At 69.5% G+C, this 55935-nt stretch carries 52 protein-coding genes (2 of these 52 cut by a window edge); 29 read left to right on the forward strand and 23 right to left on the reverse strand.

What is annotated here, in order from left to right:
- Nucleotides 1–54: the 3' portion of a type IV pilus twitching motility protein PilT gene (locus WAT24_RS04915; RefSeq protein WP_336806706.1), read on the forward strand. The gene continues 984 nt to the left of window position 1, outside the view; the window shows 54 of its 1038 coding nt (coding positions 985–1038); its start codon lies off the left edge, out of view; the stop codon is at nt 52–54.
- 163 nt (nt 55–217) lie between these two features.
- A complete protein-coding gene (locus WAT24_RS04920) occupies nt 218–1384 on the forward strand; it encodes a PilT/PilU family type 4a pilus ATPase (protein WP_336806707.1) in 1167 nt (388 codons plus the stop codon).
- A 77-nt stretch (nt 1385–1461) separates the two neighbouring features.
- On the opposite strand, the gene WAT24_RS04925 is transcribed toward WAT24_RS04920, so the two are convergent.
- The 7 genes from WAT24_RS04925 to gshB form a co-directional block, all read right to left on the reverse strand.
- Nucleotides 1462–1839 (reverse strand): BON domain-containing protein, encoded by a 378-nt coding sequence (locus tag WAT24_RS04925; protein ID WP_336806708.1) that lies wholly within the window; start codon nt 1837–1839, stop codon nt 1462–1464.
- Nucleotides 1840–2110: 271 nt separating this feature from the next.
- Nucleotides 2111–3886 (reverse strand): hypothetical protein, encoded by a 1776-nt coding sequence (locus WAT24_RS04930; protein WP_336806709.1) that lies wholly within the window; start codon nt 3884–3886, stop codon nt 2111–2113.
- Between the two features lie 66 nt (nt 3887–3952).
- Nucleotides 3953–4879: an aspartate carbamoyltransferase catalytic subunit gene (locus tag WAT24_RS04935; RefSeq protein WP_336806874.1), complete on the reverse strand. Its 927-nt coding sequence runs from the start codon at nt 4877–4879 to the stop codon at nt 3953–3955.
- Between the two features lie 40 nt (nt 4880–4919).
- The gene (gene ruvX / locus WAT24_RS04940; RefSeq protein WP_336806710.1) at nt 4920–5366 is read right to left on the reverse strand and encodes a Holliday junction resolvase RuvX; all 447 of its coding nucleotides are present in this window, start codon (nt 5364–5366) and stop codon (nt 4920–4922) included.
- A gap of 40 nt (nt 5367–5406) precedes the next feature.
- The gene (locus WAT24_RS04945; protein WP_336806711.1) at nt 5407–5979 is read right to left on the reverse strand and encodes a YqgE/AlgH family protein; all 573 of its coding nucleotides are present in this window, start codon (nt 5977–5979) and stop codon (nt 5407–5409) included.
- A 105-nt stretch (nt 5980–6084) separates the two neighbouring features.
- Nucleotides 6085–6948, reverse strand: a complete 864-nt coding sequence (locus tag WAT24_RS04950) for an energy transducer TonB (protein ID WP_336806712.1) — start codon at nt 6946–6948, stop codon at nt 6085–6087.
- Complete coding sequence (gene gshB / locus WAT24_RS04955) at nt 6945–7907, reverse strand: glutathione synthase (RefSeq protein WP_336806713.1); 963 nt, start codon at nt 7905–7907, stop codon at nt 6945–6947. The genes WAT24_RS04950 and gshB overlap by 4 nt, the downstream gene beginning before the upstream one ends.
- 361 nt (nt 7908–8268) lie before the next feature.
- On the opposite strand from gshB, the gene pilG reads away from it, so the two are divergent.
- The 7 genes from pilG (at nt 8269) to WAT24_RS04990 (ending at nt 19889) form a co-directional block, all read left to right on the forward strand.
- Nucleotides 8269–8625, forward strand: coding sequence for a twitching motility response regulator PilG (gene pilG, locus WAT24_RS04960; protein WP_425605245.1), 357 nt, complete (start codon nt 8269–8271; stop codon nt 8623–8625).
- 34 nt (nt 8626–8659) lie between these two features.
- A complete protein-coding gene (locus tag WAT24_RS04965) occupies nt 8660–9031 on the forward strand; it encodes a response regulator (RefSeq protein ID WP_336806715.1) in 372 nt (123 codons plus the stop codon).
- Nucleotides 9028–9573 carry a chemotaxis protein CheW gene (locus tag WAT24_RS04970; RefSeq protein ID WP_336806716.1) on the forward strand — a complete coding sequence of 182 codons (546 nt, stop codon included), beginning with the start codon at nt 9028–9030 and terminating at the stop codon, nt 9571–9573. Before WAT24_RS04965 ends, WAT24_RS04970 begins: the two co-directional genes overlap by 4 nt.
- Before the next feature lie 118 nt (nt 9574–9691).
- Complete coding sequence (locus tag WAT24_RS04975; protein WP_336806717.1) at nt 9692–11722, forward strand: methyl-accepting chemotaxis protein; 2031 nt, start codon at nt 9692–9694, stop codon at nt 11720–11722.
- A gap of 76 nt (nt 11723–11798) precedes the next feature.
- Nucleotides 11799–17750 (forward strand): Hpt domain-containing protein, encoded by a 5952-nt coding sequence (locus WAT24_RS04980; protein WP_336806718.1) that lies wholly within the window; start codon nt 11799–11801, stop codon nt 17748–17750.
- A complete protein-coding gene (locus WAT24_RS04985) occupies nt 17743–19386 on the forward strand; it encodes a chemotaxis protein CheB (protein WP_336806719.1) in 1644 nt (547 codons plus the stop codon). Before WAT24_RS04980 ends, WAT24_RS04985 begins: the two co-directional genes overlap by 8 nt.
- A complete protein-coding gene (locus WAT24_RS04990) occupies nt 19383–19889 on the forward strand; it encodes a chemotaxis protein CheW (protein WP_336806720.1) in 507 nt (168 codons plus the stop codon). The genes WAT24_RS04985 and WAT24_RS04990 overlap by 4 nt, the downstream gene beginning before the upstream one ends.
- Nucleotides 19890–19903: 14 nt before the next feature.
- Here the strand turns inward: WAT24_RS04990 and WAT24_RS04995 are convergent, their stop codons facing one another.
- On the reverse strand, nt 19904–20641 hold the full coding sequence (locus WAT24_RS04995; protein ID WP_336806721.1) for a 16S rRNA (uracil(1498)-N(3))-methyltransferase: 738 nt from the start codon (nt 20639–20641) through the stop codon (nt 19904–19906).
- A gap of 114 nt (nt 20642–20755) precedes the next feature.
- On the opposite strand from WAT24_RS04995, the gene WAT24_RS05000 reads away from it, so the two are divergent.
- A complete protein-coding gene (locus WAT24_RS05000; protein ID WP_336806722.1) occupies nt 20756–21082 on the forward strand; it encodes a hypothetical protein in 327 nt (108 codons plus the stop codon).
- A gap of 14 nt (nt 21083–21096) precedes the next feature.
- Here WAT24_RS05000 and WAT24_RS05005 read toward each other — a convergent pair whose 3' ends face one another.
- The gene (locus WAT24_RS05005; RefSeq protein ID WP_336806723.1) at nt 21097–22467 is read right to left on the reverse strand and encodes an adenosylmethionine--8-amino-7-oxononanoate transaminase; all 1371 of its coding nucleotides are present in this window, start codon (nt 22465–22467) and stop codon (nt 21097–21099) included.
- A 50-nt stretch (nt 22468–22517) separates the two neighbouring features.
- On the opposite strand from WAT24_RS05005, the gene WAT24_RS05010 reads away from it, so the two are divergent.
- Genes WAT24_RS05010 through mazG form a run of 5 tightly spaced genes read left to right on the forward strand, consistent with a single transcriptional unit; the run spans nt 22518 to nt 26310 of the window.
- Nucleotides 22518–23300 (forward strand): type II secretion system protein N, encoded by a 783-nt coding sequence (locus WAT24_RS05010; protein ID WP_336806724.1) that lies wholly within the window; start codon nt 22518–22520, stop codon nt 23298–23300.
- Complete coding sequence (locus WAT24_RS05015; protein ID WP_336806725.1) at nt 23297–24082, forward strand: inositol monophosphatase family protein; 786 nt, start codon at nt 23297–23299, stop codon at nt 24080–24082. Before WAT24_RS05010 ends, WAT24_RS05015 begins: the two co-directional genes overlap by 4 nt.
- Before the next feature lie 9 nt (nt 24083–24091).
- On the forward strand, nt 24092–24646 hold the full coding sequence (gene nudE, locus WAT24_RS05020; protein ID WP_336806726.1) for an ADP compounds hydrolase NudE: 555 nt from the start codon (nt 24092–24094) through the stop codon (nt 24644–24646).
- A complete protein-coding gene (gene cysQ / locus WAT24_RS05025; RefSeq protein ID WP_336806727.1) occupies nt 24643–25464 on the forward strand; it encodes a 3'(2'),5'-bisphosphate nucleotidase CysQ in 822 nt (273 codons plus the stop codon). The genes nudE and cysQ overlap by 4 nt, the downstream gene beginning before the upstream one ends.
- A gap of 33 nt (nt 25465–25497) precedes the next feature.
- Nucleotides 25498–26310: a nucleoside triphosphate pyrophosphohydrolase gene (gene mazG / locus WAT24_RS05030; RefSeq protein WP_336806728.1), complete on the forward strand. Its 813-nt coding sequence runs from the start codon at nt 25498–25500 to the stop codon at nt 26308–26310.
- 309 nt (nt 26311–26619) lie between these two features.
- On the opposite strand, the gene WAT24_RS05035 is transcribed toward mazG, so the two are convergent.
- Nucleotides 26620–27087, reverse strand: a complete 468-nt coding sequence (locus WAT24_RS05035; protein ID WP_336806729.1) for a hypothetical protein — start codon at nt 27085–27087, stop codon at nt 26620–26622.
- A gap of 120 nt (nt 27088–27207) precedes the next feature.
- Here WAT24_RS05035 and WAT24_RS05040 point away from each other — a divergent pair, with 120 nt between their 5' ends.
- Nucleotides 27208–27981: a DUF4097 family beta strand repeat-containing protein gene (locus WAT24_RS05040; protein WP_336806730.1), complete on the forward strand. Its 774-nt coding sequence runs from the start codon at nt 27208–27210 to the stop codon at nt 27979–27981.
- Nucleotides 27982–27999: 18 nt separating this feature from the next.
- Here WAT24_RS05040 and WAT24_RS05045 read toward each other — a convergent pair whose 3' ends face one another.
- The 4 genes from WAT24_RS05045 to WAT24_RS05060 all read right to left on the reverse strand — a co-directional run bounded on the left by WAT24_RS05045 (nt 28000) and on the right by WAT24_RS05060 (nt 33070).
- A complete protein-coding gene (locus WAT24_RS05045; protein WP_336806731.1) occupies nt 28000–29118 on the reverse strand; it encodes an SLC13 family permease in 1119 nt (372 codons plus the stop codon).
- A gap of 28 nt (nt 29119–29146) precedes the next feature.
- Complete coding sequence (locus WAT24_RS05050) at nt 29147–29767, reverse strand: glutathione S-transferase family protein (protein ID WP_336806732.1); 621 nt, start codon at nt 29765–29767, stop codon at nt 29147–29149.
- Between the two features lie 41 nt (nt 29768–29808).
- The gene (locus tag WAT24_RS05055; protein ID WP_336806733.1) at nt 29809–32289 is read right to left on the reverse strand and encodes an ABC transporter permease; all 2481 of its coding nucleotides are present in this window, start codon (nt 32287–32289) and stop codon (nt 29809–29811) included.
- Nucleotides 32290–32374: 85 nt separating this feature from the next.
- The gene (locus WAT24_RS05060) at nt 32375–33070 is read right to left on the reverse strand and encodes an ABC transporter ATP-binding protein (RefSeq protein WP_336806734.1); all 696 of its coding nucleotides are present in this window, start codon (nt 33068–33070) and stop codon (nt 32375–32377) included.
- Here WAT24_RS05060 and WAT24_RS05065 point away from each other — a divergent pair.
- From WAT24_RS05065 to WAT24_RS05075, 3 genes are all read left to right on the forward strand, one after another.
- Complete coding sequence (locus tag WAT24_RS05065; RefSeq protein ID WP_336806735.1) at nt 33069–33686, forward strand: arylesterase; 618 nt, start codon at nt 33069–33071, stop codon at nt 33684–33686. The two genes, WAT24_RS05060 and WAT24_RS05065, sit on opposite strands and share 2 nt — an antisense overlap.
- A 127-nt stretch (nt 33687–33813) precedes the next feature.
- Nucleotides 33814–34539 (forward strand): response regulator transcription factor, encoded by a 726-nt coding sequence (locus WAT24_RS05070; protein ID WP_336806736.1) that lies wholly within the window; start codon nt 33814–33816, stop codon nt 34537–34539.
- A gap of 32 nt (nt 34540–34571) precedes the next feature.
- The gene (locus WAT24_RS05075) at nt 34572–35543 is read left to right on the forward strand and encodes a sensor histidine kinase (RefSeq protein ID WP_336806737.1); all 972 of its coding nucleotides are present in this window, start codon (nt 34572–34574) and stop codon (nt 35541–35543) included.
- A gap of 143 nt (nt 35544–35686) precedes the next feature.
- On the opposite strand, the gene WAT24_RS05080 is transcribed toward WAT24_RS05075, so the two are convergent.
- Nucleotides 35687–37039, reverse strand: coding sequence for a 3-oxoacid CoA-transferase (locus tag WAT24_RS05080; protein WP_336806738.1), 1353 nt, complete (start codon nt 37037–37039; stop codon nt 35687–35689).
- 249 nt (nt 37040–37288) lie between these two features.
- Between WAT24_RS05080 and WAT24_RS05085 the strand changes: the two genes are divergently transcribed.
- The 3 genes from WAT24_RS05085 to WAT24_RS05095 all read left to right on the forward strand — a co-directional run bounded on the left by WAT24_RS05085 (nt 37289) and on the right by WAT24_RS05095 (nt 40106).
- Nucleotides 37289–37657 (forward strand): BlaI/MecI/CopY family transcriptional regulator, encoded by a 369-nt coding sequence (locus WAT24_RS05085; protein WP_336806739.1) that lies wholly within the window; start codon nt 37289–37291, stop codon nt 37655–37657.
- Nucleotides 37647–38945: a M56 family metallopeptidase gene (locus WAT24_RS05090; RefSeq protein ID WP_336806740.1), complete on the forward strand. Its 1299-nt coding sequence runs from the start codon at nt 37647–37649 to the stop codon at nt 38943–38945. Before WAT24_RS05085 ends, WAT24_RS05090 begins: the two co-directional genes overlap by 11 nt.
- Nucleotides 38946–39116: 171 nt before the next feature.
- A complete protein-coding gene (locus WAT24_RS05095; protein WP_336806875.1) occupies nt 39117–40106 on the forward strand; it encodes an isoaspartyl peptidase/L-asparaginase family protein in 990 nt (329 codons plus the stop codon).
- Nucleotides 40107–40124: 18 nt separating this feature from the next.
- Here the strand turns inward: WAT24_RS05095 and WAT24_RS05100 are convergent, their stop codons facing one another.
- Nucleotides 40125–41123: a hypothetical protein gene (locus WAT24_RS05100; protein ID WP_336806741.1), complete on the reverse strand. Its 999-nt coding sequence runs from the start codon at nt 41121–41123 to the stop codon at nt 40125–40127.
- A 100-nt stretch (nt 41124–41223) separates the two neighbouring features.
- Between WAT24_RS05100 and WAT24_RS05105 the strand changes: the two genes are divergently transcribed.
- Together WAT24_RS05105 and WAT24_RS05110 are read left to right on the forward strand one after the other, a co-directional pair.
- A complete protein-coding gene (locus tag WAT24_RS05105) occupies nt 41224–41712 on the forward strand; it encodes a dihydrofolate reductase (RefSeq protein ID WP_336806742.1) in 489 nt (162 codons plus the stop codon).
- Nucleotides 41713–41716: 4 nt separating this feature from the next.
- The gene (locus WAT24_RS05110; RefSeq protein WP_336806743.1) at nt 41717–42118 is read left to right on the forward strand and encodes an NUDIX domain-containing protein; all 402 of its coding nucleotides are present in this window, start codon (nt 41717–41719) and stop codon (nt 42116–42118) included.
- A 48-nt stretch (nt 42119–42166) separates the two neighbouring features.
- On the opposite strand, the gene coaE is transcribed toward WAT24_RS05110, so the two are convergent.
- The 4 genes from coaE to pilB all read right to left on the reverse strand — a co-directional run bounded on the left by coaE (nt 42167) and on the right by pilB (nt 46977).
- On the reverse strand, nt 42167–42784 hold the full coding sequence (coaE, locus tag WAT24_RS05115; protein WP_336806744.1) for a dephospho-CoA kinase: 618 nt from the start codon (nt 42782–42784) through the stop codon (nt 42167–42169).
- Nucleotides 42781–43638 (reverse strand): prepilin peptidase, encoded by an 858-nt coding sequence (locus WAT24_RS05120; protein ID WP_336806745.1) that lies wholly within the window; start codon nt 43636–43638, stop codon nt 42781–42783. The genes coaE and WAT24_RS05120 overlap by 4 nt, the downstream gene beginning before the upstream one ends.
- A gap of 216 nt (nt 43639–43854) precedes the next feature.
- Entirely contained in the window at nt 43855–45123 is a 1269-nt protein-coding gene (locus WAT24_RS05125; RefSeq protein WP_336806746.1) for a type II secretion system F family protein, read from the reverse strand.
- Nucleotides 45124–45249: 126 nt separating this feature from the next.
- Nucleotides 45250–46977, reverse strand: a complete 1728-nt coding sequence (gene pilB / locus WAT24_RS05130) for a type IV-A pilus assembly ATPase PilB (protein WP_336806747.1) — start codon at nt 46975–46977, stop codon at nt 45250–45252.
- Nucleotides 46978–47239: 262 nt separating this feature from the next.
- On the opposite strand from pilB, the gene WAT24_RS05135 reads away from it, so the two are divergent.
- The 5 genes from WAT24_RS05135 (at nt 47240) to WAT24_RS05155 (ending at nt 52186) form a co-directional block, all read left to right on the forward strand.
- Nucleotides 47240–48094, forward strand: coding sequence for a glycosyltransferase family 2 protein (locus WAT24_RS05135; protein ID WP_336806748.1), 855 nt, complete (start codon nt 47240–47242; stop codon nt 48092–48094).
- Nucleotides 48087–49220, forward strand: coding sequence for a glycosyltransferase family 4 protein (locus WAT24_RS05140; protein ID WP_336806749.1), 1134 nt, complete (start codon nt 48087–48089; stop codon nt 49218–49220). Before WAT24_RS05135 ends, WAT24_RS05140 begins: the two co-directional genes overlap by 8 nt.
- The gene (locus tag WAT24_RS05145) at nt 49220–50242 is read left to right on the forward strand and encodes a glycosyltransferase family 4 protein (protein ID WP_336806750.1); all 1023 of its coding nucleotides are present in this window, start codon (nt 49220–49222) and stop codon (nt 50240–50242) included. The genes WAT24_RS05140 and WAT24_RS05145 overlap by 1 nt, the downstream gene beginning before the upstream one ends.
- Nucleotides 50243–50363: 121 nt before the next feature.
- Nucleotides 50364–51275, forward strand: a complete 912-nt coding sequence (locus WAT24_RS05150) for a class I SAM-dependent methyltransferase (RefSeq protein WP_336806876.1) — start codon at nt 50364–50366, stop codon at nt 51273–51275.
- The gene (locus tag WAT24_RS05155; RefSeq protein ID WP_336806751.1) at nt 51275–52186 is read left to right on the forward strand and encodes a glycosyltransferase family 2 protein; all 912 of its coding nucleotides are present in this window, start codon (nt 51275–51277) and stop codon (nt 52184–52186) included. Before WAT24_RS05150 ends, WAT24_RS05155 begins: the two co-directional genes overlap by 1 nt.
- On the opposite strand, the gene WAT24_RS05160 is transcribed toward WAT24_RS05155, so the two are convergent.
- The 3 genes in view from WAT24_RS05160 to WAT24_RS05170 are tightly spaced (at most 18 nt apart) and all read right to left on the reverse strand, a layout consistent with a single transcriptional unit that may run on beyond the window.
- Entirely contained in the window at nt 52137–53393 is a 1257-nt protein-coding gene (locus WAT24_RS05160) for a lipopolysaccharide biosynthesis protein (protein ID WP_336806752.1), read from the reverse strand. The two genes, WAT24_RS05155 and WAT24_RS05160, sit on opposite strands and share 50 nt — an antisense overlap.
- Nucleotides 53394–53411: 18 nt before the next feature.
- Complete coding sequence (locus tag WAT24_RS05165) at nt 53412–55370, reverse strand: tetratricopeptide repeat protein (protein WP_336806753.1); 1959 nt, start codon at nt 55368–55370, stop codon at nt 53412–53414.
- Nucleotides 55367–55935 carry the end of a tetratricopeptide repeat protein gene (locus WAT24_RS05170; protein ID WP_336806754.1) on the reverse strand. 1474 nt of this gene lie beyond the right edge of the window, so only the last 569 of its 2043 coding nucleotides appear in the window; its start codon lies off the right edge, out of view — the gene reads right to left on this strand; its stop codon occupies nt 55367–55369. The genes WAT24_RS05165 and WAT24_RS05170 overlap by 4 nt, the downstream gene beginning before the upstream one ends.

Consider the following 55935-nt stretch of genomic DNA (forward strand, 5'->3'; position numbering starts at 1 on the left):
GTGTCGCGGCAGGAAGCGATCGGCTATGCCAAGAACAAGGAAATCTTCAAGTGAGGCACGGACCGGGCAGCGTGGGACGGGGAACGGGCGGTGCACGGTGCCCGGGAGCCTTGCGCTCCACCCATGCGCTTGATGGAAGCCGCTGTCTCCGGCGTTCCCTGTCGCTCACGTCCCCTGTTCCCCGTTTCCCGTTCCCCGCTCCCGGAGGAGCGCACCCATGAGCGAATTCGATTTCACCTCGTTCCTGAAGCTGATGGTCCACAAGAAGGCGTCGGACCTGTTCATCACGGCCGGCGTGGCGCCGTCGATGAAGCTGCAGGGGCGGATCGTGCCGATCACGCAGACACCGCTCTCGGTGCAGCAGGCGCGCGACATGGTGCTCAACATCATGACGCCTTCGCAGCGCGAGGAGTTCGAGAAGACCCACGAGTGCCAGTTCGCGATCTCCGCGCAGGGCGTGGGCCGGTTCCGCGTGTCGTGCTTCTACCAGCGCAACTGCGTGGGCATGGTGCTGCGCCGGATCGAGTCGAAGATCCCGACCTTCGAGGAGCTCACCTTGCCGCCGGTGCTCAAGCAGCTGGCGATGACCAAGCGCGGCATCATCATCTTCGTGGGCGCCACCGGTTCGGGCAAGTCCACCTCGCTGGCCGCGATGGTGGGCTACCGCAACCAGAACTCGACCGGCCACATCATCACGATCGAGGACCCGATCGAGTACGTGCACAAGCACGAAGGATGCATCATCACCCAGCGCGAGATCGGCATCGACACCGACAACTGGGAAAACGCGCTCAAGAACACCTTGCGCCAGGCGCCGGACGTGATCCTGATCGGCGAGGTGCGTACCCGAGAGACGATGGAGTACGCGATCAACTTCGCCGAGACCGGCCACCTGTGCCTGTGCACGCTGCATGCGAACAACGCCAACCAGGCGATCGACCGCATCCTGCACTTCTTCCCGGAAGACCGGCGCCAGCAGCTGTTCATGGACCTGTCGCTGAACCTCAAGGGCATCGTTGCGCAGCAGCTGATCCCCACGCCGGACGGCAAGGCGCGCCGCGTGGCGGTGGAAGTCCTGCTGGGCACGCCGCTGGTGCAGGACTACATCCGCCAGGGCGAGATCCACAAGATCAAGGAAGTGATGAAGGAGTCGGTGAACCTGGGCATGCGCACCTTCGACCAGAGCCTGGTCGAGCTCTACCACGCCGGCGAGATCAGCTACGAGGATGCGTTGCGCCACGCCGACAGTTCCAACGAGGTGCGCCTGCGCATCAAGCTCGCGCAGGGCGGCGACGCGCACACGCTGTCGCAGGGCCTGGAGGGCGTGGAGCTGGAGGATACCCGCGACAACAACCAGTTCGGCGGCGGCATGCTGCGTCGCTGACGGCGTCCCGTCGGGCGTCGCCCGGACGGCAGAAAGGGGCCCGCGGGCCCCTTTCTGCGCTCCGGGTCCGCCGCTTGTTACGGCGACTCGCCCGACGCCGTCACGGTCAGGCCGGTGGCGTCCACGCTCTTGACGCCCTTGACGCGGTGGGCCACCTCGATGGCGCGGTTCTTCTGCATGTCGTTGGCGACGGTGCCGGTCAGCCGCACCCGGCCGTCGCTGGTGTCGACCGAGATGTTGGTGGCCGGGATCTCCTTGGTGGTGGCGAACTCGGACTTCACCTTGGTGGTGATCCAGGCGTCATCCACCTTGCCGGGCACGGTCTGGTTCGCCTGCGAGCTGTCCGATCCGGCATAGGCATCCTGCGCGCCGGCCTGGGCGAACGGCACCGCGGCGAGCGCGGCGACGAAGCCAGCGGCAAGAAGGGTTCGATGGAACGCGGTGTGGTTACGCATGACTCTCTCCTTGGGTTGCTGTCGGTGCGACAGTCGATGCAGCGCATCGGTGGATTCATGGCAACAGGAGCGGCGTGAACGGGCCGTGGGTCGGCGCCGCAGCGTTCAGTACCGATTCGCGTAGTGAACGAGGGGCTGAAGATGCCGTTGCGGAAGGGCGAAGCGCCTGTGAGCGATCCGTGTGTCCGGGCGGGGTGGGCCTGCCTGCCCCTGACCGCGCATAAAGGAAAAGGGCGCCCGGAGGCGCCCTCCAGGATCGGTTGCCCGGGCGCTACTTGAGCGTGGTGCGGCTGGTGATCACCAGCCCGCTGCTGTCCACGTGGGCTTCGGCATCCATCGCCTCCACCCGTGCCGCCTGCGCGCGCATCGCGTCGAACTGCGCCTTGCTGCGGGCGGCGCCGGCGGCCTTGTCGGCCTGGTCGGCCGGCGCGGGCTCGCCTTCCTTGCTGAGCGCGGCGGCGGCCGAGGCCAGGCTGTCGGCCTTCTGCTGCATCAGGTTGATCCAGTCCAGGTACATCGGGCCGCTAAGGTGCATGCGCAGCAGCTGGCCCGGCTCGCCGGCCGGGGCCTTGAGGGCTTCGGCCAGCCTGGCATCCTCGCCCTGGCCGATACCCAGGCCCAGGCTGCGCGCGGCCATCGCCATCCAGGCCGGTTGTCCGAACATGCCGGCCAGGGTGGGCGGCAGCGCCGCCGGTTTGCCGTCCGGGCCGAGCTTCAGCTGGGCCAGTGCCGGAGTCATCATCTGGCCCATGGCCAGCAGGCCGGCGGGGTTGCTGGTGCCCAGCACCAGCCGGCCGCTGAACTGCGGCATGGCGTTGCCCGCGCCCGGTGCGAAGCGATCCAGGGAAAGGCCTACCCCGAGCAGGTCACCGAACGGCGGGATGGCCGCCTTCTGCATGGCGGGGCCCAGCTTGGCGAAACTGTCGTTGATCTCGGCCAGCGCCGGACAGGTGAACGGCTTGGCGGCAACCGCATCGGCCTGCGCGGTCCAGAACGTGCGCATCTGCGCCACCGGGAGGCCAAGGAAGAACTCGAACGGCGAGGCCGGCTCGGTCGCGCCCAGGCCCGGCAGGTCGACCTTCATCCCGCTGAAGGCTTGCACGATGTCGCCGGCCAGCGCGACGTCCCAGCGCAGGTCCTGGTGCTTGGCGTCCAGCCGCGTGTAACCGAAGCTGATCTGCGGCACGCGCGCGGCGATGCGCGCCGCATCGGCCTGGCAGCCGGGCGGAATCTGCAACTGGTTCGCCACCGGTTCACCGGTCTGCGCCGACTCGGCCTGCGCGCGCGCCTTGAACATCGCGCCGAACAGCGGGTCCTTGCCGCTGGCCGCCAGCGGCAGCGCGCGGCTCAGGTCCAGCTCGCCCACCGCCCACTTGGCGTAGCCCTTGGCCTTGGCCAGGTCGGCCAGCCGGCCATCGTCCTGCAGGCTCCTGGCCGGCCGGTCCAGGCCCAGCGCCTGGCGCAGCAGCGGCTGCGCCGCATCCGCGGGCAGGATCGCGGCCACCGCCTGCCTGCCGACCACCGCCAGGATCAGCTGGGTGCCGCTGGCGACGGAGACGTGACGGCGATAGCTCTGCTTGTCGATGCTGGCCACCTCCAGCTTCTTGCCGTACGCGGTCTCCAGCCGACCGATGAAGGCCTGGAAGGCGTTGGGATCGGCCAGCTCGAAGCGCAGCACCGGCGCCAGGCCCAGGCCGTACAGGGCGGAGTGTCCCTTCAGGTCGAGGCCGGCGTTCTGGGCGAAGGTCTGGATGGTCTTGCCGTCGAGTTCCGTGGCGAAGGCACGCAGCAGGTTGGCGCTGTCCGCGTCCTTGGCCGCGAGCTCGTCGGCGGTGGCGCGCAGTTGCGCCACCTGCGCCGGCAGCTGGGTGTCGGCCTGGGCGAGCAGGGCGTTGCGCGTGTCCTCGTCCAGCACCTCGAGATTGGCCACCGCGTAGGGCGTATCGGCGGGAGCGAAGGCCAGCGGGGCGTCCTTGTCCTTGTGCCCGCAGGCGGCCAGCAGCACGCCGGCGAAGGCCAGCGCGAGGGTGCGCTTGGTGAATCGCATGGTGTTCGTTCCCCTGAAATGAGTGGCCCCGGCATTATGCCTCGGGGCGCGGCACGCGTCCGGTGTTCAGCGGCCCAGCAGCTCGCCGAGCACGGCCATGCGCACGAACACGCCGTTGCCGACCTGCTCGAGGATCTTCGACTGCGCGCCGTCGGCGACCTCCGGGGCGATCTCGATGCCGCGGTTGATCGGGCCCGGATGCATCACCAGGCAGCCCTTGGCGGCGCGGCCCAGTCGCCGCACGTCCAGGCCGTAGCGGGCGAAGTAGGCCGCCTCGTCCGGCAGCTCGGTGGCCGCCATGCGTTCCTTCTGCAGGCGCAGCATGATCGCCACGTCCGCGCCTTCGATCGCCTCGTCGAAGTCCTCGACGAAGCGGCAGCGCGGGAATTCCTCCTGCGTGGGCATCAGCGGCGCCGGGCCGCACAGGCGGATCTCGCGCACGCCCATCGCGGCGAGCGCGTGCACGTCCGAGCGCGCCACGCGCGAGTGCTTGATGTCGCCGCAGATCACCACGGCGAGGTTCTCGAAGTCGGGGCGGTGCTCGCGGATGGTCATCACGTCGAGCAGGCCCTGGGTCGGATGCGCGCGGTTGCCGTCGCCGGCGTTGATCACGGAGACGCCGCTCATGGCGTGGCGCACCAGTTCCTCCGGCGTGCCGGAGACCTTGTGGCGCACCACGATGGCGTCCAGGTGCATGGCCTCGAGCGTGTGCAGCGTGTCGAACAGCTCCTCGCCCTTGGCGGTGGAGGAGAATCCGATGTCGAAGTTGATCACGTCGGCGCCGAGCCGCCGCGCGGCCAGCTCGAACGAGGTGCGCGTGCGGGTCGACGGCTCGAAGAACAGATTGAGCACGGTGCGGCCGGCCAGCAGGTCGAGCTTGCGGGTGCCGTGCGCGCAGGCGTCACGCATGGACAGGGCGCGGTCGAGCAGGCGCTCGATGCAGGCGCGCGGCAGGTTCTCCAGCGTGGTCAGGTGGCGCAGGCGCGAGCTCATGGCGGGCGGTTCGAAGGAGCGGGATGGGATGAACATGCGGTCAGCCTGTCGGAGTCTGGTCGGGAGCGGGCGTGGCGGCAAGCCAGCGTTCGAGGATCACGGCGGCCGCCTCGGCGTCGATCCTGTCCGCGTCGCTACGCCGGCGCGCGCCGGCGGCGCGCGCCTCGGCGAAGCGGCGGGCCGCTTCCTGCGAGCTGTGTCGTTCGTCGACCAGCACGACCGGGGTGCGGTAGCGCTGGCGCAGGTGCTCGGCGAAACGCCGGGCCAGACGGCTGGCCGGCTGCTCGGCGCCGTCCAGCGTCAGCGGCAGCCCGACGACCAGCGTGTCGGGCTGCCATTCGCGCTGCAGTGCATCCAGACGGGGCCAGTCCGGTCCGCCCGACTGCACGGGCACCACGGCGAGGGCGCGGGCGCTGGCGGTGACCCGGTTGCCGACGGCGACGCCGATCAGCCGGCTGCCGACATCGAAACCGAGCACGCAGCTCATGCGGCCCGACCCACGTGCAACGGGAGACGCCGCGCCACGCTCACGCGTGGCCCGCATAGCCGGGAAGCTGCAACGGATCCACGCCGACCAGGCCGGCGGCGGCGCTCCAGCGCTCCTCCAGCGGGGTGTGGAACAACACCCGCTCGTTCGCCTCGGCGGTGAGCCAGGTGTTGTCCTTGAGTTCCTGCTCGAGCTGTCCCGCGCTCCAGCCGGCATAGCCGAGCGCCATCAGTGCCTCGCGCGGCCCCTCGCCCGCGGCCATCGCGACCAGGATGTCGCGCGAGGTGGTCACCGACCATTCCGCGTTGATGCGGTAGCTGGATTCCCAGTGCCCGTGCTCGCGGTGCAGCACGAAGCCGCGTTCCTGCTGCACGGGCCCGCCGATCAGCACCGGCCGGTCGGCCAGCTCCTGGTCGGTGCAGTCGAGCTTGAGCTGCGCCAGCACGTCGCCGAGACGGTATTCGGAAAGCTGGTTCACCAGCAGGCCGACCGCGCCGTCCTCGTCGTGCTGGCAGAGAAAGGCCACGCTACGCGAGAACGGCGGCTCGGCCAGGCTCGGCATGGCGATCAGGAAGTGCCCGGCGAGGGTCTGCGGTTTGGGGACGGCGCTCATGCAGACATTGTAATGCGGCGGACGGAGGCGCGTTGTAACGCGAGCGATGTGAAGCGGCCGCGTTGGGTGTCTACGCATCCTTTCCGGCCGGCGCGGGCGGGCGGCCTACTTGTTGCGCAGCACGTTGCCGGGCAGAAACTGCCAGGTGCGGGTGATGTAGAGCTCGTCGACGTGCTGATCGCTCGGGATCGGCGGGAACGGCGCGGCCAGCCGGACGATGCGCTCGGCCGCCTTGTCCAGCAGCGGCTGTCCGGAACTGCGGATCACGTCGATCGCCTTGACGCTGCCGTCGCGGCGCAGGGTGACGGTCAGTTCCAGCTCGCCGTGCAGGTTGCGCCGGCGCGCTTCCTCCGGATAGTTGAGATTGCCGATGCGTTCGATGCGGTCGACCCAGCCGCGCATGTACGCCGCATAGACGTATTCCCTGGTGTTGGCCGAGATGAACTTCTTCTTCGGCCGCTTGGCGTAGGCCTCCCGCCGGTCGCGCAGCTCGGCGGCCAGCTGCGCCATCTCCTGGCGACGGCGCAGTTCCGCCGCGGTGGGCGTGTCCTCGGTCTGGCGCTCGGGACGGGCGGTGTCGCTGTCGACACTGAAGTCGCTGCGGCCGGTGGTGGTGATGCGGCGGGACGGCGTGGCCGGCTGCGGCCGCGGCACGGTGGCTTCCACCGGCTGCGGGGCGGTGCCCGGGGTAGGCTTGGTCAGCGCGCCGGAGAACGGCTGCGAAGGCCGTTCGGCGTGGTCGCTCTGGCCGCCGCCGCGGTTGTTCGCCTGGGCCAGGAAGTCGGCCTTGTCTGGCGCCTCGCGGTTGGCCACGTCGACCAGGGTGACGTCCAGCGTCGGCAGACCCGGCTTGGGCTTGACGAAATGGAAGGTCAGCCCGAGCAGCAGCACGCCGTGCAGCAGCAGCGAGAACAGCAGGGTCGCCCCGATCGGATCAGGGGTGTCGGGGCGGCGGACGGTGGCACTCACGCGGGAACGTTCTCGATCGCATCGAACAGCTGTCCGGCGATATTAAGCCCGAACTGCGCGTCCAGTTCGCGGGCACAGGTCGGTGATGTGACGTTGATCTCGGTGAGGTAGTCGCCGATCACGTCCAGGCCGACGAAACGCAGGCCGCGCCGACGCAGTTCGGGAGCCACCTGGGCGGCGATCGAGCGGTCGCGGTCGGACAGCGGCACGCCCACGCCGCGGCCGCCCGCGGCCAGGTTGCCGCGGAACTCGTCGCCCTGAGGGATGCGCGCCAGCGCGTAGGGCACCGGCTCGCCGTCGATCAGCAGGATGCGCTTGTCGCCGGCACTGATCGCCGGAATGAACTTCTGCGCCATGGCGAAGTGCCGGCCCTCGCCGTGCATGCCGCCGGCCAGCAGCGTTTCCAGCATGGAATTGAGATTGCCGTCGCCGGCGCGGATGCGGAAGATGCCGCGCCCGCCCATGCCGTCCAGCGGCTTGAGTACCGCCTCGCCGTGCTCGGCGACGAAGCGGCGCAGCTCGCCGGGGTCGCGCGAGACCAGCGTCGGCGCGATGCACTGGGGAAACTGCAGCGCGAAAAGCTTCTCGTTGCAGTCGCGCAGCGCCTGCGGGTCATTGACGACCTGCACGCCGCCGCGCTGGGCCGCATCCAGCACCATCGTGTCGTAGAGGAACTGCGCGTCCACCGGCGGATCCTTGCGCATCAGCACCACATCCATCTCGCGCAGGTCGCGCCAGCGGCGTTCGCCCAGCGCGTACCAGCCCGCCGGATCGTCCCGCACCGTGAGCGGCGCCAGCCGGGCGAACGGGGCGCCGTCGCGCAGGGCCAGGTCGCCCTGCTCCATGTAGTGCAAGGCGTGGCCGCGGCGCTGCGCCTCCAGCAGCATGGCGAAGCTGGTGTCCTTGGCGATCTTGATGGCGCCGATGGGGTCCATCAGCACGGCAACCGAAAGCGGCATGGAATTCTCCGTGGCTTGCGAGGGGCCGGCAGGCAGGCGCTCGTCTGCCTGCCGGCAGGGGTCCGGACAGTCTACGTCGGGTAGGTGCGGTTGTATGGCCGGGCCCGCTCCGCCGGAGCGGGACGGAGCGCGCATCCAGCCCAGGATTTGCTTGACGCCGCTGCGGTCAGGCGGTAAACAGCAACGCATTGACTGCGTTGCCGGCAACCGGGGCGCAACTCCAGAACAAATTGCGGTTTTTTTACATGCACACCGGCCGGCATCCGCTCGGCCGTGTGCCTTACCTGAGCCTCGGGCGGGCAGCAGGGGGGGTTGAGTGAACTTGAACGCGAGCGACAACGGCTTGACCGGTCTGAAGGTCATGGTCATCGATGACTCCAAGACCATCCGCCGCACTGCCGAGACCCTGCTCAAGAAAGAAGGGTGCGAGGTCCTCACCGCCGTCGACGGGTTCGAGGCACTGGCCAAGATCTCCGACCAGAAGCCGGCGATCATCTTCGTCGACATCATGATGCCCAGGCTGGACGGCTACCAGACCTGCGCGCTGATCAAGAACAACCCGCAGTTCCGCAACACGCCGGTGATCATGTTGAGCTCGAAGGACGGCCTGTTCGACAAGGCCCGCGGGCGCATCGTCGGCGCCGAACAGTACCTGACCAAGCCGTTCACCCGCGACGAACTGCTTGGCGCCATCCATCGTCACGTCAGCACGGTCTGAGAGCCACTGACTGCCGCGTCTTAAGGGGAGACCTGTGGCAAAGATCCTCATCATCGACGACTCGCCGACCGACGTGCGCGTGTTCACCACGCTGCTCGAGCGGGCGGGCTACCAGGTCGCCGCCGTCAGCACCGCCGAGGAAGGCATCGAGCGCGTGCGCGCCGACCTGCCGGACCTGGTCATCATGGACGTCATCATGCCCGGCATGAACGGCTTCCAGGCCACGCGCACCCTCACGCGGGATCCGGCTACCTCGAACGTGCCGATCGTGATGATCACCACCAAGTCGATGGAGACCGACCGCGTGTGGGGCCTGCGCCAGGGCGCGCGCGCGTTCATCACCAAGCCGGTCAACGAGAAGGAACTGCTGACCTGCATCAACGACCTGTTGCCGAGCGCGGCATGAACGAGAGCGCCAACCTCAGCCCGTTCGAGATCCTGGCCCACTACGAGCGCCTGTCGCTGGCGCACGCGCTGGACGTGCAGGACAAGATGGAGGCGCCCGGCCTGTGGCGCGGCATCGGATACCGGGTGGGGTCGCGCCTGTTCGTCAGTGCCATCGACGAGATCAACGAACTGCTGGCGGTGCCGGCGCTGACGCCGGTGCCGCTGACCCGGCCCTGGCTGCTGGGCGTGGCCAACGTGCGCGGCAACCTGGTGCCGGTGATCGACTTCAACCGCTTCCTGTTCGGCGAGCGCACGCAGCCGACCGAGCGCACGCGCCTGCTGATCGTGCGCCAGGGCGGCGGCAGCGTCGCGCTGATGGTCGACGAGGTGTTCGGCCAGCGCACGGTCGACGAGGAGCAGCGGCGCGGGGCGATGCGCGAGGACGATCCGCGGCTGACCCGTTTCGTCGAGGAGCGGGTCGAGGTCGGACCGCAGCAGCTGGGCGTGTTCAGCATGAAGCGGCTGGTGCGGGCACCGGATTTCCGCCAGGCCGCGGCCTGACGAACGGTTGGTAGGGCCGGCGCCGGGGCGTGGCCGGAAACAGGGGCGATGAGGTCCCGCCAGCGGCAGCGCCAACGAGGCGCCGCCCGGCAGGATGAAAGACGGACGAGGTGTAACGATGAGCACTACAGGGGGCGTCGGCAAGGAACGGGGCTATACCGGCCTCATTGTCCTGCTGCTGATCGCGATCGGTTTCGCGGCGCTGGACTTCTTCATGCTGAATCAGAAGAACGGCGAGGACCGCCAGGCCAGCGCGCTGACCACGCAGATCCAGGTGCTGTCGCAGCAGACGGCCAAGTACGCACTGGAGGCCGCCGACGGCAACGTCGACTCGTTCAAGGAGCTGGAAAGCACCCGCAACGCGATCGACGCGGCGGTGCAGAAGCTGGCCAAGGGCGATGCCAAGGGTGGCATGGAGCCGTACGGCGACAACAACGCCACCCCGGCCGGCCGTGCGGTGACCGCGCTGGTCAACGCCTGGGGCCAGCTCGACGGCGACATCAAGAAGATCCTGTCCAACAAGACGGTGGTGCTGGATTCGGCGCAGCGCGCCGACAAGCTGTCGCAGCAGATGCCGCTGCTCAACTCGAGCATGGACCAGGTCACCAACATCCTGCAGCAGCGCAACGGCAGCGCCGAGCAGATGCTCGGTTCCTCGCGCCAGATGCTGCTGGCCGACCGCATGATCCGCCGCGTGCAGGAAGTGCTGCAGGGCGGCGACACCGCGCAGGCGGCGGCCGATGGCCTGGCCCGCGACGCCCAGCTGTACGGCACCGTGCTCAAGGGCCTTACCGACGGCAATCCCGAGGCCGGCGTGAAGGCCATGGGCGACGCCAACGCGCGCAAGATCCTCACCGACATGCAGGCGAGCTGGGAGGCGCTGGCCGATCCGATCGCCAAGCTGGTGGCCGCCGCCGGTGCCATCGCCGACGTCAAGCAGGCCGGCAACCAGGCCTCGCTGGATTCGCAGAACGTGCTGCTGCGCGCGAACGAGCTGTCCGACCAGATCGGCAAGCTGCCGTTCCGCCGCCTGTTCCCGAACGTGTGGTGGGGCGTGCTGGGCGCCGCCGGCGCGGTGGCCTTCGCGCTGCTGCTGGTGGTCACCCTGGTGCGCGACCAGCGCAAGCGCTTCCAGGACTCGACCGAGCTGAACCAGCGCAACCAGGAGGCGATCATGCGCCTGCTGGACGAGATGGGTTCGCTCGCCGAAGGCGACCTGACCGTCAAGACCACGGTGTCGGAGGACATCACCGGCGCGATCGCCGACTCGGTGAACTACGCCATCGACGAGCTGCGCACCCTGGTGACCACGATCAACGAGACCTCCGAGCAGGTGTCCTCGTCGGCGCAGGAAACCCAGACCACCGCGCGCCACCTGGCCGACGCGGCGCAGAACCAGGCGCAGCGGATCAGCACCGCCACCTCGGCGATCAACCAGATCGCGGCGCTGATGGACAACGTGTCCAAGGATTCGGCCGAGTCGGCCGACGTGGCCGAGCGCTCGGTGCAGATCGCCTCGCGCGGCGCCGAGGTCGTGCGCGAGACGATCTCGGGCATGGACTCGATCCGCGACCAGATCCAGGAGACCTCCAAGCGCATCAAGCGCCTGGGCGAGTCCTCGCAGGAGATCGGCTCGATCGTGGAACTGATCAACGACATCGCCGAGCAGACCAACATCCTGGCGCTGAACGCGGCCATCCAGGCGGCTTCGGCAGGCGAGGCGGGCCGCGGTTTCGCGGTGGTGGCGGACGAAGTGCAGCGCCTGGCGGAACGCTCCGCCAGCGCGACCAAGCGAATCGAGACGCTGGTGCAGACCATTCAGTCCGACACCAACGAAGCGGTGAACTCCATGGAACAGACCACCGCCGAGGTGGTCGCAGGTGCGCGCCTGGCCGAGGACGCCGGCAGCGCGCTGGGCGACATCGAGCGCGTGTCGCACGACCTGTCCGCGCTGATTCAGAACATCTCCACCGCGGCGCGTCAGCAGTCCGCGGCGGCGACCGACATTTCGCAGTCGATGAACGCGATTCAGGAAATCACCTCGCAGACCTCGCTGGGCGCGAGCCAGACGGCCGACTCGATCGGCTACCTGGCGCAGCTGGCGAGCGACCTGCGGCGCTCGGTGGCGCACTTCAAGTTGCCGGGTTGATCAGGACTTACCGACAGGGGGCAACCTCGACGGTTGCGCGATGCGCGCACGGCGCGCAGCCGCTCAAGAGGGGCGCATGAGACTTCAAGACCACATCGATTTCACCACCCTGCAGTGGGTCAAGCCGGAGCTCGACGAGACCCTGGCGCGCGCCCGCGAGGCGCTGGAGTCCTTCGTCGACAACCCGGGCAAGCACGAGATCATGCGTGCCTGCGTCGACCACCTGCACCAGGTGCAGGGCACCCTGCGCATGGTCGAGCTGTACGGCGCGGCCATGGTCGCCGAGGAAATGGAGACGCTGGCCATCTGCCTGCTGGAGGATCACGTCCGCCAGCGCGAGGAGGCCTTCGGCGCGCTGATGCGCGGCCTGATGCAGCTGCCGGACTACCTCGAGCGCCTCTCCGGCGGCCATCGCGACGTTCCGGTGGTGTTGCTGCCGCTGCTCAACGACCTGCGCGCCAGCCGCGACCAGCAGGCCCTGTCCGAGGCGGCGCTGTTCAACCCGAACCTGGAGCAGGCGCTGCCGGTGCAGGCGCCGGGTGCCCAGGGCGAGGTCAACGTGGCCGCGCAGCGCGCCGCCGTGACCGAGCTGCGCCTGCGCTTCCAGCAGCAGTTGCTCGCCTGGTTCCGCGGGCAGAACGCGGCCCAGCAACTGGTCGGCATGCGCGACACGCTGCTGGCGATCGCCGGCCGCTGCTGGACCGTGCCGGGCCGCCGTCTGTGGTGGATCGCCGCCGGCGCGCTGGAGGGCCTCGAGCAGGGCATGCTCAAGAGCCACGCGGCCGAGATCCGCCAGCTGATCGGCAAGGTCGACCGCAACATCCGCCAGCTGATCGAGCAGGGCGAGGCCAGCCTGCGCGGCGGCGATGCCGACGAGCTGGCCGCGAAGCTGCTCTACATCGTGGCGCAGGCCCGCCAGGCCAGCCCGCAGATGGCGCTGCTCAAGCAGACCTACCGTCTCGACAGCCTGCTGCCCGAGGCGGCGGAACTGGAGCACGCGCGCGGCTCGATGTCGGGACACAACCGCGCGCTGCTCGATTCGGTTTCCAAGGCGCTGAAGGAAGACCTGCTGCGCGTGAAGGAGGCGCTGGACCTGTTCCTGCGCCAGCCCGATCCCGATCCCGCGCAGCTGGGCGCGCAGGGCGAGGTGCTCGAGCGCGTGGGTGACACCCTGGGCATGCTCGCCCTGGCCGTGCCGCGCCGCGTGGTCAACGAGCAGCGCCGGGTGCTCGAGGAGATCGCGCACAAGGTGCGCGCGCCCGAAGAGGGCGTGCTGCTGGACGTCGCCGGCGCGCTGCTGTACGTGGAATCGTCGCTCGACGACCACATCGAGAGCCTCGGTGCCGACGACAACCTCGCCTCCGAGAGCCTCGCGGTGGACGAGGACACGGCGCCGGCGCTGCCGCGCAGTGAAGCGCGCAGCATCCTGGCGACGCTGATGCAGGAGGCGATCGCCAATACCGCCAAGGTCAAGGAGGCGATCGTCGCCTTCGTCGAGGCCGGCTGGGACCTGGCGCAGCTGGAGGGCACGCCGGCCCTGATGGACGAGGTCTCCGGCGCCCTGCGCATGCTCTCGGCGCCGCGTCCGGCGGAACTGGCCGAGGGCATCGGCCGCTACGTCTGGAACGAGATGCTGGTGGACCGGCGCGTGCCCGGCAGCGCGCAGATGGATCATCTGGCCGACGCCCTGGCCGCGCTGGAGTACTACCTGGAGGCCGCGCGCGAGCATCGTGGTGGGTTGGAACACATCCTCGACGTGGCCGAGCACAGCCTCGGCTCGCTCGGCTACTGGCCGCTGCCGGCCGCTCGCGCCGCCGAGGCCTACCAGCCGCCGGTGCGGGCGCCGGAACCGGTGCCGGCGCCGGCCATTGACGCAGCGGCGCCCGCGCTTTCCGAGCCGGTGAGCGTGGCCGACGGCGACGACCTCACCAGCCTGCTGATCGGGCACAGCGAGCCGCTGCAGACCCCCGCCCACGAACTGGCCGGCCTGCGCCTGGCGCAGACCGAGCCGACGGCCGCACCCGGCACCGCCGAGGACGCAGGGGACTGGATCGAGATCGAGGAGGAGGTCGTCGAGGAGGTGCCGGCGGCCGACGCGTTGGCCGGCAACGCCGGCTTCCAGCTCGGCACCGAGGGCATCGACGACGACATCCGCGAGATCTTCCTGGAGGAAATGCAGGAGGAGATCGACAACCTGCGCGGCGCCCAGCAGACCTGGCTGGCCGACCCGACCCAGCTGGCCGCGCTCACGCCGATCCGCCGTTCCTTCCACACGCTCAAGGGCTCCGGCCGCCTGGTCGGCGCCAGCGTGCTGGGCGAATTCGCCTGGAAGGTGGAGAACATGCTCAACCGCGTGCTGGATGCCACCATCCAGCCGCACGAGGGTGTACAGGCGCTGGTGCAGGCCGCGATCGACGCGCTGCCGCAGTTGCTGCTGGCCCTGAAGGGGGAGGGCACGCCCAGCGCGCCGCTGGCCGCGATCATGGCCACCGCCGACCGCCTCGCCGCGGGCGAAATGGCGCAGATCAGCGACCATGCCGCCCCCGCCACCGAAACCGTGCGCCGCGTGGTGCGCCGCCGCGTGCCGCGCCTGGACGTGGCAGCCGAGGCGGTCCCGGCTGCGGCCCACACCGACCACACCGCGGTCAGCGCACCGCCGCCGCCCACCGACGCGATACCGCTGCCGGTGATGCCCCCGGTCGACCCGGTCCTGCTGGAGATCCTGCGCAGCGAAGTGGCGCAGTACCTGCAGACCATCCGCGCGGCGCTGGCCCGCGCCGACGGCGAACTGCGCGTGGACGACGCCCTGCTGCGCGCGGTGCACACGCTGCACGGCGCCATCGCGATGGTCGACATCCCGCTGCTGACCCAGTTGCTGTCGCCGCTGGAAAGCCTGCTCAAGCGTCTGCGCGCCGCCGCCGCGCCGCTGTCGGAGGAAGGCACGCACCTGCTCGCGCAGTCCGCCGACGTGGTCGACCACGTGATGGCGCAGTTCGACGCGCCCGACCCGCAACTGCCTTCGGTGGATGCGCTGACGGCGCGGCTGGCCGAACTGCGCGACGCCCAGCCCGAGCCCAAGGTCGCCCACGTGCTGTTCGATCCGCACGCGGAAGAGCTGCCGACCGAGCTTCCTGGCGAGAACGTCGCCGCTGCCGCCCTCGATGCCGGCATGGATCATGCGCTGGGCGAGCCGGAAGCCGCGCCGGAGCCGGCGGCGGAGGACGAGCACGACGCCTACGCCGGCGAGCTGCTGGCCGCGCTGGACGCGTTCGAGCTGGACACCGGGGAGTCGGACACGACCGAGTCGGCGCTCGACATCACCGACGACGAGCAGAACCTCGCGACGCTGCTCGACGACCTGCTGAACGAGCCGGAGGACGTGCTTCCGGCCGGGCAGGACGAATCCGCTGCCCCCCCTGAGCCGGAGCTGTCCGACCCTGGACTGGCCGCGCCCGAGGAGGCGGTCGACACCGCCGGTGTCGAGGACGACATCGTGATCGACGGCGACATCGCCGAGGCGTCGCCCGCGGACGGTGCGCCGGTGGCGCCCGAGCTCGCCGCCGACACCGGGGAGACCCCGTCGCCGGCCGTCGAGGAGCCGGAGCAGGCAACCGAGGAGGTCGCGGCCCACGACGACGCCCCGGAGGCGACCGCGCCGGCCACCCCATGGGTGGGCCAGATCGACCCCGACCTGCTCGAGATCTTCACCGAGGAAGCGCACGAACTGCTCGACCACGCCGACGGCCTGCTGGCGCAGTGGCGCGCCGAGCCGACCGAGATGGCGCACGCGGCCGGCCTGCAGCGCGACCTGCACACGCTCAAGGGCGGTGCGCGCATCGCCGGCCTGGTGCCGGTGGGCGACCTCACCCACGCGATCGAGACGCTGCTGGAAAAGCCGGTCGGCGAGCGCGACGTCGCGGCGCTGATCGGTGCGCTGGAAGCCGGCTTCGACACGCTGCACGCGCTGGTCAAGCGCGTATCCCAGGGCCAGCCGATCGAATACCCGCAGGCGTTGATCGATCGCTTCCTGGCCATGGCCGGACATGACCGGCTGGCCGAGGAGGCCGCGCCCTCCGGGTCGGCGCCGGTCGCGGCCCCGCCCGTGCCGGCCGCGCCGCTGCCCGAGCTGCTGCCCGAGCTGCTGTCCGACCGCGAGGAAGAGGCCCGCTCGCCGCAGGAGCAGATCCGCGTACGTGCGGAACTGCTCGACGACCTGGTGAACCACGCCGGCGAGGTGGCGATCTACCGCTCGCGCCTGGAACAGCAGGTGGCCGGCTACCGCTTCAACCTGGTCGAGCTGGATCAGACCGTGCAGCGTCTGCGCAGCCAGCTGCGCATGCTCGAGATCGAGACCGAGGCGCAGATCATCGCGCGCTACCAGCGCGAGCACCGCGAAGCGGGCATGAGCGTGTTCGACCCGCTCGAGCTCGACCGCTTCTCGCAGCTGCAGCAGTACTCGCGTGCGCTGGCCGAGTCGGTGTCCGACCTGGTGTCGATCCAGAACATGCTGGACGAGCTGACCCGCCAGGCCGAGACCCTGCTGATCCAGCAGTCGCGCGTCAGCGCGGAACTGCAGGACGGCCTCCTGCGCACCCGCATGCTGCCGTTCGACACGATGGTGCCGAACCTGCGCCGCACCCTGCGCCAGGCCGCGCAGGAGGAAGGCAAGAGTGCCCAGCTGTACGTCGAGGGTGCCCACGGCGAAATGGATCGCAACCTGCTCGACCGCATCAAGGCGCCGTTCGAACACATGCTGCGCAACGCCATCGCGCACGGCATCGAGACGCCGGCCGAACGCCGCAAGGCGGGCAAGCCGGAAGAGGGCGCGGTACGCATCCGCGTCGCCCGCGAGGCCACCGAGGTGGTGGTGCGCGTCAGCGACGACGGCCGCGGCCTGGATCGTGAGGCGATCCGCGCGCGCGCGATCGAGCGCGGCCTGCTGCGGCCCGACGCCCGTCCCAGCGACGACCAGCTGCTGAGCCTGATCACGCAGACCGGTTTCTCCACCGCCAGCCAGGTGACCCAGCTCGCCGGCCGCGGCGTGGGCATGGACGTGGTGGCCAACGAGATCAAGCAGCTCGGCGGCTCGCTGGCGATCGAGTCGCAGCCCGGCCAGGGCACCACCTTCGTGCTGCGCCTGCCGTTCACCCTGGCGGTGACCCAGGCGATCGTGGTGCGTTTGGGCGAGTCGAGCTTCGCTATCCCGATGACCTCGGTGCAGGGCGTGGCGCGGATCGATCCCGACGAGCTGGCCGAGCGCCTGGCCCAGGACAACCCCAGCTTCGACTACAACGGCGAGGCCTACGGCATCCACGACCTGTCCGAGCTGCTGGGCCTCCCGCCCGGTCACGGCGGCGAGGACGAACAGGTGCCGCTGCTGCTCACCCGCACCGGCGACCTGCGTGCCGCGATCCGCATCGACGGCGTCGTCGGTTCGCGCGAGATCGTGGTGAAGTCGGTCGGCCCGCAGGTCAGTTCGGTACCTGGCGTGCTTGGCGCGACCATCATGGGCGACGGTTCGGTGCTGGTGATTCTCGACCTGCCGCCGCTGGTCCGTCACGGTATCGCCCGGCGCGAGCAGCGCCTGGCCGAAGGCCTGGCCGCGGTGCAGGTCCCGGTGGTCGAGGAGCCGCGCGCCAAGCCGCTGGTGATGGTGGTGGACGACTCGATCACCATGCGCAAGGTCACCGGCCGCGTGCTGGAGCGCCACGACTACGAGGTGGCCACGGCGAAGGACGGCATCGACGCGCTGGAGAAGCTGCACGAGCGCGTGCCGGACATGATGCTGCTGGACATCGAGATGCCGCGCATGGACGGCTACGAACTCGCCACCCAGATGAAGGCCGATCCGCGCCTGCGCGAGGTGCCGATCATCATGATCACCTCGCGCACCGGCGACAAGCACCGCCAGCGCGCCTTCGACATCGGCGTCGACCGCTACCTCGGCAAGCCCTACCAGGAGGCCGAGCTGCTGGCGCAGATCGCCGAGGTGCTGGAGCAGCGGGCGATGGAGGCGGTCAATGGCTGAGGCGGTACCGGCGGTCGCGCTGCTGTTCGACGATGCGGGCCTGGGGGAACAGCTGCGCACCGCGCTGAGCGAGCGCGGCGCGCGCATCGTCCACGAAGGCCCGCTGTCCGGCCTCAGCCGTGAGCTGGTCGCTTCGCTCGACGCCGACGTCATGGTGGTCAACCTGGACGACGAGGACGACGGCGCGCTCGATCGCCTGGACGAGGCGCTGGACGGCGATCGCCCGCGCGTGGTGTTCAACGATGCCCAGGCCAGCCGTGCGCTGCAGGGCTGGGATCGCGCGCGCTGGGCCCGGCACCTGGCAATGAAGGTGCTCGCGGCAGGCGACGCGGATCCGCCGCGTCCGCCGGCCGTCGAACCGGTCGCCGAGGCGGCGCCGGTGCCGGTGGTGGCGCCACCGGTCGCGGTCGCCGACGAAACCCCCGCCCCGCCCGCGGAGGACGAGGAGGCGCGCCAGGCTGCCGCGTCCGAAACGCTGGCTGCCGAGCTCGAAGCGCTGCTCGCCTCTGACACGACGGTGGCGGACGCGGAGGATTTCGGCTCGGGCCTCAACTATGCCGCGGGGGAGGGCAGCCTCCTGCATGACGGGGATTTCGGCGCGCCACCGGAAGACGATGCGGTCGAAACGATCGCGCCGGTCGAGGCCGCGCGCGAGCCGGAGCCCGAACCGGTCGCCGTGGCAGCTGCCGCCGAACCGGTGACGGAGCCGGTGGCCAGAGGTTCGTTCCAGCTCGACCATCTGGAGCTGGCGCCGCTGGACGATGCGCAGGTGGCGACCGTCCCGCGCGCCGCGAGCGCGGCGCCCGCCGCGACGCGCGTCTCCGACAGCTGGACGCTGCTCGATCCGGACACGCCGGCGGAAACCACCAGCGGCGAGGCCGCGAGTCCCGCGATGTTCGGGATCCAGAAAATGAGCGCGGCCGACTTCCTCGCGCCCGAGGGGGAGGCCGCCGAATCGCCGATCAAGCCGGGCCTCAGCCTCGAGCTGGTGTCCATGGAAGAGGCGATCGCACCGCAACACTACGAGCCCGCGCCGCAGGCCTCCGACGAGGCCGCAGAGCCCCTGTCGAGGCTGGTGGTGCTGGGCGCCACCACGGAAAGCACCGAATCGGTCGGCCAGTTCCTCGCCGCCCTGCCGGCCGGGCTGCCCGTCGTGGTACTGCACACCCAGCATCTCGCCGGTCGGCCGGCGGACGGGCTGGTGGACTACTTCGCCGCGCAGTGCGCATTGCCGGTGCGGCTGGCCGAGACGGGCATGCGCGTGCGTGCGGGCGAGGTGGTCGTGGTGCCTTCCGATCGCCAGGTCCGCCTGCAGCGCGACGGCACCGTGGAGCTCGACCCGGTGGCCGGTGACGCCGCGCACGTTCCCTCGATCGATGCCAGCTTCACCCTGGCGGCGAGTACCTTCGGCCGCGAGGTCGTCGCGATCGTGTTCGCCGGGCGGTCCACCGATGCGGTGGGCGGTTGCCAGGCGGTCCACGACCGCGGTGGCCAGGTGTGGGTGGAGGCGGTCGGCGGCGCGCACGCGTCCGACATGGTCAGCGGCGTCCTGGCCGAGCGGTTGTCCCATTACGCGGGTACGCCGCGCGAGCTGGCCGCGCGCCTGGCCGAGCATTTCCTGGAAGGTGAGCGATGAGCGAACAACCCCTGCCGCGCGAGATCCGCTGCGTGCTGGTGCCGGTCGGCCAGCTGCGCCTGCTGTTGCCCAATGCCACCGTGGCCGAGGTGATCACCCTGCCGACGCCCGAACCGGTGCAGGGCGCTCCCGAGTGGCTGCTCGGGCGCATCGCCTGGCGCGGCTGGCGCGTACCGCTGGTCGCCTTCACCAAGCTTGCCGGCGCGCCGGAGGGCGACGCCGAACTCACCGTGCGCGTGGCCGTGCTCAAGGCGCCCGGCGGCAATGCCAGGCTGCCGTTCATCGCCGTGCTGACCCAGGGCTTTCCGCGCCTGACCACGCTCAATGCCGAGCTGGTCATCCCCACGCACGACGGCACGCCGCTGCCGCCCGGGGTCAAGGCGCAGGTGCTGGTGCGCGACGACATCGCAGTGATCCCGGACCTCGAAGGCATCGAGCAGGAGCTGGCGCGCCTGCTGGACACGGCGCACGAGCCGGTCGAGCAGGCAAGCGAAGTCGGCTGAACCGCCCGCGGCGGTCAGCCCAGATCCCCGTGCAGGGCCTGCAGCGCGGCCAGCGCCGCCAGGCCGGCCGTTTCCGTGCGCAGGATGCGCGGTCCCAGCACCAGGCCATCGAAGCCGGACGCACGCAGCGCGGCGGTGTCCCGCTCGCCGAGGCCGCCTTCCGGTCCGACCACCAGCAGCCCCCCGGCCGCACCGAAGGCGAGCGCGCGTGCGGAGCGGTCGCCTTCGGGCAGCAACGCCAGGCGCAACGCGCCATCCCGCGGCAGGCCGGCCAGCCAGGCTTCCAGCGGCTGGGTGGGCAGCACCACCGGCAGGCGGGCGCGTCCGCTCTGCTCGCAGGCGCTGGCAGCCACGGCCCGCCAGTGGGCCAGGCGCTTTTCCGCGCGCATTGCGTCCAGCCTGACCTCCGAACGCTCGGTCAGCAGCGGCACGATGCACGCGACGCCGAGTTCGGTCGCCTTCTGCACGATCAGGTCCATCTTCTCGCCACGGGCGACACCCTGGGCCAGGGTCAGCCGCAGCGGCGATTCGTTGGCGACCACCCGTGCCGCCGCGACCCGCGCGCGTACCTCGCGTTTGCCGACGGCCGTGAGCGAGGCCGCGTAGTCGTGGCCGTCCCCGTTGAACAGCACCAGCGGGTCGCCTTCGCCCATGCGCAGCACGCGCGCCACGTGTTCGCCCGCCTGCGCCGGCAGCGCCAGTTCCAGCCCGGTCGCCAGCGGTTGATCGACATGGATGCGGATGGTGCGCATGGAACGCTCGCGGCAAAAGCGGAAGCTTAACCGGACCGCGCGGTCTGCCTACATGAACCGTCGCGGGGGCGCCTGCGCGGGGACGCATTGCCTGCGGGCCGGCATGGGCGCAGCATGACCGTGCCGCCGCACGGGATCGCCGTCATGCCTTCGCTTGGCTCCGCTCTGGTCGTCACCCTCCTGCTGAGTGGTCCGGCACTCGGCCAGGTTGCTGCTCCGCCACCAGCCGCCGCCCGGGATGCGACGGCGCCGAAGGAAGGATCGCCGGAGCTCCGGGACTGCCTGCCCGCCACCGACAGCCGGATGGCCGCGGCGCGTGGGGTGTGCCTCCCGGTGGTCGGACGCAGCTACAGCCAGGACGACTTGCGGCGCACCGGGGCGCGCGATACCGCACACGCCCTGGGTCGGCTCGACCCGAGCATCACGGTGCAAGGACACTGAGCGGCAGCCCCGGGTCAGGCGACGGCCCGCTCGATGCCGGCGGTCGCCACGTCGACCAGGTGATCGATCTGCGCCGTGTCCACCACATAGGGCGGCATGAAGTAGACCACGTTGCCGAGGGGGCGCAGCAGGGCCGCGTGCTCGAGGCCATGCAGGTACACGCGCAGGCCGCGCCGCTCGCCGGCCGGCCATGGTCTCCGCGTGCGCTTGTCCGCGACCAGCTCGACCGCGGCGATCATGCCGGTCTGCCGCACGTCCCCCACGTGGGGATGGTCGCGCAGCGGTGCGAGCCGCTGCGCCAGGTGCGCGGCCAGCACGCGGTTGCGCTCCAGCACCGGTTCGTCGCGGAAGATCGCAAGCGTCTCCAGTGCCACCCGGCAGGCCAGCGGGTTGCCGGTGTAACTGTGCGAATGCAGGAAGGCCTTGCCGGCGTTGTATTCGGCGTAGAACGCCGCATACACCGCCTCGGTGGTCAATACCGCCGAGAGCGGCAGGAACCCGCCGGTGAGGCCCTTGGACAGGCACATGAAGTCCGGCCGGACGCGGGCGCTCTCGCAGGCGAACAGCGTACCGGTGCGCCCGAAGCCCACCGCGATCTCGTCGGCGATGAAGTGCACGTCGAACTCGTCGCACAGCCGGCGCAGGCCGGCCAGGTAGTCCGGGTGGTACATGCGCATGCCGCCCGCGCACTGCACCAGCGGCTCGACGATCACCGCGCAGGTCTCGTGCGCGTGGCGCTCGAGCAGCGCGCGCAACTCGCCCAGGCGGCGGGCCGCCAGCTGCGCCGGCGACTCGCCCGGCTCGCCCTCGTAGGCGTCCGGCGAGGGCGCCAGGATCGGCGTCAGCAGCAGCGGCGCGTAGGTCTTGCGGTACAGCGCCACGTCGCTCACCGACAACGCGCCCAGCGTCTCGCCGTGGTAGCTGCCGGTCAGCGCGATGAAGCGCGTCTTCTCGCCGTGACCCTGGTTGAGCCAGTAGTGGAAGCTCATCTTCAGCGCCACTTCGATCGCCGCCGAGCCGTTGTCGGCAAAGAAGACCCGCTCCAGTCCCGGCGGCGTGATGCGCACCAGCGCCTCGGCCAGCTCGATCGCCGGCGCGTGGGTGAAACCGGCGAAGATCACGTGCTCCAGGCGCTGGGCCTGGTCGGCGAGCGCCGCGGCGAGCCGCGGATTGGCGTGGCCGAACAGGTTGGTCCACCAGGAACTGATGCCGTCCAGGTACCGGCGTCCGTCGGCGTCGATCAGCCAGGCGCCTTCGCCGCGGACGATCGGCACCATGGGAATGCTTTCGTGGTCCTGCATCTGCGTGCACGGGTGCCAGACATGTCGCAGATCGCGTGCAGCCAGGGCGGCGTTGCCTGTGCGGGCGGGGAGAAGCGTACTCATCCGGCTATGATCCGTCTTGCGGGATGGCCGCTCAAGCGCATCGAAGCTCCGTGAAACCTTCACGTACCGCCTGGCTGTTCGTCGCCCTGGCGTTGCTGCTCGCCGTGGCGCTGGTGCTGTTCCTGCCGGCGCGATGGCTGCTGCCCTGGCTGCAGCCGCGGCTGCACGGACTGTCGCTGGAGGGGGTACACGGGCTGGTCTGGAACGGCAGCGCCGAGCGCCTGCTCGGGCCGGACGGGCGCCCGCTCGGACGGCTGCGCTGGCAGCTTTCGCGCCGCGCGCTGTGGGGAGACGTGGATCTGGACCTGGCGCTCGACGGGCCGCAGCTCACCGCCCACGGCCGCCTGCAGCGCGATGCACAGGGGCGTCTGCTGTGGCGGGGGGTGACCGCGCAGCTCGACCTTGCCGACTGGACGGGCGAGGCAGTCACCCCGCTGGGCCGCCCGCAGGGCCGGCTCGACATCACGTTGCCGCGCGTGCTGCTGCAGGGCGGCTGGCCACTCGCGTTGCAGGGCCAGGTCCATTGGCACGACGCCGCCATGCGCACCCGCGGCGGCGGCGTCGCACTCGGCGATCTCACCATGGCGCTGGAGGGCGCCAATGGCGTGCTGCAGGGGCGGCTGCGCGACGACGGCGACGGTCCGCTCGCCGCCGACGGCCGCTGGCAGGCCAGTTCCCTCGGATGGCGCCTGGACCTGCGCCTGCAGCCGCGCAGCGCCGACACCCGGTTGCGCCACTGGCTGGCGCGCCTCGGGCCGCCGGCCGCCGACGGCTCGGTGCAACTGCATCGCCGCGGCGGCCTGGCCGCGGCCGTACCGGGAACCTCGCCATGAACTGCGACCTCGGACAGGCGCTCGACGCCGCGCGCGAAGCGGCAGCCGCGGCGGCGGAGATCCTCCGCCATTACTGGAACCGCGGGGTCGCCGTGGAGTGGAAGCCCGACGCCACGCCGGTCACCGCCGCCGACCGCGAGGCCGAGCGCGCGATCCGCGCGGTGTTGTCCAAGGCCTTGCCACAGGCCGCCATCTACGGCGAGGAGTACGGCCTGGAGGGCTCGCGCGAGGGCCTGCTCTGGTTGGTCGATCCGCTGGACGGCACCAAGAGCTTCGTGCGGCGCACGCCGTTCTTCTCCACGCAGATCGCACTGATGGACCGGGGCGAACTGTTGCTCGGCGTGTCCTGCGCGCCGGTCTACGGCGAAACCTTCTGGGCCCGCACCGGCCAGGGCGCCTGGTTCGACGGCGAGCGCGTGCAGGTGGCCGGTACGAGCGCGCTGGCGCAGGCGTCGCTGTCGATCGGCAACGTGCGCACGCTCACCGGCGACGCGCGCTGGGACGCGCTGGGGGGATTGATTCGCGACAGCAGCCGCATTCGCGGCTACGGCGACTTCTGCCACTATCACCTGCTTGCGCGCGGCAGCCTGGACCTGGTCATCGAGTCGGACGTCAACATTCTCGACATCGCCGCGCTGGCGGTGATCGTGCGCGAGGCGGGCGGGGTCTTCACCGATCTCCAGGGCCGCGCCCCCGGGCTGGCGACCACCAGCGTGCTCGCCGGCGTGCCGGCGATCCACGCGCTGGCGCTTGAACGGCTGCATGACATTCCCAACGGCTAGAATCGAACGATGCGCAAGCCACCGATCATCCACGCCACCCGCGAATGCGTCGACAGCCGCTTCCTGCACGTCGAGCAGCTGGACCTCGAATTCTCCAACGGCGAGCGGCGCACCTACGAGCGGCTGCGCGCCAGCGGGCTGGGCGCGGTGATCATCGTGCCGATGCTCGACGAGGACACCGTGCTGCTGGTGCGCGAATACGGCGCCGGCGTGGGCCGCTACGAGCTTTCGCTGCCCAAGGGACGGCTCGACCAGGACGAGACCGCCGAGCAGGGCGCCAACCGCGAGCTGAAGGAAGAGATCGGCTACGGCGCCAACCGCCTGAAGATCCTGCACAACCTGTCGCTGTCGCCCGGCTACATGACGCACATGGCGCACGTGGTGATCGCACAGGACCTTTACCCCGAACGCCTGCCCGGCGACGAACCAGAGGAGTTGGACGTGGTGCCATGGAAGCTTTCCGAGCTGCACACCCTGATCGCGCGTGAGGACGTGACCGAGGGCCGTTCCATCGCCGCGCTGTTCATGGCGCGCGAGTACCTGGCCGGGAGGTTCCAGCCATGAGCGGCGCTCCCGAATCGGGTCTGCTGGCCCAGGTCGGCTCGATCGCCCGCAACGCGGGCGCGGCGATCCTGGCGATCTACCGCGACGAGTTCGCGGTCGAGCACAAGGACGACGCCTCGCCGCTCACCGCCGCCGACCTGGCTGCCCAGCGGGTGATCATGGAGGGCCTGGCCGCGCTCGATCCGGCGCTGCCGGTGCTGTCCGAGGAAGGTCGCGCCGTGGCGTGGGAGCAGCGCCGTACGTGGCCCCGCTACTGGCTGGTGGACCCGCTGGACGGCACCAAGGAGTTCGTCAAGCGCAACGGCGAGTTCACCGTCAACATCGCGCTGATCGAGGACCACCGCCCGGTGCTCGGCGTGGTGCTGGCCCCGGTCACGGGCGAGCTGTACGCCGCGGCGGCGGGGCAGGGCGCGTGGCTGCAGCAGCACGCCGGCGGCCCGTGGCAGCGCATCGGCACGCGCGCACTGGCGGCGCCGGCGGTGGTGGCGGGCAGCCGCTCGCACGGCGCCGACACGCACGGTTTCCTCGACGCGCTGCTGGGCGCGCCGCACCAGCCCGTGGCGATGGGCTCGTCGCTGAAGTTCTGCCTGGTCGCCCGCGCCGTCGCCGACGTCTACCTGCGCCTGGGTCCCACCAGCGAGTGGGACACCGCCGCCGCGCAGTGCGTGCTGGAGCAGGCCGGCGGCGCGGTGCTCGACCTGCAGGGCGAGCCGCTGCGCTACAACACCAAGGAGTCGGTGCTCAATCCGGAATTCCTGGCCGTGGGCGACCCGGCGGCGGACTGGAAAGCCCGGCTGGCGATCGCGAGGGCGGCGTGAGGCACGAGCGCGGTGGCCGCCGCCGGCGCGCGCGTGGCTGAGCGCTACACGCTCGAGGACCTGCTCGCCATCATGGCGCGCCTGCGCGATCCGGAGGGCGGCTGCCCGTGGGATCGCGAGCAGGACTTCGCCTCGATCGCGCCCTACACCATCGAGGAGGCCTACGAGGTCGCGGACGCGATCGACCGCGGCGACTTCGCCGATCTGCGCGAGGAGCTGGGCGACTTGCTGCTGCAGGTGGTGTTCCACGCGCAGATGGCCCGCGAGCGTGGCCTGTTCGATTTCGCCGACGTCGCGCACGCGATCGGCGACAAGATGGTGCGGCGCCATCCGCACGTCTTCGGCGGCGTCCGCTACCCGGATGGCGAGGCGCAGTCGGGCGCCTGGGAAGCGATCAAGCGTGCCGAGCGCGCCGCCCGCGGCGAGCCGCACGACGCCAGCGCGCTTGCCGGGGTCTCGCGCGGCCTGCCCGAGTGGAAGCGCGCCAGCAAGCTGCAGCAACGTGCGGCGGCGGTCGGTTTCGAGTGGACCGAGCCGGGACCGATGCTGGACAAGCTGGCCGAGGAAGTGGCGGAGCTGCGCGCCGAATTCGCGCAGGGCGCCGACGCCGAGCGACTGGAAGACGAACTCGGCGACGTACTGTTCGTGGCCGCCAACCTCGCCCGCCGTGCTGGCGTGGACTTCTCGCGCGCGCTGCGCCGCGCCAACGCCAAGTTCGAGCGCCGCTTCAGGCGCATGGAACAACTGGCCTGGGCCGATGGCAAGGCGATGACCGACCTCCGGCTGGAGGAGCAGGAGGCGCTGTGGCGCCGCGCCAAGGCAGAAGAGGTGGACACCCGCCCGTAGGAGCGGGCCGGCTCGCGATGGTTTTCCGGGGGCGCCCCGTATCACCACCCCGAGCCAGACATCGCGAGCACGCTCGCTCCTACGGGGAGGCCGGCTGGGGGGCGTGCGCCCCTGCCACCGGGCGCGCATGCGGTCGTGCTCGGTGCGCGTTTTCGTGCCGCTGCCAGGGTTTCCGGTTGCGCAGCGAGGCGGAGCCGACACGGCCCCGTGTAGGAGCGAGCTCGCTCGCGATGCTTCTGTCGGGGCTTGCTCGGCAGCGCACCCGGGCCGAGGCATCGCGCCCAAGCTCGCTCTTGCGGGGATGCTGGCTCAGCGTGGGGCCGGGGCCGTGTGCTGCTGCCACCGGGCGCGCATGCGCTCGCGTTCGGCGCGCATCTTCGCCTCGTTGGCGAGGTTCTCCGACAGGCTCTTGCGCAGCGTGGCGATCGCCTGGTCGAGGTTGGCCGGCGTTGCCTGCAGGTCGGCCAGGCGATGGTAGGCGTAGGTACGCAGACCCGGGTCCTGCGACTTGGCCAGCACCTCGTTGTAGACGCCGGCCAGTTCCTTCTCGCGGCCGGTCTGCCGACACAGGCGCTCCAGCGCGTGCAGGTCGGACATCACGCCCATGCCGGGGCCGTGCTCCATCCGCAGGCGATGCAGGCGATGGCCGATCGGGTCCCGCGCGGGCGCCGGCAGGGTGCGCGGCGAGGGGGAGGCGGGCGGCGTGTCCTGGGACAGCACGACCGGGCTGGCCAGCAGCAGGGCCAGGACGGGGACGAGCAGGGCGTGGCGGGGCATGGGAGCGCTCCGGCAGTGACGGTGTTCCGGGAAACGTGGCCGGTCCGGCCCGGTTGACTGCAACCCTACGCGCCCGGCGCGCATCCTAGCCCCGACCATTCAACCGACCCGGAGTCCGCCATGCGCCCCATCCTCGCATCCCTGCTGCTGCTCGCGCCGTTCGCCGGCCATGCGGCGGACCGTTGCGCCTTCGAGGCGCCGCGCAACCTCACCGCCGACCTGGCCGGCGTGCGCGGCGTGCAGATCGAGGTGCACAGCTACGACCTGCACGTGACCGGGCGTAGCGATGCCCGCTCGCTGGACGTCCGCGGCCGCGCCTGCGCCTCCGACAAGGAGACGCTGGACGTGCTCACCGTCACCCAGCGGCGCGAAGGCGACCAGCTGATCCTGGAACTGGGCGGCGGCGACCGCTCGGTGTTCCACCTGTTCGGCAACCACTACAGCGACCTGGACGTGACCGTGCAGTTGCCGGCCGACCTGCCGTTGACGGTGGACGTGGGTTCGGGCGATGCCGAGGTGGCGGGCGTGCGGCAGCTCGGCAGCCACGTGGGCTCGGGCGACCTGCACGTACGCGACATCGCCGGCCGCTTCGCCACCGGCGTGGGCTCGGGCGATGTGGACGCGAATGACGTCGGTAGCCTGGAGGTGGGCTCGGTCGGTTCGGGCGACCTCACCGCCAGCCACGTCGGCGGTGACGTCCGCGTGGGCAGCATCGGCTCGGGCGACGTGCGGCTGCGTGACGTGCGCGGCAGCGTGCACGTGGACACCCTCGGCTCGGGCGACCTGGACGTCGACGGCGTGGGCGGCAACCTTACCGTCGGCGCCAAGGGCAGCGGCGACGTGAGCTACAACGGCGTCAAGGGCAAGGTGCAGGTGCCCAGCGACGACGACTGAGTCGCCCGGGCGTCCCGCTCATCCCAGCCAGCGCCAGACCAGATACACCAGCGGCGCACAGGTCAGCAGGAACGGGATCGACACCCGGTGCAGCTGGCGCAGGCCCTGCGGCTGACGCGCCAGCCGCAGGGCGATCAGGTTCGCGAGCGAGCCGATTGCCGCACCGAAGCCGCCCACGTTGACGGCCACCGCGAGCCCGACCGGGTCGCGGGCGTGTTCCAGCAGAAGCACCGTGGCCGGCACGTTGCTGATCAGTTGCGATGCGAGGATGCCGGCCAGGTACAGGTGCAGCGGCTGGCCGAAATCGACCCGGGCGAGCAGGCCGTGCACCTGCGGCAGCTCGGCCAGATGACCCAGCGAAAGAAAGATCACGGCGAAGGTGAGCAGCAGCAGCCAGTCCAGCCGCGCCAGGCTGCGCCGCGCCACCAGCGCGAACACCGCCAACAGCAGCGCCGCGCCGGACAGGGCCTGGCCGTACTCCATCAGCACCACCATCGCCGCCAGCGCGCCGAGCGAGAGTGTGGCCAGGCCGCCGCGGACCGCACGCCTGTCCAGCGCCTCCGGTGCCAGCGCGACGCGGTCGTGTGGCAGCCAGGCCCATGTCAGGGCGGCCACCAGCGTGAACATCACCATTGCAGCGGGCAGCATCGCCCAGGCGAACTGCAGGAACGACAAGCCGCCGTGCTGCCACAGCAAGAGGTTCTGCGGATTGCCGATCGGGCTCAGCGTCGAGCCCGCGTTCACCGCCAGTGCCTCCAGCACGACCATGCGCAGCACCGGCAGGTTGGACATCCCACCGATCGCCACCGTCAGCGGCACCAGCAGGAACAGGCTCACGTCGTTGGTGAGCGCCATCGACAGCACCGCGGTGCCCGTCACCAGCAGCAAGCCGAGCGTGCGCAGCGAATGCGTGCGCGCCACCAGCACCGCCGCCGCGTGCTGCACCAGGCCGCTGTCGCGGATCCCCTGGATGGCGACCAGCAGGCCGGTGAGGCCGGCCAGCGTCGGTACCTGCAGCCAGCGCCGCCAAGCCGCCGCCGGCTGCGGATCGAGCAGGGCCAGCACCAGCGCGAGCACCGCGAAGACCAGCAGCAGCCATTCCTGCAGGAGCCGGTCCAGCCAGCGGCGGCCGGTCATCGGCAGACGCACGGCGTGCGGGGCGGTGTCACCATTCGCGCAATCCCTCGATCTCGTACAGCCGGCGCCAGCTCGGCCGCGCGCGCACGCGGTCGGCCAGCTGCGCGAGCGCGGGCCATTGCGTGGCCGGGCGCGGCATGTTGCGCGACCAGCGCATCAGCATGGTCAGCAGCAGGTCCGCGCCGGAAAACTGCTCGCCGAGCAGATGGGGGCCTTGCGTGGCCAGGTGCGCCTGCAGGTGGTCCCACACGCCTTCGATGCGGCGCTGCACCGCTGCGCGCACGTCCGGCGTGTCGTGCAGGTCCTGCGGGTAGAACCACAGGCGGAATGGCGGCATCAGCGTGCTGGCGAGGTAGGCGATCCAGGCGTACCAGGCGCCGCGTCCGGGCGTACCCGGCGCCGGCGCCAGCCCCGCCTCGGGGTGGCGCTCGGCCAGCAGCATCAGCAGCGCGGACGACTCGCCCAGCGGCCGGCCGTCCACCACCAGCGTGGGCACCACGCCGTGTGGGTTGAGCGCGAGATAGGCGGGGTCGCGCTGCGCCCCGGCGTCGAGGTCGACCAGGCGCAAGTCGTATGGCGCGCCGGCTTCCAACAGGGCGAGATGCACCACCATGCTGGCGGCGCCCGGGGCGTAGTAGAGCGTGTACACGGTCGTCTCTTGCAGGAGGGCCGAGCGATCTTGGCGGGTGCTCAGCCCTCCCGCAACAGCCGCATCGGCGCGGTGCGGGTGATCCGGCGGGTGCCGGCCAGACCCAGCAGCATCACCGTCACGGCCGCCGCCAGCGCACCGTACAGCAGTGGCCGCAGCGGCGGCACGAACCCGTCCAGGTGGAACACCGCGCGCCCCAGCCACCAGCCTGCGCCGGCGGCCCCGCAAGCGGCGGTGAGGCCGGAGATCAGCCCGAGCATGGCGAACTCGCAGGCGGCCGCCAGGCGCAGCTGGCTGCGCCGTGCGCCCAGCGTGCGCAGCAGCGCCGCCTCGTGCCGGCGTTCGGCGGCGCTGGCGGCCAGCGCCGCAGCCAGCACGAGTGCGCCGGCAAGCAGGCTGAAGCCGAGCACCCAGCGCACCGCGCTACCCACCTGGTCGACGATCTGCCGCACGCGGTCGAGCAGGGCATCGACGTCGACCAGGCTGAGATTGCCGTACTCGCGCGACAGCTTCGCCAGGCCCTCGGCGTGCCCGCGTGGCAGGTAGAAGCTGGCCAGCCAGGTGTGCGGCAGGTGGCCGGCATGGGACGGATCCAGCAGCAGGAAGAAGTTGACCCGGAACGAGCTCCAGTCGACCTGGCGCACGCTGCCGACGGTGGCCTCCAGCGTGCCCTCGCCCACGTCGAAGCGCATGCGGTCGCCCAGCTCGAGCGCGAACATGTCGCGCCACAGGGTGTCGATCGAGACCTCCGCGCGTGCCGGGCGGGCGCCGGCCCAGCGCCCGGCGACGATCCGGTTGGATGGCGGCAGCGTGCCGGTCCAGGACAGGCGCAACTGGCGGTCGACCCACTCCTTCGCGCGCGGATCGGCGAAGCGCAGGCGATCGACCGGCGTGCCGTTGATCGCGGTGAGCTTGCCCACGGCGAGCGGCAGCGCGTTGAAGCCCTGCGCGCCCAGGCGCCGCACCGCCTGGGCGAAATCGGCACGCTGGTCGTCCTGCAGGTTGAGCACGAACCAGTTGGGCGTGTCCGCCGGCAGCTCGCGGCGCCAGCCCTCCAGCAGCGCGGGAGCGACCACCGCGAGCAGCAGCAGCGCCACCAGCCCCAGGCTGAGCGCCGTCGCCTGCACCAGGCTCACGGTGCGTCGGCGCGCGAGCGCGGCCAGACCCAGCCGCAGCGCCGGGTGCGCCCCCGGCGCGATGCGCCGGGTCAGCCACAGCAACAGGGCCGCCAGCAAGGCGGCCAGCAGCGCCACGCCGGCCAGGCTGGCGGCGAGGATGCCGGCGAGCTTGAGCGAGCCGCTCTGGCCCCAGATCAGCGCCAGCGCAACCAGCGCCGGCACCAGGTAGAGCGCGTCGACCCGCCGCACGCGCCGCACCATGCTGGCGCGGAACACCGCCACCGGCGGCACCTCGGCCAGCCGGGCCAGCGGCGGCAGCGCGAAGCCGGCCAGCACCGCCAGGCCGATCGCCGCGGCGGCCAGCGCCGGCAGCAGCGGCAAGCTGGTGGGCACATGCACGAACAACGTGCCGGCGAGGCGCCAGGCGCCCTCGGCCAGGCCCCAGGCGAGCAGCACGCCGAGCAGGGCGGCCGGCAGCGCGAGCGCACCCAGCGTCGCCAGCAGCAGGCCGAGCACGCGCCCTCGTGCGGTGCCCAGCGCGCGCAGCAGGGCGATCTCCGGCGTCTTGCGGCGCGCGTAGCGCTGCGCGGCGAGCGCGATCGCCACGCCCGCCAGCAGGGCGGAGAGCAGCGCGGTCAGGCGCAGGAACGCGCCGGCGCGGTCGAAGGCGCTGCGCATGCGCTCCTGCGTCTGCCCTGGCGTGATCAGCTCGGCGCCCTGCGGCAAGGGTCGTGCCTTCACCCAGGCCAGCCAGCCGTCGACCGCCGCGGGCGCACCGGCCACCAGCAGGCGGTGACGCGCGCGGCTGCCGACCCCGAGCAGGCCGGCGCGCTGGGCGTCGGCCAGGTTCATCAGCGCGCGCGGGGCGAGTGCCACCAGTTCGCCGCCGTCGGGCTCGCGCAGCAGCTCGGCGGCGACGGTGAGGTCCATGCCACCGACCTGCACGCGGTCGCCGACCGCCAGTCCGAGCGCCACCAGGGCGCGATGGTCCAGATACACCGTGCCTGCCGGCGGGCCGTGGCCGGCCGCGTCACGGCCGCGCGCGCGCAGTTCCAGCGTGCCGCGCAATGGCCAGGCCCCATCGACCGCATCGACGTCGAGCAACTGGTTGCGTTCGCCGGCGAAAGCGACCGAGGGGAATCCTGCGCTGCGGCTGAGCGCCAGCCCGCGCTGGCGCGCCTGCGCCGCGTAGTCAGGCGCCGGCGCCTGCGGCGCCGAGAGGCCGGCATCGCCACCGATCAGCTCGGCCGCGCTGGCGAGCAGCCCGCGCTCGACGCGTGTGGCCAGGGTGGCGACCACGCCCAGCGCCACCACCGCCAGCAGCAGCGAGGCGGCGAGCGTGCGCAATTCCGGCAGGTGCCACTCGCGACGCAGCGTGCGCAGGCCCAGGCGCAGGAGCCTCATGCCGCCGTCTCCGCGACGGCCGGCCTCGCCGCGGGCGACCGCTGTTCCCCGCGCCATCGCGGGCGGGTGATCGGCACGGCGCGGCTCATGACAGCGACTCGGCCGAGGCGACGCGCCCTTCGCGGAGCTCCACGCCACGCGCGCAGCGGGCGGCCAACTGGGCGTCGTGCGTGACCAGCACCAGCGTGGTGTGCTGATCTCGGTTGAGCGCGAACAGCAGGTCGGCCACGTGCCGGCCGGTGCGCTGGTCGAGGTTGCCGGTGGGTTCGTCGGCGAACAGCACGCGCGGCCGGTGCACGAAGGCGCGTGCGATCGCCACGCGCTGCTGCTCGCCGCCGGACAGCTGTGCGGGGTAGTGGCGCCGGCGCAGGCCCAGGCCCACGTCCTGCAGTGCCTCGCGCGCCAGCGCGCGGGCCTCGTCGCGACCTTCCAGTTCCAGCGGCAGCATCACGTTCTCCTCGGCGGTGAGCGCGGGGAGCAGGTGGAAGGACTGGAACACGAAGCCGACCAGCCGCCGGCGCAGATCCGCGCGCGCTTCCTCGTCCATCGCATGCAGCGCGTGGCCGTCCAGCCGGATGCCGCCGCCGCTGGGCATGTCCAGTCCGGCGAGCAGGCCGAGCAGGGTGGTCTTGCCCGAACCGGAGGCGCCCACGATCGCGAAGCTTTCCCCCGCGTGAACCGCCAGACTCACGTTGGCGAGGATGTCCAGCCGCCCCTCGGGGCCGCGCACGGTCTTGCTAACATCGCGGGCCTCCAGAAGAGGTTGGGAAGATTCGCTCATGCGTCGTTTCCTCGGGCTGCTGGCGGCGTTCTGCATCGGTTGGGTCGGCGCGGCGCACGCCGCCGCCCCGAAGACCGTGCTGGTGCTGGGCGATTCGCTCTCGGCCGCGCACAACATCGCGGTCGAGCAGGGCTGGGTGCATCTGCTGGAAGTCCGTCTGGCCAAGATGGAGCCGCCCTGGCGCGTGATCAATGCCAGCATCAGCGGCGAGACCACGGCGAGCGGCCGACGCCACCTGCCCACGCTGCTGGAGACCTACCGCCCGGCCGTGGTGATCCTGGAGCTGGGCGCCAACGACGGCCTGCGCGGCCTGCCGCTGGATGCGCTGAAGGACAACCTCGCGGCCATGATCGACCAGGCCCGGGCGGCGCATGCGAAGGTCCTGCTGCTGGGCATCGAGCTGCCGATCAACTACGGCCCACGTTATCGCGACGGTCTGCGTGCGATCTATACCGGCCTGGCACGGGAGAAGGGCGTGGCGCTGGTGCCGTTTCTGCTGGAAGGGGTGGCGCTCGACCTCACGAAGATGCAGGATGACGGGTTGCACCCCACGGCGGCCGGGGAACCGGCTGTGCTCGCTACGGTGTGGTCCGCGCTGGAGCCGCTGTTGCGATGAGGCCGACCATGCAGCAGCAGGCTCGACGCAAAAGCGCGGTCCGACGCGGGTTGGCGGGTCTTCACGCCACTGTCACCCGGGCCATCGTTAGCTCTTCACATTTGTGAAAACAAGCGACGGAGGGACCATGAGCCTACGCGACGAACAGGCCGGTTTGATCCTTTTGGTAGAGGACAACCGCCAAATTGCTGAAATGGTTGGGGAATTTCTCGAGCGGCGCGGCTATTCGGTGGATTACGCCGCCGATGGCGTGAGCGGTCTGCACCTGGCCGTGTCCAACAGCTACGACGTGATCGTGCTGGATCTGATGCTCCCGGGCATGGACGGGCTGGACGTCTGTCGCAAGCTGCGCAAGGACGCCAAGAAATCCACGCCGGTGCTGATGCTCACCGCCCGCGACACGCTCGAGGACAAGCTGATCGGCCTCGAGGCTGGCGCCGACGATTACCTGGTGAAGCCCTTCGAGGTGCGCGAGCTGGAGGCACGCCTGCGCGCGCTGATTCGCCGCGATCGCCGCCAGGTGTCCTCGGAGGTGCTCACCGTGGGCGACATGACGCTGGACACCGCAACCCTGCGCCTGACCCGTGCGGGCCAGGAGCTCACCGTCTCGCCGATCGGCCTCAAGCTGCTGGCGATCCTGATGCGGGAGTCGCCGCGGGTGGTCAGCCGCCGTGACATCGAACGGGAGATCTGGGGCGACACGCTTCCCGATTCCGACACCCTGCGCTCGCACCTGTACAACCTGCGCCGCGTGATCGACAAGCCGTTCGACCGTCCGTTGCTGCACACCATCCACTCGGCCGGCTATCGCCTCGCGGACCTGGAGACGGAAGTGGCGTCGGCCACCGCTTGACTTCGAGAGGGGTGGGCGAGACAACGGCAGGCATGGACAGGGGCATCACACAGGAACGGGGCGAAGCGAAGTTCCGGGTCGGCGCCTTCCAACGCCGTCTGGCGCTCATCTTCGGTGCGCAACTGCTGGGTGTGGTCACCTCTGTCGTGCTGGGGTTCTACGGCGTGGCACCGCCGCCGGCGGTGCTCGCGCTGATCGTCGTGGTCAGCGCGGCCGCCTGGCTGGCGGCGCGGCGCGAGTGGCGCCAGGTGGGGCGGCTCGCACGCGTGGTCGACGCCTGGGAAGAGCAGCCCGATGTCGAGGCGCTGGCACCGGGGCGGCTCTCGCAGCGGACCGACGCCGACGTCGCGACGCTGGCGCGCGGCCTGCACGGCTTCGCCACCCGTATCGCCGGCTACAACCTGCGCGAGCGCAACTTCACGCGCGACGCCAGCCACGAGCTGCGCAGCCCGCTCACCGTGATCAAGATGTCGGCCGACATGCTCTCGGACGAGTCCGAGCTGAGCAAGTTCGGCGTGCGTTCGGTCAAGCGCATCCAACGGGCGACCCGCGAGATGGAGGCCTTGATCGAGGCGCTGCTGATCCTGGCGCGCGAGTCCGACATGGGCGCGGGCGAGGAGGAGTTCGTCGTCAACGAGGTGCTCGAGCGCGGCATGGACGACCTGCGCCAGATGCTGGAAGGCCGCTCGGTCGAGCTCCAACTCGAGCAGCCCGCGCGCTTCGGCTTGCGCGCTTCGCCACGCGTGTTCATGGTGCTGTGCTGGCAGCTGATCCGCAACGCGGCGCAGCAGGCGGAACACGGCACCATCGTGATCAGCGTGCTGCCGGGGGCGGTGGCGGTGTCCAACCGCGTCGACACCGCCCCCGCGATCGACCGGCACGGTTTCGAGCTGGCGATCGCCAGGCGCATCAGCGAGCGCTTCCGCTGGCCGCTCGAGCTGCAGACCCGCGAGGGCGGGGAACACATCGCGCGGATCCGCTTCCCGGAGACCCTGCCGGCCTAGCCGCGGGGCGTCACAGCGAAGGCCTGCAGGAGCGAGCTTGCCCGCGACGCTTTCCCGCAGGCTCGGTGCCAGACGCACTGCCGGCGAGCATTCCGAGCAAGCCCGCTCCTGACGGCAGCGCCGGGCGGGACCCGGCGCTGCCGTCAGCCCTGCAGCGCAACCTTGAACGCGCAGCCGGTCTTGGCCTTGACCTCGTCCAGGCTCACGCCCTCGGCGAGCTCGATCAGGGTCAGCCCCTTGCCCTTCTCCACCTCGAACACCGCCAGGTCGGTGATGATCAGGTCGACCACCTCCTTGCCGGTCAGCGGCAGGTCGCACTGCGGCTTGATCTTGGGCGAGCCGTCCTTCGCGGTGTGCTCCATCAGCACCACCACGCGCTTGACTCCGCTGACCAGGTCCATCGCGCCACCCGGGCCCTTGACCATCTTGCCCGGCACCATCCAGTTCGCGAGGTCGCCCGTGCAGGACACCTCCAGGCCGCCGAGGATCGACAGGTCGACGTGACCGCCGCGGATCATCGCGAACGATTCGGCGCTGGAGAAGAAGCTCGAGCCGGGCAGGGTGGTGATGGTCTGCTTGCCGGCGTTGATCAGGTCAGGGTCGACCTGATCGTCGGTGGGGAACGGGCCGATGCCGAGCAGGCCGTTCTCGGACTGCAGGATCACGTCCATCCCTGCGGGGATGAAGTTGGCGACCAGGGTCGGGATGCCGATGCCGAGATTGACGTAGTAGCCGTCGCGCAGTTCCCTGGCCGCGCGGCGCGCCATCGCCATGCGGGTCGGGCTTTCCTTGCCGGTGTTGGCGCCAGCGACGGTGCGGAACTCGATCCGCTTCTCGTACTTCGCGCCCTGCACGATGCGGTCGACGTAGATGCCCGGCACGTGGATGTGGTCCGGGTCGAGCTCGCCGACCTCGACCAGTTCCTCGACCTCGGCCACGCAGACCTTGCCGCAGGTGGCGATCATCGGGTTGAAGTTGCGCGCCGTCTTGCGGAAAACCAGGTTGCCCAGGCGATCGCCCTTCCATGCCTTGACGATGGACAGGTCCGCACGGATCGCCTCCTCCAGCACGTATTCCTTGCCGTCGAAAACCTTGGTCTCCTTGCCCTCGGCGAGCTTGGTGCCGAACGCGGTGCGGGTGTAGAAGGCCGGGATGCCGGCGCCGCCGGCGCGCAGCTTCTCGGCCAGCGTACCCTGCGGGGTCAGATGCAGCTCCAGCTCGCCCGACAGCACCTGCCGTTCGAACTCCTTGTTCTCGCCCACGTAGGAGGCGTACACGCGCTTGACCTGGTGGGTCTTGAGCAGCGGCCCCATGCCGAAGTCGTCGACACCCGCGTTGTTGCCCACGATGGTCAGGCCCTTGGTGCCGGCCTCGAGCAGCGCGCCGATGAGGTTCTCCGGAATGCCGCACAGGCCGAAGCCGCCGGCGGCAATCGTCATCTCGTCGAACAGCAGGCCGTCTAGGGCCGCCTTCGCGGTCGCATACACCTTGTCCATAGCAGTGCCTTCGGGATGAGAGTTCAGCTGCCTAGGATACGACGGAACCCGCCTCGGCCGCGTCGTACCAAGGTCCAAGCCCGGGGATTGCCGCCCCGCGCGAGCGCATGGCGCGATCCGCACACGTGGATGTCCGCCAGCGAGGCACCGTGGCCCGGCAGCGCGAAGCGACGCTCTGTGACCGGGGCTTGACGTTTACGTTTACGCGTGTAAGCATGGGTGTTGTTTACAAACGTAATTGGATGCTGCATGGCCGTCAGCGAAGCCGAGGCCGTCGTCATGGAGGTGCTCTGGCACCAGGCGCCGCGTAGTGCGGAAGAGATCCTGGCCGAACTCGGTCCCCGCCAGGGCTGGCAGGAAGGCACCGTCAAGTCGCTGCTCAACCGCCTGCTCAAGAAGAAGGCAGTCGCGGCCGAACGCGACGGCCGCCGTTACCTCTACACGCCGCTGCTCAGCCGCGAGAAATACGTCTCCCAGGAGAGCAAGGGCCTGCTCGACCGCCTGTTCGGCGGCCGCGTCGCTCCGCTGGTCGCGCACTTCTCCGAGCAGCGCAAGCTCTCCAAGAGGGATGTCGCCGAGCTGAAGAAGCTGTTGCAGGAGCTCGACGATGAGCATTGACCCGAGCGGCGTGGACTGGCTGGGCCGCAGCTGGCGGGCGGTGCTGGCCTTCACCGTGGCCGTGCCGTGCGTGGCGTTGCTGCGCCGGCCCTGCCGACGGTTGTTCGGTGCAGAGCACGCCTTCGCGCTGTGGCTGCTACCGCCACTGGCCGTGCTGGCCGGTGAGCTGCCGCACGCGACGGCGTCGACGAACGCCTGGTCCAGCGCCCTGGCCGCCACCCTCCCGAGCCGGCTGCCGTTGGCGACGGCGCAGGTACCTGCATTGGCCTGGCAGGCCGCAGCGGCGTGGCTCTGGCTGGCCGGCGCGGTGGCAAGCCTCGCGCTCGCCGCCTGGGCGCAGGCGCGTTACTGCGCGAACCTGCGCCGAGCGGTGCCGCTTGCCGAGTGTTCCCTGGCGTGGCCCGTACTGCGTGCCGACTCGCCATGTATCGGACCGGCGCTGGTCGGCGCCCTGCGCCCGCGGATCGTCGTGCCGGCCGACTTCGGGGAGCGCTATGCCGCTGACGAGCGTGCCCTGGTCCTCGCTCACGAGGCCATGCACGCGCGACGTCGCGACGGCTGGTGGAGCTTGATGGCGCGGGTGTCCGCCTCGTTGCTCTGGTTCCACCCGCTGGCCTGGTGGGCGCTCGCTGCCCTTCGCCGGGACCAGGAACTGGCCTGCGATGCCGCCGTCGTGCGCGAGCATGCCGGCAGCCGTCGCCGTTACGTCCAAGCGTTGTTGAAAGCCCCAGCCGCGCACGTCCTGCCGGTTGGGTGCAGTTGGTCGTTCCACCATCCACTCACGGAGCGCATCGCCATGCTCAGGTTGCGACCGCCCAGCCTGGTCCGCCGCCGCGTCGGCCTGTTTGCCGGCCTCGTGCTCGCCGCCTCCGTCGGTGCCGCCGTGTACGCGGCCAGTGCCCCGACGGCCCGGTCGGGCCACCGGCAAGCGCCAGGCCCGGGCTTGTACCAGTTGGACATCCAGCTCGCGTTGACCGGCGACGATGCCGGAGCAAGCCACGCACGACGGCTGAAGGCCGCTCTGTGCACGGCACCCGGCAAGACCGGAACCCTGCGCACCGAGGGCATCCAGTTGGCCGCCGTTCCCGTGGCCATCGGACAGGATCGGGTCAGGCTCGATCTGGCCATCAGCCAGAAAGCGGATGCCCAGCCGGTGAGCACCCGTCTGGAAGGCCCGCTGGGCCAACGCCTGCAGGCCTCCGGCACGGTGCCCGGCGAAGGCCTGCAGTACGCCCTCGAGGTCACGCCGCATCGCGGTTGCCCGGCGAGCGCGACGGCCGCCCGGTAGCACGCCGCCTGACGGGCGACACGCGAGCGTGAGCCGCGTGTCCGCCCCCAGGCCACGGACCCATGCCGAACGAGGTCGGGGCGTGGATATACTCGGCTCGTCTGCCGGGAAATCCGAATGAAGTCGTTTCGCGTGTTCGCTGCTCTGACCGCGTTCTTCGGGGTCGCCGCCATGAGCCATGCCACCACCGCGCCCGTGCTCGTCATCCACGGCGGCTCGGGTGTCATCAGACGTGACCTGGACCCGACCAGGGAGAAAGCGGTCCGGGCGGCGCTGGCCAAGGCGCTGCAGCGGGGCTATGCCGAGCTCAAGGCCGGCAAGCCGGCGCTGGATGGCGTCACCGCCGCGATCACCGTGCTGGAGGACGACCCCAACTTCAACGCCGGCAAGGGCGCGGTGTTCACCCATGACGGGCGCAACGAGCTGGACGCCGCGGTGATGGACGGCAGCACGCTGCGCGCGGGTGCAGTGGCCGGCGTGCACCGGGTCAGGAATCCCATCCTGCTGGCCCGCGCGGTGCTCGGGAAATCACAGCACGTGATGCTGGTCGGCGACGGTGCGGAGGCGTTCGCCCGCGAGGTGGGCGTACCGCTGGTGGATCCGTCGTACTTCTTCACCGAGGCGCGTTGGCGGCAGTTGCAGCGGGCGTTGAAGGAGGACCGCGAGGGCAAGCCGCACAGCGATCCGGACACCGCCAGGCACTTCGGTACCGTGGGCGCCGTCGCGCGGGACGCGCAGGGCCATCTCGCCGCCGGCACCTCCACCGGCGGCATGACCGACAAGCGCTGGGGCCGGATCGGCGACTCCCCGATCATCGGCGCGGGCACCTACGCCAATGCCGATTGCGCGGTGTCGGGCACCGGCTGGGGCGAGTTCTACATGCGCACGGTGGCGGCGCACGCGATCTGCATGCGGGTGTCGCTGATGCGCGTGCCGCTGGAGCGCGCCGCCGCCGAGGTGATCAACCAGGAGATTCCCGCGATGGGCGGCAACGGCGGTGCCATCGCGCTGGACGCGAAGGGCAACATCGCCACGCCGTTCAATACCGATGGCATGTACCGGGGCTGGATCGGCGCCGACGGCGTGCCGCACGTGGCGATCTACGACGACGAGCCGGACGCTCCCTCCGACGAGCCCGCGGACGACGGACGGGCCGAGTAGGCCCGCTCCTTGCAGCTGCTACCGCGCTGCCCGGCAGCCTTTCCGGCAGCGGAAGTAGACCTTCTCATGCGGATAGTCGATGGTCATGGCGAAGTGGCCGAACACGTTGCCGCCGACCGCACCCTCCACCCGTTTGTCCATCATGCTGGACATGAAGACGTGGAACGCGCGGTCCGGTCGCTCCGTGAACCAGACCGGCCCGACCGACCAGCCGGCGATCTCCACCGCCGGCACCCGGATGAGCCGCGTGGCGTGCGTCGGGCCGAACAGGTCGTCGCCCTGGTCGACCACGCGCCAGTCCGGATGCGCCTGGTGCCAGTGCTCGAGCATGCTGGTGGTGATGTAGCTGGTGACGCCGTAGCCGCCGACCGTCGGCGTGCCGCTGGCCTTCTTGCCGGCGGCGGTGGGATGGGCCGTCGCGCCGGTGTCGAGCAGCATGTCCAGCGGCTGGCCGTCGACGCGGATGGTCAGGCGCGGGAACCCGCTTTCCAGGTGGCCCTTGGCGTCGCGGCGGAACCCCAGCGGTGTGGCGTGGGCGGCCGGGTCGGGCTGCCAGGCAGGAGGTTCCAGGACGAGCCGCCGTGCCGGGTAGTCGAACGTCCACACGCGGCCCGGCAGGTAGCCGGCGCCGAGCTGGCCGTCGCCGCTGGCGGCGTTCGGCCGGAACTGGGCGTTGACGAGCAACACCGGCCCGCACGGCGACTCGGGCGCGGGCAAGCCCTGGCCCGGGGCGTATCGCGGTAGCGGCGCCACCTCGAGGCGCTCCCCGCCGATCGTGCAGCGCGACGTCTTCAGGCCGAGCCGCTGCGCGGTGGCGCCGCTCAGCCAGTACAGGCCGGCCCCGCCGCCACCGCCGGTGTCGACGATCAGTCGCAGGCCCTGGCCGTCCACGGTCCGCGGCACCGCGAAGAAGTGGCCGGCCTCGAACCGTGTCGGCATCACGGTCGGGGCGTCGGCGGGCCCGGCCGCCGGTCCGCCGGCGGCCGCCACGGCCAGCAAGGCGCCTGCAATGTGCATCTCCGTGCCTCCGCGAGTGGCTACAATGGCGCCAGCTTGGAACGTGGACGTGCCCACGGCATGTGCCATTGGAAAGATCTTCCCCCTGTCAGGAGTCACGATGGCCATTTCGCTGATCGCCGCACTGGATGAGAACTTCGCCATCGGACGCAAGGGGCAGCTTCCCTGGCATCTGCCTGACGACCTGCGCTGGTTCAAGCAGTTGACCGTGGGCCGGTACGTGCTGATGGGCTACAACACCGCCGTGGCGATCGGCAAGGCATTGCCGGACCGGCACAACCTGGTGCTCTCGCGCCGCCACGAGGCGCCGTTTCCCGGTCAGACCACGGTGCGCTCGCTGGAGGAGGCCCAGGCGCGCGCCGGCGGCACCGGCCTGATGGTGATCGGCGGCGGGCAGGTGTATGCCGCGGCGTTGCCGCATGCCAGGCGCATGTACCTGACCTGGGTGCAGACCGCCGTGGAGGGTGCCGATACCTTTTTCCCGGGCGTGCACTTCAGCGACTGGACCGAAGTCTCCCGCACCCACCACAAGCCCGATGCCGAGCACAAGTACGGGTTCGACATGGTCGAGTACGTCCGCGAAAGCTGACACCTTGGACGCGCTGCACGTGATGGCCGGCGTCCTGCGCGACGCGGCCGGCCGGGTCCTGCTCGCGCAGCGGCCGCCGGGCAAGCACCTGGCCGGGATGTGGGAGTTCCCGGGAGGCAAGCTGGAGCCGGGCGAATCCCCGGCCGACGGCCTGGCGCGCGAACTGCACGAGGAGCTGGACATCCGCGTGCAGGCCGCCAGCGCCACACCCCTGGTCCGGGTGCCGTGGTCCTACGGCGAGCGTGCCCTGTTGCTGGACGCCTGGCGGATCGACCGCTGGCAGGGTACGCCGCGATCGGTGGAGGGCCAGGCCCTGCAGTGGCGGCAGCCGTGCGACATCGAAGCCGGCACGCTGGCGCCCGCCGACCGGGCGATCCTGCGGGCGTTGCTGGCTGCCGGCAGGTGATCCGGCGGTCACCGCGGACGACGCGGCACGCGTGCGCCCGGCGGCCGCCTACCGGTCTGCCGCCAGGGCCAGATAGCGTCGATGCAGGGCTTGCACGTGGCCTTCCAGCGCAGCCTCGCTGCTGCTGTTGTCGATCACGTCGTCGGCGAGCGCGAGCCGCTCGGCGCGGGTCGCCTGCTGCCCCAGCATGCGCTCGGCAAGCGCCCGGTCGATGCCGTCGCGCGCCATCAGGCGCTCCAGCTGAACCGCCTCGGGCACGTCCACCAGCAGGATGCGATCGAGCCAACGGTAGTGCGCGATGTTCTCGACCAGCAACGGGATCGCCAGCAGGCAGTAGGGTTCGGTCTCGGCCAGCGCGCGCTGGCGCAGCCATTCGCGCACGCGCGGATGGATGATCGCCTCGAGCTGGCGCTTGGCCGCCGCATCGGTGAATACGCGCCGGCGCATGGCCGCCCGATCCAGCCGCTCCTGGGCGTCGAGCACGCCGGTGCCGAAGGCCTCGACGATGGCGGCCAGCCCTTCGCTGCCCGGCTCGACCACGACGCGGGCCGCCACGTCGGCGTCGTGCACCGGAACGCCGAGGGCCTCGAAATGCTGGGCGACGGCGGTCTTGCCGGCGGCGACGCCCCCGGTTAGCCCCACCACGTAGGCGCGTTCGGTGTTCATCGCATGCCGGTCAGGTGGAGATAGCCCTGCAACAGGGTGTCACCGGCGACGAACCAGATCCAGCCGGCCATTGCGATGAACGGTCCGAACGGCATCGGCACCTCGCGACCGTGCCGTCGAAGCAGGATCAGCGCGCCACCGAGTAGCGCTCCGACCAGCGAGGACAGCAGCACCACCGGCAGCAGCGCACCGGGGCCCATCCAGGCGCCCAGCGCGGCGAGCAGCTTGAAGTCGCCGTAGCCCATGCCTTCCTTGCCGGTGAGCAGCTTGAACAGCCAGTACACGCTCCACAGGCTGAGGTAGCCGAGCGCCGCGCCCAGGATCGCTGGCGCCGGCGGCACGAACATCGGCAGCAGCGCCAGCAGCAGTCCGATCCAGAGCAGCGGGTAGGTGAGCTGGTCCGGCAGCAGTTGGGTGCGGAAGTCGATGCCCGCCAGCGCGATCAGCAGCCAGGTGAACACCAGTCCCGCCAGCGCGGCCCAGCTCGGGCCGAACTTCCACACCACCACGGTGCTGAGCACGCCCGAGAGCAGCTCCACCAGCGGGTACTGGATGGAAATCGGTTCGCGGCAATAGCGGCAGCGCCCGCGCAGCAGCAGCCAGCCGAACACGGGAATGTTGTCGGCAGCCGAGAGGGGGTGCTTGCAGTGCGGGCAGTGCGACGGCTCGCGCACGATGCCTGGCGGAAGCGCCTCGTCCGGCACCTCCAGCTCCAGTTCCTCGTGCGCCTCGCGCTGCCACTGCGCGGCCATGCGCGCCGGCAGGCGCAGGATCACCACGTTGAGGAAACTGCCCACCAGCAGGCCGAGCACCGCGGTGGAAACCAGCCAGAGCCAAACGGGAATGTCGAGCATGCTTTGTCCGTGGAGGCGTCCATTGAAGAGCGACCGTGAAGATCGCTTCCGGCGCGGGCAGGAACGAGTCCTACGGGGTTCCCGGGCACCGGGTCACGCAGCGGTCGGGAATGATCGCACTTTCGAAACATGCGGCCATGGATGACGCGCTTCTGGCGCCAGGCAGCAGCGCAAGTCGCGGACCCCCTGACGCCGGCGGCGACCAGGGGATCGCACCTACACCGTGCCGGCCAGCTTGAAGATCGGCAGGTACAGCGAGACCACCATGCCGCCCACCAGCACGCCCAGCACCACCATGATCAGCGGCTCGAGCAGCGTGGAGAGCGTGTCCACCGCGGTGTTGACCTCTTCCTCGTAGAACTCGGCAACCTTGAAGAGCATGTTGTCCAGTGCACCGGATTCCTCGCCGATGGCGGTCATCTGCACCACCATGTTGGGGAACAGGCCGGTCTGCTTCATCGCCAGCTGCAACTGGTGGCCGACCGCGATGTCGTCGCGCATCTGCTTCACCGCGTCGCCGTAGACGATGCTGCCGGTCGCTCCAGCGACCGCATCCAGGGCCTCGACCAGCGGCACGCCGGCGCGGAAGGTGACGCCCAGCGTGCGCGCGAAGCGCGCGATGGCCGACTGGCGCAGGATGTTGCCCATGACCGGCAGCTTCAGCGAGATGCGGTCGAGCAGATGCGCGAACTTCGGCGAGCGCTTCTTGCCGGCGATGACCGCCGTGATCGAACCCACCACCACGCCAATGATCAGCCACCAGTATCCGACCACGAAGTCGGAGGCGCTGAGCACGAACTGGGTCGGGGCAGGCAGGTCGGCGCCGGCGTCCTTGAACGTCTGCGCGAACACCGGTACCACGAACAGCAGCATGATCAGGGTCACCAGGAACACCACGGCCAGCACCATTGCCGGGTAGAACAACGCCTTCTTGATCTTCTTCTTGATGCTCTCGGTGCGTTCCTTGTAGGTCGCTACCGTGTCCAGCACCGTGTCCAGCACGCCCGCCGATTCGCCGGCCCGCACCAGGTTTCGGTACAGCTCGTCGAACTGCACCGGGTACTTGCCCAGCGCCTCGTGCAGCGAGGCGCCGCCCTCGATGCCCTGCTTGACATCGATGAGCATGTTCTTGAAGCGGACGTTCTTCTGGCCGCCGGCGATGATGTCGAAGGCCTGCACCATCGGCACGCCGGAGGCCATCATGGTGGCGATCTGGCGGCTGAAGACCGCCACGTCGCCCGGCTTCACCGACTTGCCGGTGGAACCGAACAGCGGCTTGCCGCGCTCGCGCACGGTCTGCGGGTTCATGCCCTGGCGGCGCAGCTCGGCCTTCACCAGCGAGGCGTTCTTCGCCGGCATCTCGCCCTTCATGCGCTTGCCGCGCTTGTCCAGCGCGACCCAGTCGTACATGGTCAGCCTGCTGACCTCGGCGCGCTGGGCGCCCGCGTCACGCGCGTTCTTGGCAAGTGCGTTAGCCGTAGCCATGCCCGATTTCCCCCGGTGGTTCGATGGACGGCCGCCCTGGCGCGCGGCCGTCCGGTGGAGCTTATGCCATAACTGGCCGGCCGTTTCGTGCCCCGCGGCGCAACTTCACGCGCGCGCGGCCCGGCGTCAATCCTTGGTGACGCGGTCGATCTCGGCCAGGCTGGTGATCCCCTGCTTGACCTTGAGCAGGGCCGAGGCACGCAGGTCGTTGACGCCGATGCTGCGCGCCACCTCGCCGATCTGCAGCGCGTTGCCCCCCTCCAGCACGATCTTCTGGATCTCCTCGGTCATCGGCATCACCTGGTAGATGCCCACGCGGCCCTTGTAGCCCTCGTTGCAGTGCTCGCAGCCGCCGGCCTCGTACAGGGTCAGGCCGGCGTCGATGTCCTCCTGGGTGAAGCCCGCGGCCAGCAGCGCATGCGGAGGCAAGTGCTGCGGCTTCTTGCAGTCGTGCAGGCGACGGGCCAGGCGCTGGGCGATCACCAGGGTCACCGACGAGGTGATGGAGTAGGGCGGGATGCCCATGTTCATCAGGCGCGCGATGGTCTGCGGCGCGTCGTTGGTGTGCAGGGTGGAGAGCACCATGTGGCCGGTCTGCGCGGCCTTGATCGCGATCTCGGCGGTCTCCAGGTCGCGGATCTCGCCGACCATGATCACGTCCGGGTCCTGGCGCAGGAACGAGCGCAGGGCCGCCGCGAAGGTCATGCCGCGCTTGGTGTTCTGCTGGACCTGGTTGATGCCCTCGACGCGGATTTCGACGGGGTCCTCGACGGTGGAGATGTTGCGCTCGGGGGTGTTGAGGATGTTGAGCGCGGTGTAGAGCGACACCGTCTTGCCCGAGCCGGTGGGGCCGGTGACCAGCACCATGCCGTAGGGCTTGTGGATGGCCTCCAGGTAGAGCTTCTTCTGGTCCTCCTCGTAGCCGAGCTTGTCGATGCCCAGCTTGGCCGAGGAGCTGTCCAGGATACGCAGCACGATCTTCTCGCCGAACAGCGTGGGCAGCGTGCTCACGCGGAAGTCCATCGAGCGGCTCTTGGACAGGTTGAGCTTGATGCGGCCGTCCTGCGGCACGCGGCGCTCGGCGATGTCCAGGCCGGCCATTACCTTCAGGCGGGAGGAAATGCGGCTGGCCAGCTTCATCGGCGGGCTGGCGACCGGGCGCAGCATGCCGTCCATGCGCAGGCGCACGCGGTACTGCGTCTCGAACGGTTCGAAGTGGATGTCGGACGCGCCACGGCGGATCGCGTCGACCAGGATCTTGTTGACGAACTTGACCACAGGCGCGTCGTCGCCAGCGTTGGCGTCGATGCCCGTGCTGGCCATGTCGCCTTCGTCGTCGCCGCTTTCCAGCGAGAGCTCGTCCAGCTCCTCGCCGCCCATGTCGGGCATGGTGGCGTTCATCGTCGCCAGCGCGTTGTCGATGGTGCGCGAGAGCTGGCCACGCTCGACCAGGATCGGTTCCACCATGCAGTTGGAGTGGAACTTGATTTCGTCCAGCGCGTGCGACTGCATGGGGTCGGCGATGCCCACGAACAGGCGCTTGCCGCGGCGGAACAGCGGCAGCGCCTGGTGCTTGGTCATCAACGCTTCGCTGATCAGGCTCAGCGGCATCGATGCCGGCGCGAGGGCGCCGACGTCCATCATCGGCATGCCGAACTCGGCCGAGGCGATCTGCGTCAACCGTGCGCTGTCGACCAGGCCGTGGTCGAGCAGCCAGGCCATCAGCGACACCTTGGCCTGGGCCGAATCGGCGACCGCCTTGCGTGCGTCCGCCTCGGGCAGCACGCCCTCGGATACCAGTCGGCGCGCCATGCCGGTGAGCCCGACCAGCGACGGTTGCAATTGGGATGACATGCTAGATTCCGGCCTTAAGCCCCCTTATTGACAAGGAATTTACTCCAGAAATGCGGCGCGGTCATCTTCGGGCGCGGCGGCGAGCCGGATGGCCGGGCAAGCCGCGAAAACCGTCACGAAAGCGGCCTTCGGGGAGGCTGGTCGGCGCGTGGAGCCCAGCGAGCGTGCTGCAGCCGGCATTTTTGCCATCCCGCCCGGGGAGCGGCCCGTTCCGGTCGCGGTGACCCGCGTTATGATCGCCCGATACCTCGGGGGAACCTTCTTGAAACGCCTGAGCATCATCCTGCCCGCGAAGAACGAGGCGGCGGCGCTGGCCCGGCTGCTGCCCATCCTGCGTGCCGCCCAGCCGGAGGCGGAGATCATCGTGGTCGACGACGGCTCGACCGACGACACCCGCGCGATCTGCGCCGAGAGCGGCGTCGACTGCCTGTCCTCGCCGTACTCGATGGGCAACGGCGCGGCAATCAAGCGCGGCGCGCGGGCGGCGCAGGGCGAAGTGCTGGTGTTCATGGACGGCGACGGCCAGCACGACCCCGCCGACGTCGAGCGCCTGCTCGCCAAGCTGGGCGAGGGCTACGACATGGCCGTCGGCGCGCGCGACTGGGGCAGCCAGGCGGGGGTCGGCCGCGGCCTCGCCAACACGCTCTACAACTGGCTCGCCACGCGCATGACCGGTCATCCGGTACTGGACCTCACCTCCGGCTTCCGCGCCGTGCGGGCGACGAAGTTCCGCGAGTTCCTGCACCTGCTGCCGAACGGGTTCTCCTACCCCACCACCAGCACCATGGCCTTCTTCCGCAGCGCCTACCCGGTGGCCTACGTCCCGATCAAGGCCGCCCAGCGCGTGGGCAAGAGCCACATCCGCCCGCTGCGCGACGGCGTGCGCTTCCTGCTGATCATCTTCAAGATCGCCACGCTGTACTCGCCGCTGAAGCTGTTCGCGCCGGCGAGCGTGGTGTTCTTTCTGTTGGGGTGCCTGAACTACTTCTGGACCTATCTGCACTTCGGGCGGCTGACCAACGGCAGCACGTTGCTGTGGAGTGCAGCGGTGATCGTGTTTCTCATCGGGTTGATCTCCGAGCAGATCACCGCGCTGACGTATCGCCGGGATGAGTAGCCCTGCCAAACGGGTGCTCCTGGTCACCCGCAACTTCCCCCCTCTGTGGGGCGGAATGGAGAAGCTGAACTGGCACCTGGCCGCGGAGCTGTCGAGAACTTGCCACGTGCGCGTGATCGGCCCGGAAGGAGCCGCGCGTTCCGCTCCGCAAGGGGTGGAGGTAAGGGAGCTGCCGCTCAGGCCGCTATCGAAGTTCCTGCGTTCGGCTGCACTGTGCGCATGCCGCGAAGCGGCACACTGGCGTCCCGACGTGGTGCTTGCCGGCAGCGGGCTGACCGCGCCTCTGGCATGGCTCGCGGCGCGTGCCGGCAAGGGGCAGGCGATGGCGTACGTGCATGGCCTGGATCTGGCGGCCAGGCATCCGCTATACCGGTTGTTGTGGCGGCCGGCGCTGAGGCGGATGGATCGCTTGATCGCCAACAGCAACGCGACTGCCGCGCTCGCGACCGGCATAGGCGTCCCTTCCGAGCGGTTGCGGATCGTCCATCCAGGTGTCGAACTGCCTGATCCGGACCCCCGGGCACGTGCCCGCTTTCGCGAGGCACAACGACTGGCGGACGTCCCCGTGCTGCTGTCGGTGGGACGGCTCACGGCACGCAAGGGCCTGCGGGAATTCGTGGCCGATGTGCTCCCTCGTATCGTCGCGAGGCGACCGGACGTACAACTGGTCATCGTCGGAGGCGAGCCGAACGACGCGCTGTATGCCCAGGCCCAGACGCCGGCCAGCATCCAGGAAGCGGCAGTGGCGGTAGGCGTGCAGGCCAACGTCCGGTTCCTCGGGCCGCTCTTCGGCGCGGACCTGCTCGCGGCTTACGCCGGTGCAGACGTGCACGTCTTTCCTGTCCGCGCGCTCCCCGGCGATCCCGAGGGTTTCGGGATGGTCGCGGTGGAGGCTGCTGCCTATGGGGTGCCAACCGTCGCCTATGCCACTGGTGGGGTATGTGACGCGGTGATGGAGGGGGTCAGCGGTCGATTGGTCGCACCGGGTGATGCGGCTGGTATGGCTGCTGCCGTGTTGGATGCACTGGCCACACCGTGGTCGCCCGAAACATTGCGCGCATTTGCCGGCGGGTTCGCGTGGAACCGATTCGGTGGACAGATGCTCTCGGCATTGGGGCTGGGCTGATGGTGGGCGGCGCTCGAGGCGTATGGTTCCCCGCTATCCGCACGGGCGGCGGCGCCGATGTCTTTACCGAACGACTTGCCGCGGAACTGTCCAAACGCGGCTTGCGTACTCAAATCACCTGGCTGCCTTTGCGAGCGGAATTTGCGCCTTGGACGGTGCCCGTTCCCCGGCCGCCGGCCTGGGCCGATGTCGCACACGTGAATACTTGGTTGCCCCCGCGCTTCCTGCCCGTGGGCATACCGGTGGTCGCAACGGTTCATCACTGCATACACGAGCCGGCCTTGCAGAGGTACAAGGGGAAGCTGCGCCGCATCTACCACGAGGTCTGGGTTGCTTCCAATGAGCGCGCCATATCCAGGCGTGCCACCGTACTTACGGCAGTAAGTGCATTTGCCGGGTCCAGTGCCGCGAGGGTGCTCGGCAACAAGAGGGTAGAAGTCGTCCACAATGGCGTAGACGTAGATCTGTTCCAGCCTCGACAGCGATTGCAACGCGACCGCTTCAGACTCCTTTACGTAGGTAAGTGGTCCGTATTGAAAGGGGTCGACCTTTTCCCTGCGATACTTAGCGAGCTGGGGGCGGGTTTCGAATTTTGTTGCGCAGGCCCTGGCAGCACCGATAGTAGGGCACTTAGTAGTACTGGCGTGATGGTGCGGGATCTCGGGCGTCTTCCTACCAGCGAGGCGGTGGCCAAGGCCATGCAGGAAGCCGACGTCCTAGTATTCCCCTCACGGATGGAGGGTTTCGGCCTAGTGGTCGCCGAGGCGATGGCCTGCGGATTACCCGTCGTTGCAACCCGCGGGTCGGCGCTGACCGAGCTGGTCGAGGATGGCGTTACCGGATTCCTGTGTTCTCAGGATGACGCCAAGTCGTTCGCGCAGGCGGTAAGGTGTCTTGCGATCGATGACGGTCTCAGGATCCATATGGCGGAGCGCGCCCGGCGGCGTGCGGTGGAGCGGTTCTCCATCGAGCAGATGGTTGAGGCCTATGCGCAGATCTACGCCTGCTGCAACCGAGCATAGGACCACGCCGTGGACCGGCAGTTGGTCTCGAGGCGAGCTCGAGTGCCTGTCCTCGTGCCCCGGATGCGGGAACACGGCGCGGGTCGCCGCGGAATATTGCAGGCAGGACGACGTGGCTGCGATGCAGGATCGGTGGCGCATGGTTCGCTGCGGCTGGTGCCGGTCCCTCTATCTCGATCCGAGGCCGGACGCGGCCTCTTTGCCGGCTGCCTACGCTACCTATTACACACATCAATCTGCGGATGAGAACGAGCGCCGTACCGGTGTGGTCCCAGGCCTCATCAACGGTTACCTGAACTGGCGCTTTCGCATGTCGCGCCAGCCAGCATCGCGACTGGGTATATGGGCGTTCAAGCTGCTCCCTCCTCTGCGCAAGAAGCTGGACGTGTATGGGCGACACATTCCAAGGCTTATGTGCGGGCGTGGGACGCGGCTTCTGGACGTAGGTTGCGGTAGCGGAGCGTTTCTGCTGCGGGCTCAGGAAATGGGAATTCAGGCCTCCGGTTGTGAGCCGGATCCTCGCGCGGTCGAGGCGTGTCGCTCGCAAGGACTGGACGTTATCCAGGGCGATGTTTTCGCCCCCGAGCTGGACAGCGAAAAATTCGACATCGTGACGCTGAACCACGTCATCGAGCATGTATATGACCCCCTGGCCCTTTTGGGGCGGATCCATGGACGGATGACGCCTGGGGGTATTCTGTGGGTCGCGCTACCCAATCCCGGGGCATTGGGACTGATCTTGTTCGCGCAGGGATGGAAAGGGTTGCACCCGCCATTCCATCTGCTTATCCCCAGCCAACGCTTGTTGATCTCGTGGCTTCGCGAGACCGGGTTCGTCGATGTGCGACTGGTCCGTCGGGGCTGCCAAAGCCCTGGGCTCTGGAGGGAGTCTGCTCAGATCGCTGAGCGAGAAAAGCTAGTGCGCCCACGCACGTTGCGTGTACTGGTCCGGATCCTCGGGGACATACTTTCGACTGTTTCAACTCGCTGGTGCGAGGAAACGATCCTGACCGCACGCAAGAGTAAAGGGTAATGGATCTCTCCGAGCCGACCGTCGCCGTCGTGCTGCACTTCCGTACTCCGTGCCGCACGTTCGGGTGCTTGGCTTCCTTGGCATCCGAAGGGATCGACCGGGTGGAACTGGTAGATAACTCTGAAGATGGCGGGCAGTCGATGGCCGAGCTGCGGGCAATGTTGGACAAGCGCCCGCTTGGCATCCGCGTGCACTGGCATTGCCCGGAGCGAAATCTCGGTTTCGCCGCGGCAGTGAATCTGGTGCTCGACCACCTGGCGACCGTCGCGCCTAGCCGGGTCTTGCTCATCAATTCGGATGCTCGTCTGCAGCCAGGGGCGATATGCGCCTTGCAAGGCGCACTCGCGGACGGCAGCGGTATTGCAGTTCCACGAGAACGTGGCAGGGGGTGGGGAGGACCGCGGGGATACCACCGCTGGCTGGCGCTAGCGCTCCCGACCCGCGTACCGGGGGTCGTCAGCTTTCCTAGCGGCGCCTGCCTGCTGCTATCGCCACAAGTGGCTTCTTGGCTTCGATTCGATGACAAGTTTTTTTTCTACGGCGAAGACGTGGCACTGGGCGCTGCGATCGAAACATGGCGGGTTCCAGTTGCCTACGTGCCCGCGGCACTTGTGGAGCATGAAGGATCAGGCAGCGCCCGCAACGGATCGCTCTTCTACGAATATCACGTAGTGCGGGGGCACTGGCTTCTGGCGAAGAAACTTACCCACAACAGGGCCGGGTACGTGCTCGCCATCGGCGGCCGGCTTCTGACCTTACCCCTGCGAGCCACGTTTCGGGCGGCACGGGCCCATAGTTGGCTGCCCTGGAAGGCCTTTTGCATGGCGACTTGCGATGTCGTTTCCGGCCGCCGGCGCAGCCTTACTCCGCCTGCTGGCGGTCCTGAGGCCAAGGGTTCAACGCGAGGATGAGCCATCCTACGATGGCCATGCTCCACTCCGAGCAGGCGAGCGCAAGTGGCATGCCTGCCCTTGGGTTGGCAGAAACTGCCGGGCCGGCCGCCACTACTAGCACGATCAGACCAAGTAGCTCGAAGCCCGCGCGGTTCCAGGCGCCGCCTCTTGCCATTAAGGCGCTTCCGGCGGCAACCCGCAAAGCCATCGCCGGGAGTGCGAGCGCAAGCCACTTCATCACGACAGTCAGGGCCTCGTAGCCGTTGCCGAACATCCAGGAAATGCCTGGCGCGCAGAACCAGACGCCGGCTGCCGCTACGCTTCCGTAGGTCAGCGACGCGCCGAAGATCCAACGCAGGAGTCCAGTGTCTTTGCCGCTTGCTGCACCTCGGAAAAGTCTCGGCAAAGCCGACAGCATCAGGGCGATCACGGGGAGGACCATGGCTCCGGTCACACGGGTACCTGCGGCATAAACGCCGGCCGCTCCCAGCGGCAGCAGGCGGATGGCGATCGTTTTGTCCAGCTCGGAAGGCCCGAGCGCAGTCAGGTTGAGAAACGCAAATCCCGACGCGTGGCTGAGGTTCGCTCGACTCGGCAAGCGCCAGGACCGAGGGCGCGGCCATGATTCAGGCAAAGACCTTATCGCAACGACCAGAGCGATGGTCGTTGCCAGAAGATAGGCGGCCGAATAGGAGGGAAGAACCGGCCAGGGGTGCCACAACCAGATGCAAGCGATCGCCGCAAAGCGCAATGCGAGCGGTAGCCCGAGGAGAGCTTGCGACAAGGGGATGTTCCCGCGTGCCTGATGCTCTGCACTCGCGAGCTGAAGCAAGGGCTGCAACAGCGTTTCTGCGATTGCCAGGCTCACGACGGGGATGATCCCAATCCCGAAACCATGTAGAAGGAACTGGCCGAGCGCGAGGTAAGCCAGCAACAGAACCATGCCGTTCGCGACGGTAGTGGCAAGCGCATAGGAGATGATCGAGTTGCGTTTCTGCGGTGAGCAGGAAACTTCCTTCAGCAGCACCAGGTGCATCCCGAACGTGCCGAAAGCGCCCACTACAACGGCGAGCGCGCTCAGGCCTGCAAAAGTGCCATAGTCGCTTGGGCCGAGAAGGCGCGCCACGAGAAGCAGGGTGCCTGCCTGGGCAAGTAGGCGCAGCGCAAGGATGCCGCTGGTGTGAACGGTCGCCTGGACTACTGCGCCGCGTAGCAGTCTATTCATGCAGCGTCGTGGCCCCTGTTACATCGCATCCAAGCGTGCGTGCAGCTCCCGGATGGTGCCATCGAGCCGCCCCCCGATGTTGAGCGACTCGAGGCCGTGCAATGCGAGGCCGGCTTCCGCCCGATCGCCCTCTGCCAAAAACATTCGCACTAGTGTGATTCGGTAGGCGGGCTCTGCAGGGTCGGCCGCAACCGCTTCCGACAGCATACGCAAACCGAGCGCGCGATCACCCAGTACGTTCCAGGCGTAGTCCCCGTACATGGCAAGCAGGCGTGCGCTGGGGTTCGGGTGGCTCAGCGCCGCCAAGTACGCCGCGATCATGCGTGACTTCGGCAGATCGCAAGCGTGTTCGACCTGGCATTGGGTCAGCGCCCCGAGCGAGCTTTCATCCTGTACGCCTGGCCGGCGGGCTCGCAGTTTGGATATCATGGAATCCCACCATGCGTCTTTGAGAGAAAGATGCATGCGTGAGTTCATGAAAATGAGCGCTTGTTGGGGCAGGATGGATGATCCCGGCAAGGCAGCGGCCCGTTCGAGTGGCGCATAGGCCAACTTCGTGAATGGCGAAGAGGGATCGTAACGGGAATAGATGATGTATGTCCGCCCGAGTTCATACTGCGCTCTCGGCGACTGCGGTGCGCGCGCGGCTAACTCTTCGGCCAGGCGAAGGGGGTCGCCCCAGGCCTTTGCGGTGAACGCGGTCAAGGCTATCCACCAGAAGACCATCGCAAGCAGGAGCGCACGGCGAGGAAGGCGAAGCAATTGTGCCGTGGGGCCCCCCATGGATGAAGGAAGCGCGGCCAAGGGGGGCATGATCGCCAGTAGCACGCCAAGGCTTGCGAAATAATTGCGGTGTTCGTAAACCAGCTCGAGCGGAAGAATCGTTCCGGTCAACAGATGACAACCAAGGAACAGCAGTACGCCGAGCGAAAACAGGGGATGGCGCCGGCGTTGCCAAAGCCCCACACCTAACAGCGACAGGAGGGCCGCGAGGCTTGCCAGGGTGGTCCAGGGGTGCAGCAACCCCGTCGATACCTGGAAGTCGTCATGGTAGAACGACAGTGCATCGGGAAGCGGCGCAATTATCCAGTCGACGTAGGTGGCGACGATCCGCGCCTCGCTGAGCAGGCGGGAAGCCAGGGTGAAATCGCGAGCCGCCCAGGTTTCCGGGCGCAGGATGCCAGGCAGCAGCCATGCCAGGCCGATGGCCATGGGCACAACCAGCAGCAGGACGAAGAGGCCAGCGATACGCCAGTCGGTCCGACTATCGGTCCGGCGAAACCCGAATACGACCCATTCGACCAATGCCGCGTACAGCGGCAGCATGACTGCGGTTTCTTTGGCGAGAAGGCCGGCGATCATCGGAAGGCTCAGGCTGGCGGAACACAGAAGCACCGCCCGGATTTCCATCGACCGCCTTCGATCGGACGGCGCTCCGTCAGAGATCCTCATCCGCTGGCGCGCGGTCACATAACCGAGTAGCCCGAGCAGGACAAAGAGGTTCGCGAGGCTTTCCATCCGCTGCACGATGTACAGCACCGCGGTCAGATTTACCGGGAGTACCATCCACGCGCCGGTGATCCAGGCCGCCAGCGCCCCGGAGTACATGCGGGTACACGTCTGGGTCCGCAGCAAGGCACGTACCAGCAGGAAGGCCACCAGGCCGTTGAGCAGGTGGATGATTACGTTGGTGAGCTTCATCCAGAAGGGGTCGAGCCCCGTAGCCAGGAAGTTGGCAGCGAAACTCAGGGAGGCGAGGGGGCGCTTGAAGTCGCTCGCCGGGGAGGAAAGGGCTGCGCGCACGAGCGAGCCGACGCTGGCTTCGGTAGGTTGTACACCACGGTTGTCGACGATGTTCGGATAATCGTCGAACAGGAAGCCACCGGAAAGACCCGGCAAATAAACAAAGCAGGTCACCACGAACCAGGCGAGCAGCCACCACCAGCCGCCCTGATGCAAACGTCGGATTGGGGTCATCTGGCGGGACTGTTCTGGTTTCGTTGATCGGCCAAGAGTGTGTTGCGCAGTCGCGCTAGTTCTTTTTCCCAGTACGCCTGGCGTGCAAGTACCCAGGCATGGATTCGGGGCATACCCAGCACGGGCTGTGCTTCCAGATCACGCTTAGCCTGGTAGTGATCCAGGTGAGCCAGGGCATGTCCAGGATAACCGGCAGAGCCGAGCAGGGCTGCCTGTTGGAAGGCCGCAGTGACACGCACCTGTTGATCCAGTGCCCGATCGAAGTAGGCCAAGGCAAGATCGGGCTGGCGACGGGCCAGCGCAATGTAACCCTGCAGATAGTACAGATCCTGCCGGCGCCCGGGCTGATCGGTGAGCCTGGGATTCGCGAGCGCGGCGAGTAGCAAGCGCTCTACGGCATCCAGGTCGAGCTGTGGGCAGGGGGAAAGCTCGGTCTGGTTGATGGCCCGTTGAAACCAGCTGACAAGCAAGGTGCCGGTGTCCCGGGTGGTTCGAAGCGCGCCCGCCGCTGATTCGAGCGTTGCAGGGTCCAGGTTGCCAAGCTGGCACCGGGCAGCCAGCAGAT

It is taken from the genome of Fulvimonas yonginensis (genome assembly GCF_037137055.1).
Lineage (GTDB): Bacteria > Pseudomonadota > Gammaproteobacteria > Xanthomonadales > Rhodanobacteraceae > Frateuria_A > Frateuria_A yonginensis.

Coding starts and splice junctions, on each gene's coding strand:
- WAT24_RS05120 (WP_336806745.1), bottom strand. CDS start 43,638: ATGCTCGACATTCCCGTTTGGCTCTGGCTGGTTTCCACCGCGGTGCTC.
- WAT24_RS04995 (WP_336806721.1), bottom strand. CDS start 20,641: ATGCGCACCATCCGCATCCATGTCGATCAACCGCTGGCGACCGGGCTG.
- ruvX (WP_336806710.1), bottom strand. CDS start 5,366: ATGAGCTGCGTGCTCGGTTTCGATGTCGGCAGCCGGCTGATCGGCGTC.
- WAT24_RS05075 (WP_336806737.1), top strand. CDS start 34,572: ATGGACAGGGGCATCACACAGGAACGGGGCGAAGCGAAGTTCCGGGTC.
- gshB (WP_336806713.1), bottom strand. CDS start 7,907: ATGCCGCTTTCGGTTGCCGTGCTGATGGACCCCATCGGCGCCATCAAG.
- WAT24_RS05080 (WP_336806738.1), bottom strand. CDS start 37,039: ATGGACAAGGTGTATGCGACCGCGAAGGCGGCCCTAGACGGCCTGCTG.
- WAT24_RS04935 (WP_336806874.1), bottom strand. CDS start 4,879: ATGAGCTCGCGCCTGCGCCACCTGACCACGCTGGAGAACCTGCCGCGC.
- WAT24_RS05090 (WP_336806740.1), top strand. CDS start 37,647: ATGAGCATTGACCCGAGCGGCGTGGACTGGCTGGGCCGCAGCTGGCGG.
- pilB (WP_336806747.1), bottom strand. CDS start 46,977: ATGTCATCCCAATTGCAACCGTCGCTGGTCGGGCTCACCGGCATGGCG.
- WAT24_RS04980 (WP_336806718.1), top strand. CDS start 11,799: ATGAGACTTCAAGACCACATCGATTTCACCACCCTGCAGTGGGTCAAG.
- WAT24_RS05125 (WP_336806746.1), bottom strand. CDS start 45,123: ATGGCTACGGCTAACGCACTTGCCAAGAACGCGCGTGACGCGGGCGCC.
- cysQ (WP_336806727.1), top strand. CDS start 24,643: ATGAGCGGCGCTCCCGAATCGGGTCTGCTGGCCCAGGTCGGCTCGATC.
- WAT24_RS04930 (WP_336806709.1), bottom strand. CDS start 3,886: ATGCGATTCACCAAGCGCACCCTCGCGCTGGCCTTCGCCGGCGTGCTG.
- WAT24_RS05155 (WP_336806751.1), top strand. CDS start 51,275: ATGGATCTCTCCGAGCCGACCGTCGCCGTCGTGCTGCACTTCCGTACT.
- WAT24_RS04920 (WP_336806707.1), top strand. CDS start 218: ATGAGCGAATTCGATTTCACCTCGTTCCTGAAGCTGATGGTCCACAAG.
- nudE (WP_336806726.1), top strand. CDS start 24,092: ATGCGCAAGCCACCGATCATCCACGCCACCCGCGAATGCGTCGACAGC.
- WAT24_RS05005 (WP_336806723.1), bottom strand. CDS start 22,467: ATGAGTACGCTTCTCCCCGCCCGCACAGGCAACGCCGCCCTGGCTGCA.
- WAT24_RS05145 (WP_336806750.1), top strand. CDS start 49,220: ATGGTGGGCGGCGCTCGAGGCGTATGGTTCCCCGCTATCCGCACGGGC.
- WAT24_RS05060 (WP_336806734.1), bottom strand. CDS start 33,070: ATGAGCGAATCTTCCCAACCTCTTCTGGAGGCCCGCGATGTTAGCAAG.
- WAT24_RS05035 (WP_336806729.1), bottom strand. CDS start 27,087: ATGCCCCGCCACGCCCTGCTCGTCCCCGTCCTGGCCCTGCTGCTGGCC.
- WAT24_RS04925 (WP_336806708.1), bottom strand. CDS start 1,839: ATGCGTAACCACACCGCGTTCCATCGAACCCTTCTTGCCGCTGGCTTC.
- WAT24_RS04945 (WP_336806711.1), bottom strand. CDS start 5,979: ATGAGCGCCGTCCCCAAACCGCAGACCCTCGCCGGGCACTTCCTGATC.
- WAT24_RS05165 (WP_336806753.1), bottom strand. CDS start 55,370: ATGACCCCAATCCGACGTTTGCATCAGGGCGGCTGGTGGTGGCTGCTC.
- WAT24_RS04985 (WP_336806719.1), top strand. CDS start 17,743: ATGGCTGAGGCGGTACCGGCGGTCGCGCTGCTGTTCGACGATGCGGGC.
- WAT24_RS05095 (WP_336806875.1), top strand. CDS start 39,117: ATGAGCCATGCCACCACCGCGCCCGTGCTCGTCATCCACGGCGGCTCG.
- WAT24_RS04970 (WP_336806716.1), top strand. CDS start 9,028: ATGAACGAGAGCGCCAACCTCAGCCCGTTCGAGATCCTGGCCCACTAC.
- WAT24_RS05065 (WP_336806735.1), top strand. CDS start 33,069: ATGCGTCGTTTCCTCGGGCTGCTGGCGGCGTTCTGCATCGGTTGGGTC.
- WAT24_RS05055 (WP_336806733.1), bottom strand. CDS start 32,289: ATGAGGCTCCTGCGCCTGGGCCTGCGCACGCTGCGTCGCGAGTGGCAC.
- coaE (WP_336806744.1), bottom strand. CDS start 42,784: ATGAACACCGAACGCGCCTACGTGGTGGGGCTAACCGGGGGCGTCGCC.
- WAT24_RS05045 (WP_336806731.1), bottom strand. CDS start 29,118: ATGACCGGCCGCCGCTGGCTGGACCGGCTCCTGCAGGAATGGCTGCTG.
- WAT24_RS05000 (WP_336806722.1), top strand. CDS start 20,756: ATGACCGTGCCGCCGCACGGGATCGCCGTCATGCCTTCGCTTGGCTCC.
- WAT24_RS05015 (WP_336806725.1), top strand. CDS start 23,297: ATGAACTGCGACCTCGGACAGGCGCTCGACGCCGCGCGCGAAGCGGCA.
- WAT24_RS04990 (WP_336806720.1), top strand. CDS start 19,383: ATGAGCGAACAACCCCTGCCGCGCGAGATCCGCTGCGTGCTGGTGCCG.
- WAT24_RS04975 (WP_336806717.1), top strand. CDS start 9,692: ATGAGCACTACAGGGGGCGTCGGCAAGGAACGGGGCTATACCGGCCTC.
- WAT24_RS05150 (WP_336806876.1), top strand. CDS start 50,364: ATGCAGGATCGGTGGCGCATGGTTCGCTGCGGCTGGTGCCGGTCCCTC.
- WAT24_RS05100 (WP_336806741.1), bottom strand. CDS start 41,123: ATGCACATTGCAGGCGCCTTGCTGGCCGTGGCGGCCGCCGGCGGACCG.
- WAT24_RS05105 (WP_336806742.1), top strand. CDS start 41,224: ATGGCCATTTCGCTGATCGCCGCACTGGATGAGAACTTCGCCATCGGA.
- pilG (WP_425605245.1), top strand. CDS start 8,269: ATGGTCATCGATGACTCCAAGACCATCCGCCGCACTGCCGAGACCCTG.
- WAT24_RS05160 (WP_336806752.1), bottom strand. CDS start 53,393: ATGAATAGACTGCTACGCGGCGCAGTAGTCCAGGCGACCGTTCACACC.
- WAT24_RS05140 (WP_336806749.1), top strand. CDS start 48,087: ATGAGTAGCCCTGCCAAACGGGTGCTCCTGGTCACCCGCAACTTCCCC.
- WAT24_RS05070 (WP_336806736.1), top strand. CDS start 33,814: ATGAGCCTACGCGACGAACAGGCCGGTTTGATCCTTTTGGTAGAGGAC.
- WAT24_RS05085 (WP_336806739.1), top strand. CDS start 37,289: ATGGCCGTCAGCGAAGCCGAGGCCGTCGTCATGGAGGTGCTCTGGCAC.
- WAT24_RS05040 (WP_336806730.1), top strand. CDS start 27,208: ATGCGCCCCATCCTCGCATCCCTGCTGCTGCTCGCGCCGTTCGCCGGC.